The organism is Zarconia sp., assembly GCF_057467645.1.
This window is the reverse complement of the sequence record NZ_JBRJXU010000019.1, coordinates 1-57,671: the sequence shown is the minus strand read 5'-3', so window position 1 is coordinate 57,671 and position 57,671 is coordinate 1. Positions and strand designations below refer to the sequence as shown.

Here is a 57,671-nt window from a genome sequence, read left to right as displayed (position 1 = left end):
GTGACAGAAGAGACTTGCAAGATGAAAGAGTAAAGTTTAAAATTTATTCTACGTTCCGTATTTATTCGCACGAACTAAGTGTCTTGCAGTGTCATATGCGCGTATCTACTTAGCTAGTGCAAGACCAATCGGAGCGAAAAATCTAAATCTTGACAAACAGATCCCTTGACTCGTTGCTCTAACGGTAACCCATGTAGTCATGAAGCAACTCGAATTATCCGTCTTTCTAGCCCTAGTTGCACTTATCTTTGGAGGGCACTATCTCTTTCGCAATACTGGACCGCTTCGCAGCCATCGCTCGACAACCTACGTTCCCGAAGCCAATCTGAGCGATGGAGATAGCTGGGAGGCCTGGCAAGAAACCGTGGGCAATTCAGTTTCCACGGAAGCTTACGTGAAACAAGCTCCATCGTCGATGCGTACGGTTCCATCCAAGAGCCGAACGGTTGCTTCGAGCAGCTCTTCATCCAGCAGTCCTGAGCCTGAGGTGAATTTGGAACGGATGCGCCTCAACAGTGCTCCCCCAGAAGGCATGGGAGCAGAAGGCAGTTTTGCATCGAGTATCGTCTTAGCCAGTCCGAGTGCATTGCCATCGGAAAATACAGCTTTGCTCGAGCAAAATAACAACGTGGAAGGCGATCTCATCGACGATCCAAACTTGTTACCCAATCTCTTATCTTTGGGAATGTTCTCTGAAGGAGAAGAGAATCATTTCGATCGAGCTGGGAGCTTGCCAACTCAGCCAGTCTCTAACCTCAGTCCCCCATCGAACGTTGAAAGGACTGTGGTCTCCGTTCCCGTAGCCCTCCAAGCCGAAGTCGCTCAGCTTCCCACAACCCTAGATAAAAAAACAGCCTCGTCCGATCCTTTCTCTCCAGAACGGATTCTTTGGATCTCACTTCTGGTGACCTCCGCTTGTGGGGGAATTGGATTAGGAAAATATCTCCTTCCCAAGTACCAAGCTCGCAAGCACGCATCCGGGCATTCTTCTCCATCTGCCCAGCGAGCCATCGTCTATCGGTGGCGATGGCTTGTCCATCAATTGCTCGCACGGTAAGCATTCAGCCATAGCATGACGCCAGTTTGTGAGGACATTCAGAAACATTGCCCAATACCCAGCAATGAATAGAATTGTTGGGTCATCAACCCGAAAATCCTTGAAACCCTTTTGGAGGGCAGCCTTTTAGCTTTTCGAACTGACAATTCTTGAAATCTACTGCCAATAAACGTTTCAACGATTTTAATTTCGATTTCCCAATCACTCTAGGGCGTGTCATCAATTAAATCTAGAACCCTTTTCGCATCGGGATTTGAGAGCAAGCAAGCGAAAACATATAGAACAGCCAGAATCCATGCCGGGTAAGGTAAAGGATGTACAGCTAATTGATGACAGACCCGAATACACAGATCGTGTTTTCCTAATACATTTGCGTCGTGCGATATCCGTCGTCAGCTTCAGCGTCAAACAAGCCCAAGATTCTGCAGATCTACTAGATCTACTTCAGAGGCGAGAACTCAGATTCAATGAATGCTTGTCGATCGAACGGTTTCCGGAAACCGTTCAAAGCGCATCGCTGACGGTCGAATGCTTACTCGATCGCGTCAATCGATATCGAGAATGGTAAAGTTGACGGTATCGCTGGCAGTGGGGTCGATCGCAAATAACGCCGTTCCCCCTTCAAAAAATTGTTCTGCAAGGGGGCGCAATCCCAACCCCGACGTGATAAAAAGCGACACGTCATCGTCAGTATCATTACCATCATTTTCGATTAAATTCACCGCGACAATGCCGGTATCACCGATAATGCTAAAAGAAAGATTCGAGCCGAAGGGGTCTCCCAAAGCGAGAGGAACGTTGTCGGGCAAAATAACGATCGTCGTTTCTGTGAGGGTTCCGTCTTCGACATCAATGTCAATCTCGATGCGATCTCCGGTGACGGGGGTAAAATAAACGGAGCGATCGAATCCAATGGGAGAATCATCCGGCAATCGCAACGTGACAATTTCTAAATCCGTTGCCGATTGCTCTAAGCTGAGAATGCCATTAATAATCTCAACGTTATCGGATTCTCCACTCCAACCTTCCGCAACAATCAGATCCGAGGTCTCGCGATCCCAACCACCGACGGGTTGGATACTGGTACTCTCAGTATTTCGGAATCCTTCTTGGGAGGCACTGCCACCATCGATGGGGGTGAAGATTTCTGTGGGGGTTTCCACGAGATCGATCCCTAAAATTGTGGCAATGGCAGCATTGGTGAGGTTATCGGTGACGATGGTATTGGTTCCATCAAAACTGAAGGTGACATCGGCTTGAGTTAAACCGCTAAAGATGAGGGTATCCCCTTCGTCTGGGTTGTAGTCAGAGATCGTGTTGTTGCTGCTGTTCCCTTCGATGGTAAACTCATCCGCACCGCCACCCCCGATGAGTACGTCGAGTCCGGACCCCCCGATGAGGCGATCGCTGCCGTCTCCCCCTTCGAGGGTATCGCTTCCGAGGTCGCCCAGTAGCGTGTCGTTGCCAGTATCGCCAAAGAGGCGATCTTCATTTTGACCGCCAAATGCCAAATCGTTGCCATCTCCACCGCGAATAATATCGTTGCCAAGGTTGCCAAAGAGAACGTCGTCTCCTTCTCCCCCCTCGATCGTATCGTTATCCCGTCCGGCGGATACCGTATCTGCTCCACCGTTCCCAAAGAACATATCGTTTCCAGCATTACCGAAATAGGCGCGGGAACCGTCGTCATCCACCACCGAATCGTTACCCCCAAATAAGATAATTGAATCGACGCCAGGAGAACCGGCAAAGGCTCCTAACTGTGCGAGGGGCAGTTGGCTAAAGACGATCGCATCATCATTGAGAGTGCCAAACCCTAAATCTTGTTCGCTTCCCGTGACAATATCAACTAACACGATCTCATTCCTCCTAAAGATTAAGTGATTCTGTTTTTTTTTAGAGATATCTATTGAAATGACTGGTTTTAATCGAACGATCTAAAAATTCAGACAAGTCTTTCAAGAAATCAAACAATCTCGTGAAAAATTTGTCATTTTTGCCAGATTCTGAGAATAGTGTTAAGTTCCGTTTTCCTTTGATTTCTCAATAATTCTTAAAATTATAGGAGATATTCGAGCGAAACTTGTTAAGTTTGATTTTTTCTTTTTCGGTTTTGAGACCGCTTCAAGTCTTTCATTCGATCGCGATAGAAGAGATTCCTAAATTTTAAGAAACGTCAGAAATCGCCGCTAAAATTCCCAAATAATGTTACTTTTCTCTGCACTTGATTCCGATCGAGTCTAAACTGAAAAGTCTGTTGCATTTAGATTGAAAGCGACAAGTTAGACAGTCGAGCGTGGTTTGGAGCGAATCGATCTAAAGATTAATCTTAGCTCAAATCAATTAAAACAAATGAAAGATATCAAGAATTACAGTCAAACTTGGCTGAAATCCAGGTTCGTGCAAAATATGTCCAAAATACGTCATTGTTCTTTACAACCCGATCGTCTCTCAATCCTAGGGCAGCGCGGCAGAAATCAATAACGAGCTCTCAACCGGTAAAAGCGATGCATACTCAGCATTTTGCATTTTTAACGTTTCATTTTTAATTCCGTGTCGGGCGATCGAATGCGCGATCGAGTCATTACCAGATCTTCATTTCCTCGACGGGACGCGATCCCAAACGCGACGCTGACTGTTGCACCTGTGCGCCCAGACGGTACAATCTAAATCGCTACTCGTACCCGGAGCGATCGCCCCTTGCAAGTCCTCCTTCGATTGTCCCGACTCATCGATGCCCTCAACGAACGCATCGGTCGCTTGACCTACTGGTTGCTACCCGTGGCGATTCTCATTGGAACTTGGAATGCCGTTGGGCGATATATTGGCAAACAAATCGGGCAAAGCCTCACCTCCAACGCCTCCATCGAAGCCCAGTGGTATCTATTCGACCTCGTGTTTCTCTTCGGTGCCGCCTACGCCCTCAAACATAACGCCCACGTGCGGGTCGATTTATTTTACGATCGCCTCAATCCACAACGCAAAGCCCTCATCAACTTTTTAGGTTCTGTACTCTTTCTCATCCCCTTCTGCGCGATGGTAGTTTGGTTTTCCTGGACGCCGATTTTCAACTCGTGGCAAATTTGGGAAGCTTCCCCAGACCCCAACGGATTGCCTCGCTATCCCATCAAAACCGCACTCCTCATCGGCTTTGCGTTACTCATCCTCCAAGGGATTTCCGAAGCGATTAAGAATTGGGCGATTTGGCGCGGCAACTCGTTTCCCTCGGAGGATTCCCATGGCGATCGTTGATTGGTTAGGTCCGGCAATGTTCGTCGGCGCCCTGGGACTGCTGCTGCTGGGTTATCCCGTTGCCTTCTCCCTCGGTGGGGTGGCGATTCTATTTAGTCTGATCGGTGCGGCATTTGGTGTCTTCGACTTCGCCTTTTGGGGCAACCTCCCCCTGCGGATGTTCGGCATCATGCAAAACTCCACCCTCCTGGCGATTCCCTACTTTATCTTTATGGGGTCGATGTTGGAGAAGTCCGGCATTGCCGAACGGTTACTCGAAACCATGGGGATTTTGTTCGGGCGCGTTCGGGGAGGATTGGCACTAGCGGTGGTGTTAGTGGGGGCGCTTTTGGCAGCGACGACGGGGGTGGTAGCAGCGACGGTGGTAGCCATGGGTTTGATTTCCCTACCCATTATGTTGCGCTACGGCTACAACAAAGAACTCGCAACCGGGACAATTGCCGCCTCAGGAACCCTAGGGCAGATTATTCCTCCCAGCGTGGTTTTAGTGGTTTTGGGAGACCAACTCGGCATCTCCGTCGGGGATTTATTTCTCGGTTCGATGCTACCGGGGTTGATGATGACTGCTGCGTTTGCCATTCACGTGTTGGTGGTGGCCTTCGCGCGACCGGAACTCGCCCCCGCACTCCCTCCAGAGGTTCGCAACCTGGGCGGCAAAGATTTGGGGATGCGCGTCCTCAAGGTGATGATACCGCCCCTGGTACTGATTTTGTTGGTCTTGGGGAGTATCTTTTTCGGTCTGGCTACCCCCACCGAAGCCGGGGCAGTGGGTTGTGTCGGGGCCATGGTTTTAGCCGCTTTCAATCGCCAGTTGAATTTGAGTTCCTTGCGGCAGGTTTCCGATGCCACGATGCGAATTACTACCATGGTGATGTTGATTCTGCTGGGTTCGACGGCGTTTAGTTTGGTGTTTCGCGGCTTAGACGGCGATCGGTTTATGTTCGATTTGCTGGCGAACCTGCCCGGAGGAACCACCGGCTTTTTAATCGTCAGTATGGTGACGGTGTTCGCCCTCGGCTTTTTTATCGACTTTTTCGAGATTGCATTTATTATTTTGCCCCTGTTCAAACCCGTTGCAGAAACCTTGGGGTTGGATTTAGTTTGGTACGGGGTGATTATCGGGGCGAACTTGCAAACCTCGTTCCTCACCCCTCCCTTTGGGTTTGCGCTGTTCTACCTGCGGGGAATTGCGCCCCCAGAGGTGACGACGGGTGATATTTATCGAGGGGCGATTCCGTTTGTGTTGTTGCAACTGTTGGTGCTGATGTTGATTATTATTTTTCCCGGCATTGTCAGTTTTATTCCTTCGCTTTCCGCTGGAGTTTTGTAGGTTAACGTCAGTTTGGAGTAAGACAGTTACCCGTTCGGGTGGGGTTTTGAGCATTTTAGATTTTAGCCCTCGTGAATTATCCAGGCTAAACATTTTGCATTTTTCATTTTTCATTTTTAATTCTGCGTAGCAGCACTAAGGCTCGCTCGCCATCGGTTTGAGAACGCCGCGTTCGTCCCGGCGGAGGGGATCGGGTTGCACCGGTAGCGGCGCACCGGGGGCATCGAGAACGGAAACTCCGTACGGCCAATCGGGGGGGCAAATGGCAATGTATCGCGCGTATCCCCCCGTTCCACCTTCAGGTTTAGCAAATCCAATGGCAACCAACGCCCCGGCTTCGGGCACTTTATCTAAATTGGCGACTCCCTCGGCTTGGGTGTAGTGATTGTGCAACAGCCAGTATTCCCCTTCCAGGTTGGGAGTGGTGTCGGTATCGAGGGGTTCGTGCCCGTGAAAGAGGATATTGCGTTCTAAGTGGAGAAATTGCAACGCGGGTAGGGAAACACCGGGAAATGGCTTTTGATTAAATCGATCGACGTCCTCCCATTTCTGGTACCAGTCCGATCGAAACATGACTACCGAACCCTCTGGAATCTGCCCATACTGAGCTTCCCAACTTTGAATATCCTCGACGGTGGCGTGGTAGCCGGGGTCTTGGACAACTCGATCGCGAATATTAATGACGACGAGGGGACGAATGGCATAAGTGGGGGGCAAATCGCTGATGGTTGCGCCGTACTCATCCCAATGAGCCGGGGGATCGAGTTGGGTTCCGTACTGGTCGGTGGGGAGATGGTAGGCTGTGGCAATAAAACCGTGGTTGGTGTAAGTGTATTCTTCTCCAGTATTGATATAGTCGGGGATATCGGCCCCGGCGACAGCGGGGGCAAACGTGGCATTGCTAAATCCGGGCCACACGGGAATGGTGGGGCTGAAAGCGTGGGTGAGGTCGACGTATTTTGCCGATTTTAAGGTGGTTTCGTAAATCTGCCACAGGTCTGGTGTTAACGTTTGGGCTTGGACGGGGGTCACTATTGCGAAGACAAATAGGGCGATCGTTGTTGCCGTTGCCAATAGTGAGAGGAAGTAGCGAGTCATAGATTAACGTCAGTTCGGGATAAAACAATGACTGGTGAGTGTGGGGTGTAGGGTGTGGGGTGTGGGGTGTGGGGTATGGGGTGTGAGGTATGGGGTGTAGGGCATTGGTGAAAGGTTAAGGCGGTATTCACTTTGTCAACTGTCCAATAATCGACTGAAAACCCGGAGTCGGGGGGTCTCCCCCCAACCCTCCGCTTCGCTGCGCCCTCCCGTTGGGGGACGAGACGCCTCCCCCAAACCCACGGCAGACAAGAGTCAAATCGTGGAAAAGCTAAGTTTTTCAGGGGTTGAGCTATTCAAGTCAGTCAACTTGACATCTGGCAAAATTGCTTAACTTTTCACCAATGGGTGTAAGGTGTGGGGGGATAGAAGACCAGATGACTACCTCCGTTGACAAATTTTCCGGGTGTTGTTCGACTCCTTTCCACTTCCAGACATGACCCGAATCCACCTTAGTGCCCCACCACTTGAAGAGCCTTATCCCGAACTCACGTGAGATTAGGTTCTGTTGACATTTGTGTAAAGTAGGATTGATGCGCTTGCGGTGAATTAAATTTTGATGTCTAACCCATCTTTGCTTTCTGATGCAGTGTGGGAGTCATTATTGACTCAACTCCAGCAGCAACCGGGTATCTATATCGGAAGTGAATCGAACTGTCGTCGCTTCATCGAAGCGGTGCTGTGGATAGCTCGTTCGGGTGCTCAGTGGCGGCTCTTACCACCAAGTTATGGGAACTGGAACAGTGTTTTTAAACGCTTCAGCCGATGGAGCCAACGAGGAATTTGGCAACAGCTATTTGAGGGAGTCATTAGCGATGCCGACTTGGAAAATCTGCTCATTGACAGCACCATCGTCAGAGCTCATGCCTGTGCGGCAGGTGCAAAAGGGGGCAAGACACACAAGCTCTTGGTCGCAGTCGAGGCGGCTTTAGCAGCAAAGTCCATGCCATTACAGATGGACTCGGAAACCCACTAGGCTTTACCGTTACCCCCGGACAAACTCATGACATCACCCAAGCCACAATACTGCTTGAAAAGTGGCATTCCCAGTACGTCATCGCCGATCGAGGATACGATACTACAGCATTAGTAGTCGCTCTCGAAGAACAAGGAATCACCACGGTGATTCCTTCTCGACGAAACCGTAAGTCTCCACGAGATTACGATCGCCACATCTATCAGGAAAGACACCTAATTGAGTGTTTTTTCAACAAACTCAAACACTACCGTCGGGTATTTTCCCGTTTTGAGAAGACCGTAAACAACTTCCTCAGTTTTCTCTATTTCATCGCAGCTCTCATCTGGTTACGCTGAAATGTCAACAGAACCTAGAAGTATTGAACCGAACTCGATCTCGACCGTCATCAAACTGAAGGAGGTTGCCGATTTGCGGCAATGGGCATTCGCCAACCGGTACCAAAGGCGCGATCGGTAATTTTCAATCCGGGGGGGGCTTGCCGGCGTTTGAATTCCGCCCGTCGCACCAACCGTACTATCTGTTTAACTGTATCGCGATCGAATCCCACTGCAACGATTTCCTCGGGGGATTGGTGGTGGTGAATCAGTCGCTGCAAAATATCGTCGAGAATTTCGTAGGGGGGCAGGGAATCGCAATCGACTTGATTGGGTTTGAGTTCGGCACTAGGGGGCTTAACGATAATATTTTCAGGGATAATTTCTCGCCCCGGCTGGCGGGTATTGAGCCATTTACACAGGGAGAATACGCGGGTTTTAGGAACATCCGCTATTGCCGCCAAACCCCCATCCATATCGCCGTAGAGCGTGCAGTAGCCCACCGCCATTTCCGATTTATTCCCCGTAGATAGCAGCAGGTGTCCGAATTTATTGGCAATTGCCATCAGTAAATTGCCCCGAATCCGCGATTGCAGGTTTTCCTCCGCCACACCGGATTCCGTTCCGGCGAATAAGTCTGCGAGAGTGCGATCGAATCCCCCCATCAATTCGGCAATTTCCAGGGTATGGGTGGCCATCCCCAAATTTTCGGCGAGGGCGAGGGCATCATCTACAGAGGCTTTTGAGGTGTAGGGGCTAGACATGAGGACTCCCAACACGTTTGGGGCACCGATGGCTTCGGCCGCGATGGCAGCCACTAGGGCAGAATCGATACCACCGCTTAAGCCGAGGACGATTTTAGAAAAGCCGCATTTACGGGCGTAGTCTCGAACGCCGAGTACCAATGCCCCCCAAATTTCTTCCTCCGGGCATTGGGGCATGGGGGCAACGGAACCGGGCAAAAAGTCGCCGGTGGAGGCATCGAAGGCGAACTCGACGAAATCGGTTTGGCAACTGAGTCCCCGACAAACGACTTCCCCCGCCCGATCGATCGCAACGCTGCTGCCATCGAAAATCAAATCGTCGTTGCCTCCCACTTGATTGGCGTAGACGATGGGTTTCCCGTAGCGAGTGGCGGTGTGGTGCAGCATTTCTTCTCGCAATTGTTGCTTGCCAACCCAGTAGGGAGACGCAGAAAGATTGACGATGAAATCTACTTCTGCTGCGGCTAAATCGGCGATCGGATTGCAGCGATAGAGCCGCTTTCCCCAAAAATCTTCGTCATTCCACAGATCTTCGCAAATGGTGACGCCAATTTTAATCGAGGTTTGGGAATTCGATCGAGGAGAAACGGTGAAATAATTGGTTTCTCCATCGGGTTCAAAGTAGCGATGTTCGTCGAAAACATCATAGGTGGGGAGCAATCTTTTGTGAAACACTTGGCGAATTTCACCACCCTCGAGCAGGGCAATACTATTAAATAAAGACTTCCCCCCTTCGGTCGTCGATTGCTCGTTTTCGATCGCCGTTCCCACTAATACCATCAGGTTCGGTGGCAGTTTTTGAGCGAGTTGTTGCAGTTGTCTTCCCATGGCTTCGATAAAGCTCGGATCGAGCAGTAAGTCGCGGGGAGGATAGCCGCATAATGAAAGTTCGGGAGTGAGCAATAAGTCGATATTTTGCCCTGCGGCTTGTTGGGCGGCATCGAGAATCTGTTGGGCATTGGCGGTGAGGTTGCCAATGGTTGGGTTGAGTTGGGCGATGGCAATTTTCATAGTTTCGATCGAGGGAAAGGTGATATTAAATCCGGTTAAATAACGATCGTTGAGGATGAGGGAGGAGGCAATCGCGATGGGAGCAGGGGAGGAAAGTGCTCCATTCCCTATTCCCCATTCCCCACCCTCACCTGACACAGTCTTATCCAAAACTGACGCGATCTTAGATAAAAACCATTGGCTTATCCTTGAGCAACGCAAACGAATCTGAATCAAACCGATATAAACTCGCCGGTCGTCCGGCTCCTCGCGAAACTTTCACACCGGTATCCGTTAAAAATCCGAGTTTGAGCAACCGAGTTCTAAAATTCGAGTAATCCGAAAAATTTTCCCCCAAAACTGACGTATAAAGTTGATATAAATCTCCGAGCGTAAACGTTTCGGGTAAAACCTCAAAAGCAACGGGACTGTATTCGAGTTTGTTGCGCAAACGTTGGTGACCGTATTCTAAAATTTGATGGTGATCGAATGCCAGTTCCGGAACGCGATCGAGGGGATACCAAGCAATACCGGTTACGCCATCGGCAATCAGTTGTGCTTCCTCAAATCGGACGAGGGCAAAATAACTCACCGAGAGATAGCGAACGCCGTAACAGTCGGGGGATTCGCGGGGATCGCGATCGGGACCGCCAAAGGTATAAAGTTGCTCTAGATAAATATTCCGAACGCGAATTTTTTCAGCTAAAATTCGATAAGCCGCTGCTTCTAAAGATTCTCCCTGGCGAACTAACGTTCCGGGCAAACTCCACTGTCCTAAAAATGGGCGATCTTGCCGCATGACTAAGAGAACGAGAACGCGATTTTGAGCCATGTCAACCGAAAAAATGACATTATCGACTCCGACTTTAAAATTGGCAAGATTCGTACTGTTTGGCGGCATTTTTCGTTGTTCGAGTAACCAGCGTTCTCCCATTTATCTATCAGCGCGATCGTCAGTGTTTTCTCATCCCAAGGATTCCCCACGGGTGCGATCGCATCTTTGAAATCGATCGCACTGATGGCTATTTGTGCCCTTTATCGTGACATATTTTCAGTGATGGGGAACATCGGAATTGGGAATGGAGAGTAGAAAAGACCTATTTCATCATTGGGTCGATCGATGGCTATACCCACCGCCAAAACCCCTTGCATTTGCAGACGATCGAATTTTTCGACTCACACATCCACTCAAACATAGAGATGTTCTCGCGCGATATAATCGGCAACTCGCATCGTAATCGCTTGCGGATCTTTGGTGGTTCGATAGGCACTCGAAGACACATCGGGCATCTGCAAATTGGCAATTTCGACGGGGCACAAGCTTTGGAGTCGGGCTAAATCTGCGGGTTCGATCGCGCATCCCGGACGGGGAATCACCACCACCCCCACCTGTTGTAGCAACTCGGCCGCACGATACCATTGAGGCAGTTGAGCGACTAAATCCGCCCCGATAACCAAGCTAAAATTGGCACCGGGCCAGTATTTGCGGGCCCAGGCAATGCTGTTAACAGTTCTGGGGTGGCTCAGTTCTGGGTAAAATTCGATATTCTCAATCCCTTTAGAAGGAAGATCGAACTGTTTCAAATCCTCGATCGTCAGCTGCAGCATCGCCGAACGGTGGGCGAGAGGGGTTTGGTGGGTTTTCAAGGGATTATCCGCAGCCCACACCGCGACGCGATCGAATCGTCCGGCCAGCCAGCGCAAAATTTCTCGATGGGCAACACTGGGGGGATCGGCACTGGTTCCAAAGAGGGCAATATCAGTCATGGTTTGTGGGGAATGGGGAATGGGGAATGGGGAATGGGGAATGGGGAATAGGGAATGGGGAATGGGGAACGGCGAACGGGGAACGGCGAACGGGCGATCGCCCTTTCTATCTCTCTATATTGATATTTCCTCTTTCTTATATTAATGAGTGGGCGAGGTACTCGAAACGCGATCGGTGAGGGCTTGTAATGCCTCCGAAACCTCCACGGGAAATGGTGCGGGTCGATCGAGATCGCGACTGGGGGAAGGCAGGGATGCCACCGAGGTCGCAGTCCGTTTGGCGATATCTTCGAGAGATTCTCGATTGCGAACCCGCTTGCCCCCTTCGATGACTAATTCGAGTAAGGGTTTTTCTCCCGTTCGGGTCTCCTCGTCAGCCAAACCCAATCGATCGCTGTTGATGCGATCGCCCTCGCAAGTCCGAAAGATTTGCTTGCGTCCGGGATAGGTCACTTTCTCTTGCGAACGTTTCATCACTGGAATGCCATCAATTTCCACTAACTTATAGACACCGCCAATCGCGCTACCGGTGACCAGCCGAGTGCCGAGTCCGTACCCATCGATACAGGCCCCCTCTGCTTGCAAGCGAGCGATTTCCCATTCATCCAAGTCGCCACTGGCAAAAATGGGGGTTTCCGGCAGCAGCGATCGCACTTCCCGCGAAAGAGTCACCAAATCTCCCGAGTCGATGCGCACCCCTTGCAACTCGATTTCCCCAGCTTCGAGTCGTCCGGCGAGTTTATGGGCGGCCGCAACGGTATCGTAGGTATCGATGAGCAACGGCGCGCCGGGGAAGTAGTGGTGAAACGCACTGAAAGCACGGGCTTCGCTGCCTTGAATCGCACTCAGGGCTATCACCAGGGCGTGGGCCATGGTTCCGGCGGGTTTGCGTCCGAGTTTGAAAGCCGCCAGGACGTTAGAGGTGGCATTGAATCCTGCAGCCAATGCCGCCCGCGCCGCCCACAACGACCCTTGGGGACTGAAGGCGCGTCGGGTGCCAAATTCGAGCAGTGTGGCTTGAGGTCCGGCCACATCGCGAATGCGAGCTGCTCGGGTGGCGATTAGGGTTTGGTAATTTAAGGTATTGAGGAGGTACGTTTCGAGAATTTGCGCTTGCCACAGGGGAGCTTCAACCCGCAGAATGGGTTCGTTGGCGAAGATTGCCGTACCTTCGGGAACCGCCCACAGATTTCCCTGGAAGCGAGCATCTTCGAGCAAAGACCAAAAGCGATCGGGGGCGCTGGCAAAAATCCCCGTGGATTGCAACGCTTCAATTTGAGAAGGACCGAAGCGAAAGTTGCGCAAATAGTCGATCGCCTGGGTTAATCCCATGGCAATCAGGTAACCGAATTGGGGGGGCAAACGGCGCGCGAACAACTCGAAGTGAGCCTCCCGAGAGTCTAAACCTTCTCCGGCATAGCATGCAGCCATGGTGAGTTCGTAGAGATCCGTCAGCAGGCTGTAGTCCTCTGGGTTAGCAACGAGGGACTCAAATTCTAGGTCGGAGTCTACCTCTGGGTTCGCGTCGGGGCGATCGATGGGGTGTGAGGAGGCTATCATAATTTTTGACACGAGAGACGAGTCTTTCATCTATTTATAGTAAAAAACACCAAAACAATCAAGCCTTAACTGGCAAATACTATCTTTTTTAAGAATTTTTAAATTTTTAAATTTCGTATTTATAGTAAATAAAAACAAAATTAAAGCCGCAAGCGTCTTATAGAGCACAGATAATTTAGCGATACTCTTAGCCCTGAAAAGGCAGCTCGAGTCCCGAGTTCGCAAAGGGCATCTTTCTCCCCCAGCAACGCCGGCTCAAGACCGATCGCCTTCACCGATGTCCGAACGCGACGGCAGATGGCGATACAGATCGCATCGGAAGCGAAGGCGAGACTCTATTCTTAGATCGGTCACTTAGCGGATTGACAAATAGACCCATCAATGGTGGAAGTTCGATCGTGTCAATTTCAATGTCGGCGATCGCTTCCAAGAAAATACACAGAGCTAAATTTTAAAGCACCATTTAAGTCCGAAAAACCATTTAAAATTGCGATCGAAGTTTTTTCGATCTCGATCGAAAAACATTTGACTCTATCTATATTTATCGAAAATAATTATTCAATCTTTCTCAAACTTGACTGAGACCAAAGGATATTTAAAAAATTAAGTATATTTATCGTTGATACACCAGTCCTGAAAACCAAACTCCGAAAAAATACTTAAATCATTAAATTTTCATAAATATCAGACATTTGGCGGATATTTTTGGTTTTAAGAAGCGATAGGTTTTTAAGTGAGGTTTGCAATCGGATTGCAAATCAAATGACATCAAAAAACGATGAAGCAGCATTCAATGCATTGAAATCTCAACAGAGAAATGCTGCTATCTTCATCGAGTGTTACTGACTCGATCGCAACTTATATCTAGCTCAATCAAAATCATTACAGTTTGACGTGAATGGTGTAATTTCACCGCTCCAGTCACTGTAGAGATAAATCTTGAATTTTTCCGAGAATTGTAACCGGCAACTCTTTCTCAGGTTGCCAAGGGAAGCCGTTCGATCGCGATTGGATGAAGAATGACGTTCTTCATACCAACCGTTGTGCCAATACCTCATTCATCAAGAGAGTTGTTGGGCAAGAGAAATTAAAATCGTTGAAACGCTGATTGGCCATCGATTTCAAGGATTTTTCGTTCAAAACTCTAAAAGCATCACCTGGAGAGGGTTTCAAGGATTCTCCAGCTGATTACCCAACAACTCTAAGCAAGTCAACTCTACTTAGAACGCTAAATCATGTCTGTTTTTACCGTCACCACCCTCACCGATGAAAACGATGGTATCGATGTCGGTGGTGTGTCCCTGCGAGATGCCATCGAAGCCGCGAACGCCGCACCTGGACGCGATGTCATCCGATTTAATGCCGGGTTGTCTGGGACAATTTCCCTGACCCAAGGAGAACTCGCCATCAGCGACTCCGTTGTGATTCGGGGTTTGGGAGCTGATACTCTCACCATCGATGCTCGGGGTTTTTCCCGTGTCTTTAATATCGATGATTATTCTTATGAGAACTATAGCGAAGTCACGATTACTGGAGTGACCATCACCAGAGGTCATACACAATACGCTGGGGGAGGAATTTACAGTACGGAAGCGCTGAAAGTCATTGACAGCGTTATCACCAATAACAGCAGCAGCTATGAAGATGATTATTCTTTTTATTACACTAATGGTGGTGGTATCTATCAATCAGCAGGAAGTCTGTTGGTCAAAAATAGCGAGATTTCCATCAATATCGGCTATGACGGTGGCGGCATCTACAGTTCCTCCGGTGATGTCCGTGTCATCAACAGTAACATTTCCAGCAATAGCAGCTTTTACGGTGGCGGCATCTACAGTGGCGGCGATGTCCGCGTCATCAACACTAACATTTCCAACAATAGCAGTGAAGAGGGTGGCGGCATCCACACTTACAGCGATGTCCACGCGATCGACAGTAACATTTCCAACAATGGCAGCAGCGATGCCGGTGGCGGCATCTACAGTGGCGGCGATGTCCGCGTCATCAACACTAACATTTCGAGCAATAACACCGGCAATTACGGTGGCGGCATCTACAGTTACGGCGATGTCCGCGTCATCAACAGTAACATTTCGAGCAATAATACCGGCTATGACGGTGGCGGCATCTACAGTTACGGCGATGTCCGTGTCATCAACAGTGACATTGCTGACAATAGCGCTGACAGTGAGGGTGGCGGCATCTACAGCTTCTCCGGTAATGTCGGGGTTATCCGGAGCTTTGTGACTCGAAACAGTGCGACGTTTGGTGGTGGTCTTTACAACAAGTCTGCCGATCTGAACATTGTTCAGAGCACGATCGACGACAATATTGCTGGCGTCAGCGGCGGTGGTATTTCCAACAGCGGTACCACGATCGTCAATAGCAGCACCATCACTGGAAACAGTGCTGACCAGGGCGGCGGTATCTCAAACGACGGTACCACGATCGTCAATCACAGCACCATCACTGGAAACAGTGCAACCGATGAGGGTGGTGGCGTTTTCAATTCTGGAACCTTCACAGCTTTTAACTCAACGATTGCGGGCAATACTCTCGGAGAGGGTGAATCCGAGTTCCGCAATGAGTTTTACGGTCCCGCTGGGGTGATTGTTGCCGGTACGAACGACGATGATGAGATTTTCGGCGGCAACAGCGACGACATTCTCCGAGGTCGTAACGGAGACGATTACGTAGTTGGGGGAGCTGGTAACGATAGCCTTTTCGGACAAACCGGAAACGATATCCTGATTGGCTTCGATCCGTTGATTGGTTCTCCCGGTGCCGATGAAATCGACACTCTCTTCGGAGGCGGCGGTGTAGATGTATTTGTTTTAGGTGGTTTCTTCGGACTCGAATCCGAAGCGAGCTCCATTCAACCGACGGAGAATGGATTGGGTTTAGCCTACAGTGCCAATGGCGATAACGACTACGCCTTAATCAAAGACTTCACCATCCAAGATACGATCGGGCTCGATGGCCATGCCCAATTGTACCAACTCGGTACCGCTTCGAACGGACTGCCGCCTGGCGAGACGATTTCTACCGCTGATGGCGAACTCATCGCCATCGTTCAAGGTCCAGGGCGGCACGACCTCAATTTAGACTCGGGAACCGGCTTCGAGTTTGCTTCTTGATTGGAGATGTAAACCTCGACTGATGTGAGGAATCCCCATTCCTCACCCAACCGGGTTGGAGGGGTTGAGACGCGATTCTGAGTCCTTCCTCCCACCCGGGTTCTCCGTTGCCGAACGAAGCTATCGATCGAGTGCATATAAATCCCGACCCCGCCCCAAGGCAAACCGCAGAGAATGGGGAAAATCTTTGTTGTTGGAACTCATAAAGATAACCAGTGCGACGCAAGCCATCACCGCAGAGATGGCAAAAATATTGCGGTAACCCAGGGATTCGGAAACCGTCCCCAAAATCGGTCCGGCGATCGCAATTCCCAAGTCGAAGCCACCAATCGCCAGGGAAAAAATCCGCCCCCGTTCTTGGGCATCGGCGCGATCGGACATCAAGGCTACCATCACCGGAATCAACGTCCCGGCGGCAATCCCTTCCACGCAACCGGCGATGAGAAAGGCTTCGGAACTGCGGGCGTTCGCCAGCAGCAACATGGAAATGGCGTAGCAAATCAGGGCAATACTAATAAACAATCCCCGTCCGATGCGATCGGATGCCCGTCCCGTAAACAGGCGGATACTGAAGCTCGCCATGGCGGCAGTGGCATAGAACAAACCGGGATTGAGATCGATGTCGCTGGCTGTAACGAACAAGGGCATAAACGTAGAAATCGCCCCAAAAATTGTTCCCCCAATCAGCATCACGACACTGGGAATGCGAATCGTTCGGGGGCTGCTGGCAATTTGGCGGATGAAGGCATAGACGATGCCTCCTTGCAATCCGGCAAATAAGGAAATCCAGAGACTCGACTCGGCGAAGAATCGCTGGCACAACCCCAAGATGACCCCCACGATGATGCTTTCGATCGCCCGTTGGGAACTTCCGAGGGGAGAACTGGGTTGGGCGGTGGGAGATTTCACCGGCGATGGGGTACGTTCCGGTTCCCAAATCTGCGTCGCCCCCAGACAACTAAAGGCCCCCAATACCGACGTCATGACAAACAACGGTTCGTAACCGAAGTTCGCCTGGACAAATCCACCCACGACCGGTCCGATCGCCACCCCAACCGGGGTCACCAAGCTCATATAACCAATCACTTCTCCCCGGCGTTCGGGGGGGGCGATATCGGCGACTAGGGCGCTGTAGGCGGTGGTAAATGCGGCGATACTGATGCCGTGAAACGCCCGTAATACGAGGAGTAGGGGGATGGATTCGATCGATAGGTAGCCCAGGGGCGCGATGGTACAAACGGCCGTCCCCACTAAGAGGACTAGTTTGCGGCTGCGGCGATCGGCCCAACTTCCGAGGGTGCGGCGAGACGCGAGCAAACCGATGGCAAATGCCCCCATCACCAGACCGATTTGCTGTTGGGTGCCCCCCACGGATTGGACGTAGAGGGGCAGGGTGGGCAGGGTTGAGGCCATACTCGTCCAAAACACCAAACCCGATACGAAGAGTACCAGCAATCCTCGCTGCTGTTTGCGGTCTAGTTGACTAAAAACGTTCACAACTCCCTTGTCTCCCGGCACGATGTCTTTGATGGTTCTCGCAGTCAGTACTCAGCAATCGGGCAAAACCCAGAGTTTCTAGTGCTGTGCGGCAGAAATAACAAGCTCGTTCTCAACCGCTGAAAGCGATGTACGGTAGGCATTTTTTATGACCCGTCGCGGCACGAGTGCAGTGCGGCAGAAAGAATTACCCAGTTGTAAGCCGGTGTAAGCTATATACCGTAAGCATTTTTAATTGTGCATTTTGCATTTTTAATTGTGCGTCGCAGCACTAGCTTGTTCTATTCTCCAAAGTCTGCACCTTCAATACGTCGTGCTATGACTCCCTGATAGCTGAGCGATCGATACTGATGAGTCTTTCTCTATGGTAAAGCCGATCGCTCGTTTTGTTAAGTAATATTAAGAGCATCCGGAAAAAAGATTTAGTAAGATAGAAGAGCCAAAAACCGCTCTCAAAGATAGAAATTTGGGTAAATCTTGGATAAAAGTTGATTTTAGCCACCTCACAACCTTCAGCTCAGTTGCTCGGTTCGTTACTGGGTTAATATTGGAGGGCGATCGCGAGGATATTCGAACCTCAAAGAACTTTATGGGTTAGTAATTGAGCGAGTTTCTCTCAATTTTGGCAGAGTTCAGACCCGACTCAGGCAGAAAAATATCCTCCTGGAGAATCGTGAAAATTAATGTTTTTTCAGACAAACTTCATGTCTAAAACTTTCCAATTTATCGACGGTAAACTGCGATAAATTTTGGCAATTCGATCGCGTTAAAACAACATCATGCAACACTCGATCGAATTTCAGAAAACGAAATTTCAACTGAAGGCAAGCAGGAAAACCGTTAAGATTCAAGGGCTTGGGGCGTGAATTAGAGTGGTTGCTTTCCAGAGGCGATCGCCCTCGAAAATAAGTTATTGAAAAAACAAACAATACATTGAGGATTAGAATTCATCAAATTCACCCCTCTCTTATCCACCGATCGGTGTCGATCGCCCCTTGGAGATCGAGTAAACTTGCGCCTAAAATTTAAATAGATTTGATTCAAGAGAATTGACGACTAGAGCACTGACATCCCATGAGTATTTCTTTAGTTAATGTTGCGAAATATTATAAAGGGCAACCTCACCAGAATGAAGCACTGCGCAAACTTCAAGCGCAAATCGAAGAAATCTTACCCGATATTTTCGATGAGAACTCCGCATTTGCCATAGCCTGGAGAACCCCCAGTACGCCTCAACCTCCGCTCGATCGCGAAGCGTCTCCGAAGGAGAATCGCGAGGAGAACGCCACACCGGCCCCAGCACCCGCCCCGGCACCCGAACCCGCACCCGAACCGGAACCCGAACCCGCACCGGCACCGGCACCGGCACCCGAACCCGAACCCGATGCCTCGCAATCTGCGCCAACACCCGACCCGGAACCCGAGCCGACGCCACCTCTCTCCCCGAAAGGAGCTTACATCAAGGCCGACGGTACGGTGAATCTCGATGTCCCGTATCTGAGTCAGCTCGACAATATCGATAATCCCCACGGCTCTTGCAACGTCACCAGCGTTGCCATGTGTATGGCTTATTTCGGTCATCCGATTCGCAGTACCTGGGGAGAACAGCTCGAAGACGAACTCTATCAGTTCTGTCTGGCCAACAGCTTATCGCGCCACGAACCCCACGATCTCGAAGCCCTTGCCAAACTCTACGGATACCAAAATCGCTTCGACCCCGAAGCTTACTGGGACGAAGTCAAAGCCTGGCTCGAACATGGTCGCCCCTGCATCATTCACGGCTGGTTTACCCGCTTCGGTCACATCATGGTGATTAAAGGCTACAACAACGACGGGTGGATCGTAAACGACCCTTACGGCAAATGGAACGAATGGGGGTACGATACCAGCGTCAGCGGTAAAGACTTGGTCTATCCCTACGATATGATGCTCAATCTCTGCGGTCCCAACGGAGATTTGTGGATTCACTATTGCGACGGCAAACTCGGACAAACCCCCCCACCTCCCAACTCCGGTGCAGCCGACTCCAACCCGCCAACTCAGGGATTGACCTTGCAAGATATTTTCAGCGGCAATCGCACTCTGACCATTGACGAAGCCGCCCGAGACGAACGACTGATTCGGCAAATTCAAATCCGCCTGCGTGCCCTCAAACTGATGAAAGCGCAAGCAGACGGAATTTTCGGTCCGATTACGGAAGCCGCCCTCAAGCGCTTTGCCGAAGCCTTCGAGCTAGCCGCCAACCAGATTTCTGGGGCCCTGGCCAAAAAACTGATCGAAGCCCAAGAAGTGCCGGGATTCGATCCGGGCAAAGAGCTGGTGAGTTCTCAAGTCGTTTCCACCGTCCTCAACGCACCGATGAGCGATGTCGAGACTTATCTTCCTCCCTTGCTCGAAGCGTTAGATAAAAAAGGCATTCTCGATAAACCCACCCTAATTGCAGCCCTGGCCACCATCGGCGTGGAAACCGGCGGCTTCCGACCGATTAACGAGTACGGTCCGGGGGACTATTTCACCCGACTCTACGAAAACCGTGCCGATTTGGGGAACGTGTACCCCGGCGACGGCGCGCGCTACCACGGACGCGGCTTCATTCAAATTACCGGTCGCGCCAACTACCGCACCTACGGCAATAAGCTGGGGGTGAATTTAGAAGATAATCCCGAGTTGGCACTCGATCCGGAGATTTCTACCCAAATTTTGGTGGAATATTTCTGGGATCGCGAGGTAGATTTGCGCGCCCAGGAAGGAGACTGGCGCGGCGTGCGTCTGGCCGTCAACGGCGGTTACAACGGCTGGGATCACTTCTGGGCCCTGGTGCAAGATTTTCAGGTGTACATGAGTTAGAATTTGGGGCTTGGAGAATCGGGTGTAGAGGTGTAGGGTTTGGGGGTAGGTGTGAAGGGTCGATTATCCTCCCCATCTTCCCCCGCTCCCCCATCTTCCCCATTGCCAATCTCTCCTCTAGGCCCATGACCACTTGGTACGAGCAACTTCAACTACACCGGGCGATCGCCGTGATTCGGGTCGATCGCCTGGAATTGGCGTTAAAAATGGCCCAAGCTGTTGCGGCAGGGGGGATCCGGCAAATTGAAATTAGCTGGAAAAGCGATCGGGCAGCAGTGACGATCGATAAATTGCGATCGGACTTGCCTGAATGTACCATCGGCGTGGGAACGCTGTTTAATTCCAACGATCTCAAAGAGGCGATCGCTGCTGGAGCGCAATTTGCCTTCAGTCCCCACATCGATCCGCAATTGGTACGCTCGGCGGTAGAAGCGCAAATCCCGATCGTCCCCGGAGCGCTCTCTCCCACGGAAATCGTTACCGCTTGGCAAGCCGGAGCCACTGCCGTGAAAGTCTTTCCCATTTCTGCGGTGGGGGGTGCCAATTACATCCGCAGCTTGCAAGGGCCCTTGGGTCACATTCCCCTGATTCCCACGGGAGGCGTCACGATGAACAACGCCCGCACCATCCTCGATGCGGGAGCCGTTGCCGTGGGTTTGGGGAGTACCTTATTTCCACCGTCTTTAATTCTCGATCGACACTGGCCCGGAGTATGCGCCTTGGCTCAAAAACTTCGCTACGAAATGTTGCACCAGGCGTTGCAGTGATATATTCCAAAAACCGAGGAATGCCCTGCATTCGGCGCGCAGAGTTTGATGTGGAAGACCATTGAAAGATCCAGGTAAGCTTAGGTATAGCCGTATTCAGTCGGGTTAAGACAATAGTGCGGACGCGCGTGCGCGGGCACAAACATCTTGCTCGTGTTTCCAAAGATACGATAGTTAACGTGAGTTCGGGATAAGCTGAACCCCTGATTCTGCCGTTACTGATTTTCAGCATTGGTAGGTCTCAAACCTTCATTCTCTCGTTGAGGCAGTTAAAAATCGACTCTTAACCCGAACTGACGTTAGTTAGAAGCGTCCGCGCCTACAGTGAGTACCGCGATATAGCTGTTGCCATGACAGTTAGGACGGTTTGAACGATAAATAGCCGCGCATTCCACACGAGCATCTTTCTTACCCAGATCCCCGATTCACCAACACCTGCGTCGCCATCTCCTGGCGATTGCTCTAGATGCTCGACAAGCACTTCCTCCGAACTCTGATTTGAGAAGATCCGTTTGCGACGTTCGCAAACTCAAACCCGCCAAATCCCTACACTTCAGAAGGATTCATGAACCCAGCCAAATCTCGCTCTTGGCCGATCTGTGCGGTCATTTTCGCATTGGCAACGATCGCCGCACCCGCCAACGCGCAGATTACCCCCGATGCCACTTTACCCAACAATTCCGTCGTTCTTCCCGATGGCAACCTCCTGACGATCGAAGGGGGAACGGAGGCGGGAACCAATCTCTTCCACAGTTTTTTAGAATTTTCCATTCCCACGGGGAGCGAAGCCTTCTTCAACAATGCCACCGGGATCGACAACATCATCACCCGCGTAACTGGAACCAGTCTTTCCGATATCGATGGGTTGATTCGCGCCAACGGAACGGCGAACCTATTTCTGCTCAATCCGAACGGTATCCAATTCGGACCCAATGCGCGGCTGGATATTGGCGGTTCCTTCCTCGGAAGTACTGCGGAGAGTTTGCTGTTTGCAGATGGGAGTTTTTATCGTGCCACCGAACCCAACACCCCACCGTTACTGACGATGAACGTTCCCGTGGGTTTGCAGGTGGGGAAAAATTCTGGCAACATCCAAGTTCGGGGCACCGGACATCAGATCTCCGGTCAAATCATCGGTTTTTCACCCCTCGATCGCAGTAATAATCCCATCGGTCTGCAGGTTTCGTCGGGAAACACCCTAGCATTGGTCGGTGCCAACGTGCAGCTAGAAGGTGGGGTGCTTCAAGCTGCCGGAGGACGTATCGAACTGGGGGCAGTTGGCGGTGGCACGATAACGGAAACCGTACCATTGAATTCGACGGATTTGGGTTGGCAGTTCGACTACGGGGGAATCGAGAACCTCGGCAACATCGACTTGTCGGGAAAAGCGTTAGTGGAGATCGATGGAGAGGGGGGAGCCATTCACCTACACGGGGAAAATGTGACGATGGTGGAAGGTTCGGCCTTGTTTGTCAATTCTCAAGGCACTCAACCCGGCGGAAATATTCGTATTGATGCTTCGGAGTCGATTGTTCTGGGAATGCCCTCAACCGATGGGTTTTCCACTTTGGTGAGGCAGGAGTCATTAGGCACTGGTGGGGGTGGCGATATCGAACTGGCTACCCGAAATTTGAGTGCGTCCGATCGAGCGATCGTCGACAATCGCAATTTTAGCGGAGCATTGGGTGGCAATCTGATGGTTGAAGCTTCGCAAACCGCCCAAATTCTCGGTTCTCCATTGGGTAATAGCGTCACCTTGATTCAATCGGCGACGGTCGGCGATGGTGATGCTGGGGATGCAATCCTCTCCTCTGCTCGAGTTCAACTTTTGGATGGAGCGTCATTCTCCTCTCTTTCTGGGGGTCGGGGAAATGCAGGAGATGTGGTTGTGAATGCCTCCGAGTCGATCGAATCAACTGGCGTAATCGCTGCCACGACGTTTGTTGTTGGGGATGGGGGTCAGGTTCGCATTAATACTTCTAGACTGTTACTGCGCGATGGCGGTCGCGTTGCCGCTAGCACCTTTGGCGCTGGGGATGCGGGACGAATCGAGATCGAGGCCTCTGAATTCGTCGAAGTCAGGGGAGTATCCCAAAGAACCAATAATACCGGGCTCATCAATAGCAATGCTCAAATCGCCCCCCCGGTGTTTCAACAACTGCTTGATGCACCGGTGACTCCCAGTGGAGATGCTGGGGGGATTGCCATCGAGACTCCAGTGCTGAGGGTCAGCGATTTGGGACAAATCACCGTTGGCAATGCCGGATCGGGTAACGCCGGGATACTGCAACTCAATGCCGACTCGATCGCGCTCGATATGGAAGGGAGCATTACCGCTGCCACCCGTTCGGGAGAGGGAGGTGACATTGCCATCGATGTCCGAGACTCACTGCAACTGCGCCGTGGAAGTGCGATCGAAGCGGAGTCCTCCGGCTTGGGCAATGGCGGCAACATTACGATCGACTCTGCCACGATTGCCCTGCTCGAAAACAGTGAAATTAATGCTAACGCTCTTGAAGGGGCGGGAGGCAATATCGAAATTACAACCCAAGGACTGTTCGTATTTCCCAATAGCAGTATTACCGCCAGTTCTCAGTTTGGTGTCGATGGTCGGGTGAGTGTCAATAATCCCATCATCGATCCCGCTTCGGGACTCATCGCTTTGAGCAGCAACCCCCTCAATTCCAATACCCAGATTCAAAACAGCTGCGAGATTGCCACCCGCAGCCGGTTTGCTATTACTGGAAGTGGTGGATTGCCACCCGACCCCACCCAAGCCATACCCGCACAGACGGTATGGCGGGATACTCGCTTGGGGGAAATCGACAGCCATTTGTCTCCCAGTGCACCGGAAGTTGAATCGGAGGAAGCATCCGCACCCATCGCACCGTTCCTGGAAGCCACGGGATGGCGACGGAACGAGCGCGGTCAAATCGAGTTAATCGTTGCATCGGGCAATCCAAACCATTCCCCCTGGCAACCTCACCCGGAATGCAATGAAACGTCTCAAAATTGAGCGCAGAGCGTCTCAGCCGAAATGAAACAGATGCTTATCCCATACTTGAGATCGAGCCATTCTCTGCAAGAGACCCCAAGACCCACCTACGATCGCAATTCTAAATATCCCTCGATCGCAATATCTTGCCCCACCTGAGACCAGCGTACCTTCTCTAAATTCAGGGCTTCGGGCATCATTTCTAACCCCAGATCGCTCACCGGGGATGGGGCGAGTTTGCCGCCGATGATTTTGGGGGCGATGAAGGCGATCGCTTTCTGGACCGTACCATCGGCAATCGCCCGCGCGGCAAGGGTTCCACCGCATTCCCACAACACCGACAGCGAACCGCGATCGTACAAAATATCCATCACCCCAGCCGGCGTTAAAGATTCGAGTTCGATCGTCTCCACGCCCAAATCTCGTAATTTTTGCTGGAATTCCGGCTTGGCCCCCACTTCCGTACAGACCAACGTCGGCGCTTCCTCTGTCTGCCACAAACGGGCGTCTTCGGGCAAATCCAACCGGCGACTCATCACCACTCGCAATGGGTTGGGCGCATCCGGGCGATGGCTGGTGAGTCGGGGATTATCCGAGCGCACCGTATTGCCACCCACAATCACCGCATCGCAAGCCGATCGTAAATGGTGTACCGCTTTGCGCGCCTCTTCTCCCGTCACCCAGGCACTATGACCGGTGGTGGTCGCAATTTTACCGTCGAGGGTCATGGCGTATTTGAGGATCCCGAAGGGACGACGGTGCAAAATGCGGTGAATAAATCCTTCGTTGAGTTGGCGGCAGGCTTCCTCTTCCACCCCCACGACAACTTCGATACCCGCTTCCCGCAACCGAGCAATTCCCCCTCCGGCCACTTTCGGATTGGGATCGACGGTGCCGACAACGGCTTTGGCCAGTCCCGCTTTCACTACCGCCTCGGAACAGGGGGGCGTGCGTCCGTAGTGATTGCACGGTTCCAAACTCACGTAAATCGTCGCTCCTCGGGCTTGCTCTCCAGCTTCGCGCAAGGCAAATACTTCGGCGTGGGGCTGTCCCGCACCGGGGTGAAATCCTTCACCGACGATGCGTCCGTCTTTTACCACCACCGACCCGACGAGGGGATTGGGTGCGGTTTTTCCCAAGGCCTGCCGCGCCAAAGTCAGACAGCGCCGCATCATCGCGCGATCGAATGCACTGACGGGTTCGGGTGGGGAAATACCATCTAGAGACAAGTTTTCCATGGGCTGAGGGTGGGGTGCATCTGAGGAGTCGCTCCCGGCAAAGCTCTCGCAGGAAACATGATAATGGTATCACCGCCGAGGCGATCGTTGCCCAGAGAGGGGGGATTAGGGTGTGGGGTGTGGGGTGTGGGGGCAGGAGACAAGGGGACAAGGGAGAGGGGGAAGAGCATCGCAACCGATCCATTGTCCATTCACTCTTCCTGTGGGTCCGAGAGCTACCAAAGCGGAAATCTCAGATTTTTTCCCGAGATTTGCATATTTTTGGACGAGACGACCGATAACATGACAGAAGCTAGATATAGGGCGGATCGAGATCGTCTCTCTGATGTCAGGATCGATCTCGGTCGCCATTTTTTTGCTGGGGGTTCGTGAGGGGATTTCCAGATGAGATGGAGTCCGTTCAGGGGCGTCCATTAGCGAAAATTTCTACTAAAATCAAGAAGTGGAGCGATCGAGCCGAGTGGCGATCGAGTTGCCCGTTTGTGGATTCGATGGGTTCTAGCTCTGCAAACTTGCAATCCACAGTAATCGTCTTTTATCGGAAAATCGAGAGCGATGAGTTACTTAATCGGTTTAGGCGTTTTCCTCGTTTATAGTGGTGGAGTTTGGAAGTTTTGGCAAGGGTTTCACCGTACCAATTTCGAGCGGGGGTTTGGCAATCAGCTTACCCTGGCGCTCTTGTGGCCCGTACTCTTAATTGCGAATGCTTCCTACCGAAAAAACTTTTCTAAGGCGTTGAAAGGAGGACGCTAAAAATTCGATAACATCGAGAATTTTAACTTCAAAATAGAGATTACCCAGCCATCGAAATCGACATGAAAAAACCCGTCGATATACCTCAATACGTTATTCGCAATTCCTCTGAGAATTGGACGTCGAGAATTAGTCAGCTTGCCTATCGCTACAATCAGGAATATCAAGGAGAACCCTTCGAGTTACCGGCAGAAGTCGAATCGATGCCGATTTTTCGAGAGTGGGCGGCCCGAAAACTACAATCTCGAATTGCTTCTCCCTTTTGGGAAATGGTGAAGCCGAAAAAAAATCAGCACTGTTTGGATATTGGCTGTGGAGTCAGTTTTCTCATCTACCCATGGTGGGAATGGAATGCTTTTTTCTACGGGCAAGAAGTGAGTAGTATTGCCTGCGAAGCTCTAAAATCTCGCGCGCCCCAGCTGAATTCTAAACTCTTTAAGGGAGCCAAAATTGGTGCGGCTCATCAGTTAGATTACGAACCCGATCGATTCGATTTGGCGATCGCCACCGGGTTTAGTTGCTATTACCCCCGCGAGTATTGGAGTGCGGTCATGGCACAGGTGAAGCGCGTTCTCAAACCGGGAGGACAATTTGTGTTTGACGTTCTCGATCCTGAAGCATCCTTGGCGGAAGATTGGGCTATTCTCGAAACGTATTTGGGGACGGAAGTGTTTCTCGATTCGATCGCCGATTGGGAAAAAACCATTAAAGAGGCGGGCGTGAAGAAAATTAGTTCTAAGTCGGGAGGAGAGTTATTTCAGATGTACAAAGTGCAGTGGTAAACGATGTGATTCTTCAATAGATTCTCTAATTTACGCGGCAAAAACTAACCATTACCTGTATTAATACCATTCAGCCGTTAGCCTAAAAAAGTTAGAGTCAGAAGCGATATCGTCAAAAATTCGAAATTTATGGCTTGGGTCCGGAAGCAAGGATTTAAATGAATGCTTACCTCCTATCTTAATTTCAAATCCTTGCGAAGCGATCGTTTTTTGAATCAAGTAAAAAATGACATTTTTCTAGTTCTTTAGGCTGTGTTGACATTTTGTTTTCACTGCCATGTGAGGACTGAGTTTCATCTGTGCGAGCGCGCACTCTTCGTCAACACTGCTAGTAAAAGCTTCTAGCATGAAATATTAACAGAACCTAGAATCTTTTTGTAAGTTGTACTCCGAACCCTAAGATAACTAGAATTTGATGAAAGTAACTCAAGATTGTATCAAGACCGTATATGAGCAAAGCAATGCCGTTGAACATTACTTATCTGACCATCGTCGTGATGGAGTAAAAACTCGGTGGGAAGAGCCATTTTCTCGCTCTGTGTTCAAGCAGACGATCGCATCATGCCACAAAAATCAGGTAGACAAGCTAAAAGTTCTTGATGTAGGTTCTGGTACGGGAGATGGATATGTTTTACTGTCAACGCTATTGTCAGAGACATCGGAACTGGGTAGCAGCGACAATCTAGACTACTTGGGAATTGATATCAGTCCCCAAATGGTGGAAACGGCCCGTAATCTATATGGAAACAGCAGTAACGTTCGGTTTGAATGTGCGGATATTCGGACTAGCCGATTAGAGCAACCCTTCGATGTATACCTTTCTTGCGGAGTTCCCTACTCTCATCTGACTCCCGATGAGCTTTACCAAGCCCTAAAAATGATTGTCACGAATGTTTGCGAGCATCGCTCCCGATCTGCTGTGGTGGTCGATGTCTTGGGGCGTTACAGTATCGAGTGGACGCCCAAATGGAAAGAAAACCGTTGGGATTACTCGATGAGCTTTTTCGAGAGCGAAGGCGATACAGAACCAACATGGATGAGTTTTTACTCTCACGAACACTTGCAAGAAATTATGCAGCAGGCAGCGAATGCTGTAGGCTGTCCGATTGAGAAGTGTGCGTTTTTCGATCGCTCAATTATGGTTGGTCGCCATACCTCAACAAAGCAGTTTAACCCAGAGTTGCCCAAGTATCGCGACCTAGTAAATAGTTTGCTCTCACCCTCACAACAGACAGACTTAAGCCAACTGATCTTCCCAGTCAAGTTAGGAGCGGCACCAGAGCACATCTTAGATTTCTTCAGGAAATTCTCTAGTTGGTGGAACCGTTTGGTGAGTGACGCCACAGAGTTATTGGGTGAGCCTTTGGCGGTCGATTCAGTTGAGTTGCCCCCTGAAGTTCAAGGATTTAAGGCAGCAGCCCAGAAAGAATTGCAACAGATTTCTGACCAACACCTGTACCGACAGAAGGTCGAGTCTATGCTAGCTCAAGTGTTGCGGAAATTGGAGGCAACTCAACAACCGGGCTATGGTGTTGGTCATGACCTGTTTGGGGTAATGTGGTTAGATGCTACTTTACTCTAGTTTTTGTTACTTGCTTAAGCACCTACACAGAATTAGTTACCTACTCCAAATCTCTGTAGCCCTCACATAACAGTCTGGCTTTGGACGAGACCAATCCTTTGAAGCCTTGTTCTTTCTATTAAACCTAAACTAAATCAGTTTGGGTTTATTTGGACGATTGATATAGCGCTTCGCGCTGGCATCGTTACACCCAAAAACTGGTAATTCTTATTTTCCAAAAGGGTCAATTCAAGATCTGTAAATACACCAGCACAAACTGCTATAAATATATAAAACAGCTAGACAATATCACAATAAAAAGTTAAAAAATTATGAAATTTGCCATCGTAAATGCTTGGGGATGTAACCGTGGCAGTGAAGCCATGCAGGGAGCAATATTGTCATTTCTTAACTCCCTAGACTTAAATATTAAGACAACCATCTATCTACACAAATGGTTGGACTTGGGTAGATATAAAAATGTAGAGATTAAGCCTTGGATCGCATTATCAGATATCTATCCAAATACCCCCGAACAGCTCAGGCAACTGTATCTGCTTGGGGGTATAGCTTGGCCGCAATTGCTGGCTCCAGCAGTCAAAGATTTGATACAGCACGACTTGGTTGTCAGCAGTCCTGAATATCCCTATTTTGGTGAAATATATTCAGAATACGAAAATCAGTATTTGCTGCAGTTAGCTATTTGTAATAGTAAGGGTATTCCCTTTGGAATTCTAGCCAATAGTACTGGTCCTTTTTTGAATGCCACAAAAAATATTATTCGCAGACGAGTTCTTAATAGAAGCGAGTTTTGGACGGTTCGAGAACCTATCAGCTTAGAAAATCTTTCTCAACTAAACTTAAGAGAAGACCTTCAGATCCATATGGGAGGAGATCTTGCTTTGGCTCACCCTAAAAGAAGTCCAGAAGAGTTTCTAGACAAGGGTAGCTTAGATGAATTTGAACAACTGCTTAGAGTTCTGGAACGAGAACCTTTTATTATGGTTGTGCTGACTGAATTAAAGGGGTTTCGCAGACTCGATATTGGTTCAGCTACCGTCAGTCTTACATCTTACATTACCAAAATGGGTCGTTTGCTACAGTATGTAATCGATAGAACACAACATCAAGTACTAATTTGCCCCCATTTCTATGGAAAGCTTACAGAGCAAAAACTAATTAGAGAGGTAATCGATTGTACTGAAAGAGAGTCCAAAATTAAAGTGCTGAATCCACGTTACAATGTCGAAGCACAAATGTACTTGTATGGTAAAGCTACATTTACCATCAGTTTTGGAACCTATCATTCGATTGTTTTTGCTCTCAAGGGTGAATGCCCATTCCTTTCTATTCGACAGCAGTTTAAAGTTGACGGACTATTGAAACTATTTGACAATCCCGGACCAGTAGTTACGCCAGTAGACTCAATTGAAGCATGGATAGAGGCATTTGATGAAGCTTGGCAAAATAAAAATAAAATTCAAGGAAAAATCAAAAAATATTTACCAGAAGTTGTTCGAGGAAGTCAAAAACATCTGGATATTTTGGGTGGATGGATTAAACAAAGCATTTCTCAGAAATAGAAAAAAACTATTCTTAGGTTTATGAAAACCACTATACCATGCCAAGTTTGTTGTGGAATAAAGTTTAGTGCGTTATATCAAATCCGGTTGAATAACCATAATTCCGGTTGATGTGAGCAGGGGGAGAAAGTGACTCGTGGGATTTGTATATTATGGTGAATTACCCGGATCTGATATTATTCAACAAAATTGAATAGTTCAATACCTATAAAAATTGGAAAAGCAAGAGGGTCAGCGCCTGAACAGATCGGTCTTATTTTGCTTATTGATTGATGTGAGATTATGGCTTTTTTAGTAACTAATGATGATGGGATTAATGCTCCCGGCATTCGCGCATTACACAAAGCATTATCCCAAGTAACAACCGATCGCATTGCAGTAGTTGCACCTAAACAACACCAGTCAGGCTGCGGGCATCAGGTCAATATTCGCACGGTGATTCCAGTGGAACGGCGATCGCCTACAGAAGTGAGCGTAGACAGTACGCCAGCAGATTGCGTTCGTCTGGGGGTTAACTATCTCTACGACGATATCCACTTTGTTGTCTCTGGGATTAATGCTGGCTGCAATATGGGATCGGACATTTATCCTTCAGGGACAATAGGGGCTGCTAGAGAGGCAACGATACATCGCCTTCCGGCGATCGCTTTTTCTCATTTTAAGAGAACTGACTGGGAGATAGACTGGGAGCTGGCAACACAATGGACTGTGCAGGTATTGCAGAAATTATTAACTCAACCCCTTGAACCTGGGAGTTTATGGACTGTTAACTTTCCTCATCTCGAACCTGATGCATCTGAGCCAGAAATGGTGTTTTGTTCTCTGTGTACCCGTCCTCTACTAACAGAATTTGTTAAAAAAGAGAACGGGTATCTTTATGTGGGAGACGATATTAACCGAAAATCTGATTCAGGAACTGACGTTGATGTGTGTTTATCAGGACATATTGCTATAGCAAAGATTAGCTTATGGTAAATTCGGTCAAATCCGCCCGTTATTCCCCTAAGTTCATGCTGAAAGTGGCAACAGTAAATGTAATCCAGGAGGTTAATCAACCCGATGAACTAATTCCTGTATTGGTTTTGTGTCCATCTCAAGATGAGAAGCCGTTATTTTCTAGTGCTGATTTTTCTGCTTATATAGTCGCGAACAGCAACGCTCGAGATGCTTGCATTCAATCTAATGGGAAGCTGCCATGGCTTCAGGTTGAGCGGCCAAGCGTCCATCTTCCATGTAGATAATCCGATCGGCGATATCTAAAATCCGATTATCGTGGGTGACGAGCAAAATCGTACAGCCTTGTTGCTTGGCTAAGTCATGCATGATATCGACGACATCCCGTCCCGATTTTTTATCGAGGGCAGCGGTGGGTTCGTCGGCAAGGACAATTTTGGGACGACTCACCAGGGCGCGGGCGATCGCAACCCGCTGTTTTTGCCCCCCGGAGAGATTCGCCGGATAGTAATTGATGTGCTCTTTCAACCCAACTTTGGTCAGCATTTCGGCTGCCCGACGGTGGCGTTCGGCTTTGGAGAATTTGCCGTGAACTTCTAAACCCATTTGCACGTTTTCCAGGGCAGTTAAACTGCCGTGCAAATTGTGGGCTTGGAAAATGTAACCGTTGTTTCGCCTTGCCTTGACTAAATCTTTCTCACCCGCTTGGCACAGTTCTTGTCCTAAAATCTTCAAACTGCCCGATTGAGACGATCGCAAGCCGCCCATTAGCGTCAGGAGGGTGGTTTTTCCAGAACCCGAGGGCCCGGTCATAATGACAATTTCACCGGGCATAATCTCTAAATTTATATCGAATAAGACCTGTTTTCGGAGTTGTCCCGATCCAAAATAATGGTCGAGTTGGCAAATGGCGATAACGGGTTGTTTTGTCATGATTTGAGTGGGAGTATCTTGCTCGTATTGGGCTGGCAATCTATTGGAAATATGGGTCGAGTCGGGGTGATCCCCCCGGGTGTATCCAGAATTTTAGGTTTGGGTAGGCACAGGGGCACTACCCCGACTCTGAAGCGCACCAATGCGATTGAGTCTTAGAAAATATCAGCCGGATCGGCCCCTTGAAGTCGGCGAGTCGCGATCGCCCCGGATACACCACAAATGAGAATGGTCAGTAAGAGGACTTGAACGGTTCGACTCAAGGGCATCACGATGGGCAATGCGGTGGCTGCGGCAGTGAGTTGATAGGCCCCGAGAGCGATTCCCAAACCGGGTATGAATCCCAGCACCGATAAAATCAGGGCTTCTTCAAAAATTACTCCCAGTAAATAACTGTTGCGATAACCCATCGCTTTGAAGGTGGCGTATTCTGCCAGGTGGCTGTTCACATCCGTCGAAAGCACTTGGTAGACGATGACGATGCCGACGATAAATCCCATTGCCGTCCCCAAGCCAAAGACAAACCCAATGGGAGAGGTGGATTGGATCTCGGCCATTTCAAAATCGACATAGCCTTGACGGGTCAATACCTGCACGTCGTCGGGTAGGTGAGCTGCCAATGCCGCTCTCACCTGTTCGGGGTCATATCCCGGATGTAGGTGAATCAGCCCCAAACTGAGTGCACCCGCATCCCGTCTGGGAAACAACCGCAAAAAGTTTTGGTCGCTGGTAATCAGCGCGCCGTCGTCGGAGAAGGATGCACCGACTGCGAACAATCCGGCGACGGTGACAGTTCGCAAGCTAATTTCTGTGGTGACCGTTTCTCCCCGTTCGACTTGAGCAATAATGTCCTGATATTCTCCTCGCGATGCGCGATCGAATACAACCGTATCTGGCAATCGAATTTTATCGAGTTGTTGGTTGACGTCGGGTAAATCGAAGGCCGGGAGATCGGGATTTTGTCCGATGATGAGCATCGATGTCTTTTTCCGGGTTTGGGGATTTCGCCAATCGATCGATCTCAAATACAACGCATCGGCGGATGCAACGCCGGGTACATCTTGAGCTTGGTAAAGCCGCCGTCGGGGAATGGTTCTTAACCGCCCGAAGTTCTTGGCTTGGGTACTGATGACAACTAAGTCGCCTTGGAGGGTGCGGGGATATTGGGTGTTGGTTTTGTAGAGGGCATCGGCAAACCCCAATTGCATGAAAATCAGAACGTCAGCAAATGTAATCCCGGCGATCGCTGTTAACAATCGCATTGGATCGTGTTTGAGCTGAAGCAATCCCAATGGCGTACGCTGTTGCAGGGTTGTGAGTGTTTTGATGAAGCCGAGCATGGCAGTAACTCCTGATGTTTAGTGGTTTTGGGCCTTCGGGGGTAGAGGAGGTCGAGGGGGCACAGGCAGGGGAAAAGTCATCAGTGGGAGCATCTTGCTCCCGTTTGCCCCAAATTCTCCCGTTTCTACTATTTCCTCCCTTCCCCCATCACCGCATCCCCGTGTCCGAAGCGTCTTCCCCATCCGCCATCACCGCGTCCCCCTTGTCATCTCGGAGGGCGTTAGCGAAGCCATGCGTGAGGGCCATAGCATTTGGATATGTAAGGTTTCGTTAGAGCCAGAATTAGTCGCTCAAATGCTTACGCCCCTACAGTGCAACCTGGACGGTGACTTGTAAATTCGTCAGTCCGGCGACTTTCTCGCTCGAAGCCGGATCGAGGCGGACGCGCACTTCAATGACTTTGGCATCGATATTAGCGGCCGGGTCTTCATCTACAACCCGTTGCTGTCCCACCTGTAAGCCAATCTGTTCGACAGTTCCTTGGAGGGTATCGGGAATGGCGGGGGATGTAATGGTTGCCGTTTGCCCGATTTCAATCTTGGCGATGTCGCTTTGGTAAACTTCCGCAATCGCCATCATTTGTTGGGTTTGCCCCAAGGTCACAATGCCGCTATCGGCGATTCTTTCCCCAGGACGGGTGTGAATTTCCACGATTTGACCGGTTTGGGGGGCGCGGACGTAGATGTCTTCGAGATCGGCTTGGGCGCGTTCGACATCAGCCATGGCTCGATCGACTTCTGCTTGGGTCACTTGCACGTCTACGGGGCGCACTTCGGCAATACTATCGAGTTGGGCGGCAGCCGCGCTGGCTTGTTCGATGCCGGTGCGCTGGATGCGATCGAGGTTGGCTTGGGCTTCGACCAGTTGCTGGCGGCTGGTACCGTCGATTCGGGCTAAGTTGGCGCGAGCTTCGGCGAGTTGTTCGGTTCCGGTGCGCCCGATGCGATCGAAGTTGGCTTGGGCTTCGGCGAGTTGCTGGCGGCGCGTGTCTGCATCGAGCCGTTTGCTATCGAATAGCGACAGGGAAATGGCTCCTTGTTCGTATAACTGGCGATTGCGCTGATATTCGGCTTCGGCGTTTTTGAGTTCGGCTTTGAGTCGTTCGAGGGTAGCCATTTGAGCGTTGCGATCGCCTTCTAACTGAGCTTGGATGCGCTCGAGGGTGGCTTCCTGGGCGAGGCGTTCTGCATCCCACTGGGCTTGGATGCGCTCGATGGTGGCTTCCTGGGCGGCTTCTTCTCCCTGCCACTGAGCTTGAATGCGATCGATTTCGGCGGTTTGGGCGGCAATATCCCCGGATTTTGCCCCGGCTTTCACTTGTTCCAAACGCGCCTGGGCGACGCGGACATCTTCTTCAGCTCTCTCCAAGGCAGCCAGGAGGCGCTCTTTTCCATCTAAAACGGCGATAACCTCCCCGGCTTCAACCCGATCGCCTTCTTGGACGAATAACTCTTCCATCCGACTCCCTTGGGTGGTGGTTGGAGCGGTTAAATCGATGGTTTCTCCCATCGGTTCGAGTCGTCCCAAGGCCGTTACCGTTTTAATTTGCGGGACGATTTCGACTTCTGTGGGACTGTCAACCGGCGCGGTTTGCATTTGCCACATCCCCCAGGCTGTCGTTCCCGCAATGCCCAAAATTGCGGCTCCAACGAGGACGAGGGAACGACGAGGCCATGGATTCAATGCTGCCCGATCGCTGAATGCGTTTAGATTCATCAACTTTATCCCGAAAAGAGAAAGCTCTATATTTTTATATTACTAAACGGTTTAGTATTGTCAAGATTGCGATTGAGTAGAATAACTGCATCGAAACTTACCTCCTCTATTCTCGTGAATCGTTCAATTCCACCCAAATCCACTCCCAGCCAAGAGAAACCCGAGAAAGCCAAAGCCATACTCAAGGGAGCATTGGCGGTGTTTACAACCCAGGGGTACGCAGCCGCGAGTATGGATCGGATTGCTGCCGCTGCCGGGGTTTCTAAGCCGACACTGTATCGTTACTTTCAAGATAAAGAGGGGTTGTTTGTTGCTCTGATGCAGCACCTCACGCAAAACAGCCGTCAGATTCTGTTTAGCTTGCCCACAAACCCAAACCCAGAAATGCCGCCGGAAAAGATGCTGCATCATATGGCCACTTCGGTACTCACGGAGTTTTCCGGCAATCAAGCGTTTTTAACCTTGATGCGATTGATTATTGGTGAATCCGAGCGGTTTCCAGAACTGGCTCGAACCTTCTTGCGCGAAATTCAAAAACCTTTATTGGAAAAGCTATCGGGGTATCTAGCTTCTCAACCCCAGCTTAATTTTCCCGATCCGATGGTGGCTGCACGAATGTTTGCTGGGTCTTTAGTACATTACCTAATTCTGCAAAATATCATGCACGGCAGCGATATTATTCCCTTGGAGCGCAATCGCATGGTCGATGGTTTGATTGCGATGATGATGAGTGCGGGAAAAAACGAATCGAGTCAGGGGTAGTGCCTTCGTGCCTACCCAAATACCGGGGCGATCGGGGATATGCAGACCCCTAGCTGATTGTGACCGATTTGAGTTTCCAACAGTCTGAGATTTGCTGGTATGCCATGCGCAGTTGGATTGAATGTCTTTCCAAAGAGACTAAGCGAGGCGGTTTGGGCTGGCATCATACCAAAATGACAGGCCCCCAACGAGTTGAACGGCTATGATTAGCCATTGCTGTGGCCACTTGATAGTTGGTCAGTGTTGGCGGATGCTCAGACGCTCAATTATTCCCTAGCCGTTTAGACCTAGACAACCCAGAATCTCTGATGCCCGGACCCTCCGAAGCACTCGAGACTTCATCCCCTCCTGGCTTTTCTCAAACCTCCTCGCCACCACGTTGGTTGAGTTGTTTTCGCCGGGGATTTTTAGTGCTTTTGGCTCGTGCCATCCATGGGGTTTTCCTACCTCTAGGTTCCTTGACTTCTGAGTGGATTCCCGTACCCGATGGCTAAATCTAAAAAACATTCCCTTGAAAGACACCCCACACCCCACCTCAACAGCACACATCGGTCAGAACGGCGAACTGTTACATTTGTTGACAACATCGTCGGAGAGGGAATTTCTCAGTGATAGGATGCCATCAAAACCATTTGTGAGAACACTATGGCAGAAGAACTAACAGGAAAAACTCCGATATTTGGCGGTAGCACCGGCGGTTTGCTCACCAAAGCCGAAGTCGAAGAAAAATACGCCATTACTTGGACCAGTTCCAAGGAACAGGTGTTTGAAATGCCCACCGGTGGCGCGGCCATCATGAACGAAGGCGAAAACCTGCTTTACTTGGCGCGCAAGGAACAGTGTCTGGCACTGGGAACCCAGTTGCGGACGAAGTTCAAGCCCAAAATGGAGGATTACAAAATCTATCGGGTGTTCCCCGATGGCGAAACCGAGTACCTGCATCCTAAGGATGGCGTGTTCCCCGAGAAGGTGAACGAAGGCCGGGAAGCCGTGGGTAGCGTCAATCGCAAGATCGGCGATAATCCCAATCCTTCTAAAATCAAGTTCAGCGGCAAACAGCCTTTCGATCCGTAGAAGGTATTGTAGAAGGCATTCGGGGACAAAGACACTGGGGACGCGATCGCCCCATCCGCAATCGGTCGGTTTTTTGTCCCCCGATTCGACCGTCTCAATTAACGTAAATTCGGGATAAGCTAAAACCTTAACGCGATCGTCTCCCGTGCAACTCTCCGAGTAAGATGCACCGTCGATCGACTTTTATAAGGGTGGCGAACCCGCCCCTGACGTTCGATTATGATTTTTCCCGATTTCTCCGAGTTTTCCCACCTCGCCACACAAGGTAACTTCATCCCCGTCTATCAAGAGTGGGTGGCCGATTTAGATACCCCCGTGTCGGCTTGGTATAAAGTTTGTGCGGGTCAACCCTACAACTTTTTATTGGAATCGGTGGAGGGGGGAGAGCGACTGGGACGCTACAGTTTTCTCGGTTGCGATCCCCTCTGGGTTTTATCGGCTCGGGGAAATACGACCACCCAAACTCACCGCGACGGTCGCATTGAAACCTTTACCGGCGATCCCTTTACGATTCTGGCAGATTGCCTGAAGTCGTTTCAACCGGTGAAGTTACCCCAACTGCCTGCGGGGATTGGTGGTTTATTTGGTTTTTGGGGATACGAACTGATTCAACCCATCGAACCGCGCGTCTCCATTTATCCGAGTCAAGCCGAAGACTTACCCGATGGGTTGTGGATGCAAGTCGATCGGCTGTTCGTATTCGACCAAGTGAAGCGGAAAATTTGGGCGATCGCCTACGCAGATTTGCGCGACCCGAATGTGGATGTTGCCGAGGCGTACCAAAAGGCGGTGGATGCGGTCGCTAAAATGGTCGCCAAACTGCAGTTGCCCCTCGATCGTCAAGATACGATGCTCGAATGGACTCCCCCCACGCCAGGGAAAGCCCACGAGGAAGACTCAACCCTCTACACCAGCAATATTCCCAAAGAACAATTTTGCGAAAACGTCTGCAAGGCTAAAGACTATATCAAAGCCGGGGATATCTTCCAGGTGGTGATTTCCCAGCGATTGTCGGCGGAGTATGGCGGCGAGCCGTTTTCCCTGTATCGTTCCCTGCGCCTCATCAACCCTTCGCCGTACATGGCGTATTTTAACTTCAACGATTGGCAGCTCATCGGGTCGAGTCCGGAAGTGATGGTGAAAGCCGAACGAGATGGCGATGGCTCTACGATCGCTACCGTGCGTCCGATCGCCGGAACTCGCCGCCGAGGGAAAACCGAATCCGAAGATGCGGCCCTCGCCCAGGAGTTGCTCGCCGATCCCAAAGAAGTGGCCGAACATATCATGCTCGTCGATTTGGGACGCAACGACCTCGGCCGCGTCTGCGAGAAGGGTTCGGTGCGGGTGAACGAACTCACCATCGTCGAACGCTACTCCCACGTCATGCACATCGTCAGTAACGTTGTCGGCAAGCTCGAGGAGGATAAGACCGCTTGGGATTTGCTCAAAGCCTGCTTCCCGGCTGGAACCGTCAGCGGCGCACCGAAGATTCGCGCCATGGAGATTATCCACGAGTTGGAACCCTGCCGTCGCGGTCCCTATTCGGGAGTTTACGGCTACTACGATTTTGAAGGTCAGCTCAATAGCGCCATTACCATTCGCACCATGGTGGTTCGTCCGGGGGAAACCGGTCATATCGTTTCCGTCCAAGCGGGGGCGGGATTGGTGGCCGATTCGGAACCGGAAACCGAGTACCAGGAAACGTTGAATAAAGCCCGAGGTTTGCTCGAAGCCATTGGATGTTTGCGATCGTCGTGAACGTTGCGTCCGCGTCCCCGAGGCAAACTGAGGCAATGTAACGAATGTCTTGAAAAGACTTGACAAATATTCAGACATGAGATTTGTATTGCCTTAGGTCAAGGACTCCCGATCGAACTCATCGGATATACGCTAGATGTAGAGTGAATTGAAACCAAAGGGTACTAAAAATTTGGCTTGGGGGAGCGTTGAGAATCCTTCCTCTGGATAAGGGTTTGACGATTTGGGCGGTTAAATTAGTCTAAACTCCAAATAGGTAAAAACGATTCAGAGGAGACTCTGCTATGGATGCTGCGACACTCTGGCAACGCTATCAAGACTGGCTGTACTATCACGAGGGTTTGGACCTGTACCTCGATATCAGTCGAATGGGATTTGACGATGCCTTTGTTGAAACCCTCAACCCTAAATTTGCCAAAGCTTTTGAGGATATGGCAGCCCTAGAAGCCGGAGCGATCGCCAACCCCGACGAAAATCGGATGGTGGGTCACTACTGGCTGCGCGACCCGGATTTAGCCCCCACCCCGGAAATTCAGAAGGAAATCGTCGAAACGTTAGATCGCATCGAAACCTTCGTCCAAAAAGTCCGCATCGGCACGGTACATCCCCCGAACGCGCAAAAATTTACCGATATTCTCTCCATCGGCATTGGCGGATCGGCACTCGGCCCTCAGTTTGTCGCCCAAGCTTTAGCCCCCGACAATCCTCCTCTCGATCTTCACTTTATCGATAACTCCGATCCGGCCGGTATCGATCGCACCCTCGCCCAACTCGGCGATCGCCTCAGCAGTACCCTCGTCTTCGTCATTTCCAAATCCGGCGGCACCCCTGAAACCCGCAACGGCATGGTGGAAGTGCAAAAAGCCTTTGTCGATCGCGGTCTCGATTTTGCCAAGCAAGCGGTTGCCATTACCGGAGTCGATAGCAAACTCGACAAACGCGCCCAATCCGAAGGGTGGCTGACGACCTTTCCCATGGCGGACTGGGTGGGGGGACGCACCTCGGAACTTTCGGCCGTGGGCTTGCCGGCAGCCGCCCTCCAGGGTATCGATATCCGCACCCTGCTTGCCGGGGCGAAAGAAATGGACGAAGCCACCCGCGTTCGAGATCTGAAAAACAACCCTGCCGCCCTTTTGGCTTTGGCGTGGTACTACGGGGGGAACGGCAAAGGGGAGAAAGATATGGTCGTCCTCCCTTACAAAGATTCCCTGTTGCTCTTCAGCCGCTACTTGCAACAACTGGTGATGGAGTCGTTGGGAAAAGAAAAAGACCTCGACGGGAATGTGGTCAATCAAGGGATTGCGGTCTACGGGAATAAGGGTTCGACCGACCAACACGCCTACGTCCAGCAGTTGCGCGAAGGGGTACCGAACTTTTTTATGACTTTCATTGAAGTTCTCGAAGATCGCCATGGCAACTCCCCAGAAATCGAACCCGGGGTGACCTCCGGCGACTATCTCTCAGGATTTTTGCAAGGAACCCGCACCGCCCTCTACGAAAATCAGCGAGATTCCATTACCCTGACGATTCCCCAGGTCAATCCCCGAACCGTGGGAGCGATGGTCGCCCTCTACGAACGAGCGGTGGGATTGTATGCGAGTTTGGTGAATATCAATGCCTATCACCAGCCGGGGGTGGAAGCGGGGAAAAAAGCCGCGGCGGCGATTTTAGAATTGCAAACTCAGGTAACGACCGTGTTGAAATCTGCATCGGAACCCCTTTCGCTGGCCGATTTAGCCGAACGAACGGGTCGTCCGGAGGAGATTGAAGCCATTTATAAAATCCTCCGCCATCTCCACGCCAATCAACGGGGCGTAACTTTAACGGGAAATTTGGGAAAACCTGCTACGATCGAAGTGTCTATTGCCTGAGAAATCGGGTTTGGGATGTGACAAAGACTTGGGACGCGATCTCGCCATCGGTCAATGAGTGAATCGTCCAAAATTTTACCGATGTGCGAACGTTTGTAATATTGCTCGATGTTTTCTCATTTCCTAAATTTTGAGCGTTTTCCGATCCCTTGATGGATAAATTGGCGTGGGGGGATTCTACGCCCACTGCGTCATCCAACCCACCCCCGTGCCGATCGATGAGGTCGCGATCTGCCGAATTTCTCGGCATCCCTGGCACTCTAGCGGTCAAAATTATGCCTCTGACCATTCTTGTTGTTGATGACGACCCCGGAATCCGAATTTCGATCGGAGATTATCTAGAAATGTCTGGGTACTTGACCATCGTTGCCCAGAACGGTCGAGAAGCTTTGAGTTTGGTCGAGAAATACCATCCTCACTTGATGGTGACCGATGCGATCATGCCTCAAATGGATGGTTACGAACTCGTGCGCAAAGTTCGGCAGCGTCCGGATTGTCGCTTGCTACCCGTCATTTTTCTGACGGCCCACAATAAAACGGACGATCGCATTCGCGGCTATCAAATGGGGGTGGACTTGTATATGCCCAAACCCTTTGAATTGGAGGAATTGGGTGTGGTGGTGCGCAACTTTCTCGATCGCTATCTCGATATCATTCACTCTTTAAATCCCGGCATTCCCTCTGGACTTTCCTCGCCGACGCAAGTTACTCCACCCGCAGAGTTCTCCAACGACGATCGCACTCCCGATTCTTCCTCACCGAATATCGTCGAGTTAGATTTAACTAAGCGCGAATGGGAAACCCTCGAACAAGTGGCGAAAGGATTATCGAATGCCGAAATCGGGGCAAATCTTTACCTGAGTCACCGAACGATTGAAAAGTACGTCGGTCGGCTTTTGAGCAAAACCGATACCAAAAATCGTGCGGAGTTAATTCGTTTGGCGATCGAACATCATTGGGTGGATTGACGCTTTCCCATTGAAAGGATGGGGGAGTTGGTGAGGGTTGGCATCTTTCAAGACGCTCTCAACCCGAACTCACTTCAATGAGATAGCCGCTGCTATAGATGCTTTTGGGTGTAATCGAGCAATCCCTCACAAGCATCCACGAGCAAATCGATAACCCGATCGAACCCGGCCGGACCGCCGTAGTAGGGATCGGGAACTTCTTTAAGATCGTGTCGGGTGCAGAAGTCGCACATCATCTTCACTTTATCTCGATACGCTCCGGTGCGATCGAGAGCCAGGATATTTCGATAGTTTTCTCGATCCATGGCTAAAATCAGATCGAATTCCTCGAAATCTTCCACCTCGAACTGACGGGCACTGCCGACGAGTTCGATACCCTGCTTCTTGGCCGCAGCAGCCATGCGTCGATCGGGCGGGCTGCCGATATGATAGCTCGACGTTCCTGCCGAGTCGCAGTGAATTCGATCGCTCAAACCCGCGCGATCGATGTGGTGATTCATGATATTCTCCGCTGAAGGAGAACGGCAAATATTGCCCAAACAGACAAATAATAACTGGTACGGCATGGGTGCGGTTGGGTCGGTTCCCGGTTAGCAGAAGCTGGCAGCAAATTGGCAAAAACCCGTAGACGATCGCCATCGCTTTTGCTCTCCATCGAAGGCGATCGACGTTCGATTACATTCCCGGAAGGTTCAAGCCTCCGGTGAGTTCTTCCATCTTTTCTCGCATCGTAGTCGTCGACTTAATATAAGCATCTTGCATCGCTTCGGTGACCAGTTGCGAGACCACATCCGCCCCTTCCCCCAATACGTCGGGAGAAATCACCGCGCGACGGGGTTCTTGGTTGCCGCTGAGAACGACCTTCACCAGGCCGCCGCCGGCCTCCCCTTCCACTTCCAGTTCATCGAGTTCTTCTTGAAGCTTTTTGGCTCCTTCTTGAACTTGCTGCGCTTTTTTGAAGGCTTCGGTTAATTCCTTCATTTTGCCTAAACCGAAACCAAATCCTTGTCCTGGTTTTGCCATGATCGATTGATTATCTTTAACTCGTGTGTAAATGTTCGATCGAGCTTCAAGGGGCGATCGGGGGTGAACCCGAATCGGACTCGAAGGCGATCGAATGTCAAGCACTCAACGGCTGCTAGTGTTTCGTGACATACTCCCGACGCTGACGAGCACGGTACAGCGTGGACTTCTTACCAACACCAGCCAATGCTATCTCCTTTGGAGACGCGACGCGAACGATTACGCGGGTTCGCTTTATTGACGATACGGGATGCCCCTCCGCACCGGGCTTATTATACCCAACCTGCTATTCACGAGCGAGTCCGGTCTTGGGGTCTCCCCAAGTGGAGCAACTCGCGTCCAGACACTCATAGGATGCGGCGCGGAATCGAATATTCCTTGGATCGCAGCCAAATAGAGTGCGCGGATGAATGGCTCTCTAGCTAAGAGTAACATTAGCACTTAACCCACCATCGCCGGAATACTTCCGAGTCAGCATCGCCCAAGAGAGGAGATGACGATTCCCGGCGCGCCACTTCCTCTCACAACGCGGTGGGCCGCAAGACCGAGTCTCAAACGTGTTGAAACTCTCCAAGCATTCGGACTTCCGGTTCGAGCCACAGCTGCCAGTTTCGTTCCACTTGTTCTTGCACGAAACGGATTAAGTGGAAAATATCGCTAGCTGTTGCCCCACCGCAATTGAGAATGAAGTTGGCGTGCCGTTCGGCCACCTGAGCGCCACCGATGGTATGACCCTTGAGACCCGTCTGCTCGATGAGCCATCCCGCCGCATGGGGTCCGGGATTGCGAAAGACGCTGCCACAACTGGGTCGGTGGTAGGGTTGAGACGTGCGTCTCTTGTGCATTTGCTCGTGGGTGAGTTTGCGCACGTCCGCTCGATTGTAACCGGGTTGGAGTTGGAAGGTCGCTCGCACCACGAATCGCGGATCGTTTTGCAACATCGAAGTCCGATACCGATACTGTAAATCTTCGGGCGTGAGGACTTCTAGATCTCCATTGGGAGACATCACCTGGACGTTCACCAGCAAATCGGCCATGCAAGCGTTGTGAGCGCCCGCATTCATAACCACTGCCCCGCCGACGGTGCCGGGAATACCCACGGCCCACTCCAAGCCGCTCCAACCCCGTTCTGCCGCCTGCCATGCCAGACGGGGCAGATATTCCCCGGCAGCAACGCTCAGTTGACCGGATTCGGGGTCGAAATGGGTGTGACGCAGATGGCGGGTGCAAATCACCAAACCCGATAAACCGCGATCGCTCACGAGTAAATTAGATCCCGCGCCCAAACGGGTCACGGGTAATCCTTCGGCATGGGCCCATGCGAGTCCTGCTTGCAAATCTTCAACCCGTTTGGGATTCATGCACCATTGGGCGGGCCCCCCAACTTTAAAAGAGGTCAGCTTGGAGAGGGGATATTGAGGATAGATGGGACATCCAGTGCCCGATAGGTAAATCGGGGCAGTTGTAACCGGAACATTGCGCGTTTGGGTTGGAGTTGGAAGCCAGTTGTATGAAAGAGTCATTACCAATAGATTTTGGATTCTACGAAATTAGATTTAGGTTCTCGTGCATCAGACATCGAAAAACTCACAACGCACCACTGAACTCAATTTGTCGGTGAAATTCCACCAGTTTGGGAATCACTTGATTCAGATTTCCCGCACCTAAAAAGACGACCAAATCTCCCGGTTGCAAAAAGTCTTGCAAGCCGGTTTCGATGCGATCGAGGGTGGACCAGTAATGGACGTTTTGGTGATGTTCGGAAATCGCTCGCGCGACTCGTTCGCCTCCAAACCCTTCGATCTTCGATTCTCCCGCACCATACACATCGCTGACGATCGCCACATCGGCATCGCCGAAGGAGGAGGCAAATTCCGATAAAAACGTTTGCGTGCGACTGTAGCGGTGAGGTTGGAAAACCGCCACCACTCGCCGAGTCTTATTGTTGTCCGTTCCCACTTGCAGGCGAGCTGCACTCAAGGTGGCTTGGATTTCGCTAGGGTGATGGGCGTAGTCGTCGATAAACCCGATCCCGTTGGCAAATCCGAGCAACTCGAAGCGGCGACGGGCCCCTTCAAAATCGACGAGAGCCTCGGAAATCGCGGCGAATTCCACCCCCACGGCGCGAGCGATGGCCACTGCGGCGAGGGCGTTGCTGAGGTTGTGCTTCCCTAAAACCCCGAGTTTTAAGTCCCCCAGAACCCGACCGCGCTCCCAAACCCGGGCGGTGGTTCCATCGGCATTGTAGGTCACCCGATCGACGGTGTAATCAGCACCGGATTGGGGGTCTAGACTGTAGCGAATCTGGGGGTTAAACCGTTCGCGAATCACCGGGCAATCCCAACAACCCACTAATATTTCGCAACGGTTGGCAAAGGTTTGAAAAATCTCGACCACTTCGTCGAGATTCCCATAGCGATCGGGATGGTCGAGTTCGATATTGACGATCGTCCCGATGTTGGGCGCGAACTTGACGAGGGAACCGTCGGATTCATCGGCTTCGGCGACCAGATGTTCCCCTGCACCCAAACGAGCGTTGCCTTCCCAGGCCTTCACCTCACCCCCGACAACGATGGTCGGATCGAGACCCGCTCTGAGCAATACGAACGCCACCATACTGCTGGTGGTGGTTTTTCCGTGAGTTCCGGCGATCGCGATACTTCGATACTCCGCGATGAGAGCCGCGAGCAAGTCCGAGCGATGGAAGATCGGACAGCCGAGTTCAATCGCCGCACGATATTCTTCATTGGTCGAATCGATCGCGCTCGAACAAACAATTTGCGGGAGGTTGAGGGCGTCGGAACCCTCACGACCATTCTTAGCAATCGCCCGATCGACCTGACTTCCAGAATCTTCTCGAGTTCCTGGCTCTCGGGACTGAAAATCGGGATTTAAATTTTTAAATATATCGAGATTACTGGCGGTTTGGCTCCAAAAAATACGAGCGCCCAATTCCTGCAATCTTTGAGTAATGTGATTGGCTCGAATATCCGAACCGTACACGGGGAGTTGGCGTTTGGCTAAAATATACGCTAAAGCTGACATACCAATTCCACCGATACCAATAAAGTGAAATGGCCTGCCGCTTAAGTCAACAGAATTCGGCATTATTGCTCCTATCACACCACACCACACCAATGTCACGCGATATCATATCAAGAATTAATGTTTTGCGATAGCGCGTTGGAAAAATTTACGCAAACAGAACGGGTTTGGGTCGATTGAAATTCACCTCTGTCTAGAAAAGAATACATAGCACAGAGCGATTTCCTTCTCCTTATTGATGTAGATTAGTCTACTTTTACCCGTAGATCGAGTCTTGTCGTTCAGATACAGTCGCAATTCCAGCATTTCCGGAAAAATGGATGAAAAGATTCGCACATTTTTCCGAATCGCTTCCGAACGTTCAGATCTCGGTTGATTCTGTGGCAATTGCCAGCGTCTGAGGGATAGTCAGCAGCTATTGACAAATTATTTAGAACATGATAATTACTTAGTGAAAGATTGCCAGAAGATTGCCCAAAAATAAGCGATCGCATTTAACCCCAACTCCATACTAAACCGGAGTATTGGGAAATGTCTGTAGCGCAGTAAAAGTTCTACAGCCCCTCGGTGCGACCAACCCAGAAGCACAAAGAATTCGACGAGAAGTCCAGTGTCGGCTTGAAAGAATTGACCTTCTCATAAACTCTTAAGTTTCCGTCAGCACTTTTTTCGTGGAACGGCGTCGACTTTCGGTTCTGTATTTTAAGAGAGTGACGGTCGTGGATGCGCTCGAACGCAGGAACATCGGCAGTCTGTCGTCGATTTAATTGTATTTTTCTAGACCGATAAAGACCCGCGACCATCTGGGAAAAGGCCAGGCAGTTGGTTTGGGTTCCCCCTAAAATGCAAGAATCGAGGGTTGAAGATCTAACGTCCGATCCCGAGGTCCGCAAAAGGTCTTCCAAGCTTCGATCGAGCAATCGATCCCTCCGCCGAAAGTGTATGCGAAGTTGGTCGACCTTTGCGATATGATAAGGATTATTAAAGAATCTCAAATGCTTTTTTCTAGTATGCTTCTTTGGTTTGATACCCCTTAGAAGAAGATCCCCGGCCCAGTTTCGCAACGGCGAATCAGAGCGCAGATCTAGAACGAACAAAAAGCTTTTTCCCCCTCGATCGTAGGGGTTGTCATTGTTTAGGAGGTACAAGGTGATCAGAGTCGCGATCAATGGTTTTGGACGCATCGGACGCAACTTTTTGCGGTGCTGGCTGACCCGAGAAAACAGCCAATTAGATTTAGTTGGGGTAAACGATACCTCAGATCCGAAAACGAACGCTCACTTGCTTAAGTACGATACGATGCTGGGGACGCTCGATGCAGACGTCAGCGCCGATAGCAACTCGATTACCGTTAATGGCAAGACCGTTAAATGCGTCAGCGATCGCAACCCGCTAAACCTGCCTTGGAAAGAATGGGGTGTCGATTTAGTTATTGAATCTACCGGAGTGTTCGTGACCGAAGAGGGTGCTTCCAAGCACTTGGAAGCCGGTGCGAAAAAAGTTCTGATTACAGCCCCAGGTAAAGGCGGTAACATTGGTACCTACGTGATGGGGGTCAACCACGAAGACTATACTCACGAAGCTGAAAACGTCGTGAGTAATGCTAGCTGTACCACCAACTGTATGGCTCCGTTTGTCAAAGTACTCAACGATAACTTTGGGATTATCAAAGGTACGATGACCACCACCCATAGCTATACGGGAGACCAGCGCCTGCTCGATGCCAGCCATCGGGACGTTCGACGGGCTCGGGCCGCAGCGATGAATATCGTTCCCACTTCCACCGGTGCGGCGAAGGCTGTGGCTTTAGTGATTCCCTCGATGAAGGGCAAACTGAATGGGATTGCCATGCGCGTTCCCACCCCCAATGTTTCCGTGGTGGATTTAGTCGCTCAGGTGGAGAAAAAGACCTTTGCCGAGCAAGTGAACGAAACCTTACAGGCAGCAGCCGAAGGTTCGATGAAGGGGATTCTCGCTTACAGCGATCTTCCCTTGGTGTCTTGCGACTATAAAGGATGCGATGCATCTTCCATCGTCGATGCTAGCCTGACAATGGTGATGGATGGCGATTTGGTCAAAGTTGTGGCTTGGTACGACAACGAATGGGGTTACTCCCAGCGGGTCGTCGATTTAGCCGAACTCGTCGCCCAGAAGTGGGTTGCCTAATCTCCGAATCTAAGCGGACTTGGGGCTTGACCGATCGAAACAGTTTCGCGTCGAGCCTCGATTTTGGGTCAACATGACCCGACTTCTAGCAAGCGAAGGCAAAAGCTGTCGCTCTAGAACTGACTTCAATCGTGAATATCATTTTTGAGCTCGCTCTTAGGTTTAAGCTAGGGGTGAGTTTAGTTGTTTGTGCTTCGGCTGGGCATCTTCGCCCAAAATCTTGCCCATTTCAACCCGGAGAATTTCACCCTACAAATGCTTGCCAAACATCGAACCGGACTGGCAAACTAAAAGACAACCCCAGTGAAATTAAAAGGCTCCCTGGGTCGGGGAACGGAGCAAGTCAGCGCAAGAAACGGATATTCCATAATACATATCTATATGTCAGTCGCGTGGGATGTACTGTGACTCAGCACAGAAGCCGAACTCATCAACAAGGACGTTATGAATCGTTGCGAGCCGCCGTGCTGGCCACTCATTACTATACGGTACTGGGTCTGCATCCGGAGGCATCGGCTCTCGATATCCGTCGGGCCTATCGGGAACTGAGCAAACGCTATCACCCCGATACAACAAAATTACCTCTGTCCGTTGCCACGCCAAAGTTTCAGCAATTAAATGAAGCCTATGCCACCCTGAGCAATCCAGAGCGTCGCGCGGTGTACGACGAACGGATACGCCAGTCCCAAGTCAAGTTTCAACCTCCATCCGAGCGCACTCGACCCGAACACTCATCGAGTCCGATGCGAGATTCGGCATACCTCGATCCGACCGAGCGCCCCCTTTCATCCGGTGAGGTGTTTGTTTTATTTCTCATGGGATTGACCCTCGTCGGCTGTTTGCTGCTGGCGATTTCGATCGCCTATCTTCGCGGCGATCCCCTATGACTGGAGTCGGTATTGCTTTTTTGTTCCCCCGATTTCACTCACTGTCTCTCACAACCTTCTCAAACAATTTCATGTCCATACCTTCCGCCGATACCCCCCTATACAACCACCCCCTTCCCGAACTCGAAAATTGGTTGCGAGAGCGAGGTTGCCAGCAAGATCGCGAAGAACTCAATCATTGGTGGCTCGAACGATCGAACTGGAAAGCGCAACTCTGGCTCGATACCGACCAGATTACGGTGATTTACGAGGTGAATAGCTCGGAACGGGAGATTCAGCGATCGTTTAAATACTCCCTCAGTCGTCAAGATGTCGAAGATGCGGTGTTTGGCGGACCGTAACTTGAAACTCGCCTAACGAGGGCGAAGCACTCCCGGAGCCGTCACGGCTGCCATCTCCTCTAAATGATCGAGCGACATCATCGGGTCGCAGATGCCAGACCATGCCGCCCACAGCTGAGTTGCCAGTTGCCAATATCGAGATTCCCCCTTCGGGCTCAACGCTACCCGCCAGGACAGGGGAATACCGGCGTAACCATTGTACGCTCCGGCGATCGCCCCAACGAGGGTGGCAACTAGTTGCGGTTGGTATTGCAGTTGCAGCGATCGCATTACACCGGCTCGCACATCTCCTGGCGTTCCCAAAAAGCAGTAGAATGCCAAGGTCACCGCTTGGGTACAGGTGGAACATTCAGCTCTTGATAACGTTTGCCGTCCCAACCCCCCCCGAACCGACGCTAAACTCGCTCCATCTTCGATGGATGTTTGCAGCCAATTGGGAAATTGAAGTGTGGATGAGTTGGGTACTAGACTCAAACGATCGAGAATTTGACACAGTCGCAGATTTGGATTTAAAGTCTCCCTCAGAGCAAGGGAAATCGCAGATCCCACGCCTAAAACGGCTGCTGTTGCCTCGGAAGAAAATTGCCAGACATGGGTAACCTGTTGCAGGTTCGAGGCGAGCTGGGCATCATCCTCGTGACAATAAAGAATAATCGGTAGGAGTGCGATCCAAACATCGGCGTCGAGTTGCGTTGCGCGTCCATCTGCCCAGGGTATCGCAAGGCTCGCGTCGGACGGCGCTTCTAATCTCACTCGCCCGCTTTTGAAGAGTTGCTTGGAGACGAGTTCGACTAAAAGTGCGTTTCCAAAGGGATTCGAAGCATCGGAGTCGCAAAAGTCGATGGCTTGCTCCAATCCCCCAGGGCCAGCTTGAGGAGATGACACGGCATGGGTTGCCCAGAGTTTTCCGAGGACCGCTCCGACTATTGCCCCACGAAACCGACTTAGCAGAGAATCGCCCATCAGCGGTAAATTTGCTCCCCAGGAAAATTTAGCAAGAAAGTCAGACAAAATAATGCCCTTCTCTCAGGGTCTAGAGAAGGGGAATTCGAGAAAGGTTGGAACTCAATTTAAGATCGAGCTTGGGAGACCGAAAGGTCTGAATCCCTCAGATAACCAACCAGAGCATGTAGACCTAACAAATAGCTGCGAGGACCAAACCCACTAATTTGACCGATCGCCACAGGGGCTATATACGAATGATGCCTGAATGATTCTCGGCAGTATATATTACTCAGGTGGACTTCTACAGCGGGTAAGTTCACACCGGCAATCGCATCGCGAATTGCTACGCTCGTATGAGTATAAGCTGCTGCATTAATGACCGAACCCTGATAATTACCCGGACAGGTCTGAATCGCATCAACGATTGCTCCTTCACTATTAGACTGTATCGTGGAGATACTAACATCTAATAATTGAGCTTCTCGGTCTAACGAATCATTAATTTGTGCGAGGGTTGTGCTACCGTATATGTTGGTTTCTCTTTGACCTAGCAGATTTAGGTTTGGCCCGTGAATAACTAAGATATTGAGCCGAGTTTCGGATTCCAAAGGTTTTTAGAAGGACTAGAACGAAGCGCGATCTCGAACGGGAATCGGAATGGGTTCCGGCTCGGGCGCCACCTCTGGACCAAGCAGAGCATCAATGATTTTACGCGCCCATTCTTTGAGCTTATCTAAAATTGTGTCAATGTAATCCATCAATGAGATAGCTCCTTGATTTGAGTCTGTGCTGTGTGCCCGGCGACAGTACGCTAGTATCTGAATTTGGGCTTTAGCATATTCATATCTATAGTATTTATCATAACGAATAATTCCAAATCTTCAAAGTCCCCTACGTGAAATTACGAGTCGAACCCCAAATCGCCCGATGCGCGAGAAATGGCTCAAACATTTACGAGATCGGGGTTGGGTTATTTGTGTATTATCTAGCGGATTTGGGGGTCGCTTTGGGGACTCATCGGGAGGCGCGATCTCGTAGTTTTTGTCGCAAGCGATCGAGGGCGCTACAGGCACTCACCCGACGAACCCAAGACCGTCCGCGGGTTTCGCCGAAACGATACTCAAAACTTTCCGTTTTGCCGTGGGGATTTGCCACACCGATATAGACCAGACCTACGGGTTTCGTCGGAGTCCCGCCATCGGGACCGGCGATTCCAGTAATGCTCAACCCCCAACTCGTTCCCAGACGAGACCGCACGCCGGCGGCCATTTGCTCTGCCACAACACTCGACACCGATCCGTGGGTTGCTAAATCTTCTGAGTTAACACCGAGTAAGGCAACTTTTACCCGATTATCATAGGCGATCGCCCCGCCCCAAAAGTATTGAGAACTGCCGGGCACTTCCGTGAGCATCGCACCCAACCCGCCTCCCGTACAGGATTCTGCCACCGCAAGGGTTTCGCCGGCATCGAGCAACAGCCCGCCGACGACCGAGGCGAGGGTTTCTTCATCTCGTCCGTAGCAATAACGACCGGCAATGTCTCGCAATTGCGCTTCAACGGGGTCGATTAACTCGTCTGCGGCAGCGGGCGAACTGGCTTTGGCGGAAATTCGCAATTTTACCTCGCCAAAATTTGCGTAGGGGGCGACAGTCGGATTCTCCGCATCGAGCAACGCTCCTGCTTTTTCGGCCAACTCCGACTCGGAAATCCCCCAAAATTTGAGGGTGCGACTGTAAAACCCCTCTTTTCCCCATCCCTGATTTCGGAGATAGGGAACGGCCGTCTCTTGCCACATGGCCTTCATCTCCGCCGGAACGCCGGGAAATGTCAGTACCGTCAGTTCCTCCCTCGGATGCCAAATAATACCCGGCGCGCTACCGATGGGGTTGGGTAAGGTTTGCGCCCCTTTGGGTAAGAGGGCTTGTTTGCGATTGGACGGTGCCATCTTCCGGCCTCGTCGGGCGAATTTCTCGGTAATATCCGCAAGAATTTCGGCACTTTCCACGAGGGGCGCGTCGAAAAAATCCGCTAGGGTTTCTGTGGTCAAATCGTCGGGGGTCGGACCGAGTCCTCCGGTGAAGATGAGAATTTTCGATCGCCCAGTTGCCACTTCCAGGGCTTGTTTGATGCGGGTGGGATTATCGCCGACGACGGTTTGATAGTAGTGAGGAATCCCCAAATCCGCCAGTTGTCCGGCCAGATAGCGAGCATTGCCGTTGAGGATATTTCCGAGAAGGAGTTCGGTCCCAATACAAAGAATTTCAGCGCTCATGAACAGACATTTCCGCAAAAGGGTTCAAGGGGAAAGGGGAAGGGGGAAAGGGAGAAGAAATTCATGACCGAACCATAGAAAGTAATTTTTGATTGATGGAGACATCTAGTAGATGTCTAGTGGTAAAAGGGTGTGGGGTGTGGGGTGTGGGTCAGTGGAAGGAAAGATCTAGTACTCGATCGCCATGACGCGCGATGAGTAGGGGTAGTACCCCCGTGCCTACCCTACCGTATGGGGGCAACCACACTGGTTTTGATGGGTCATCAGGGACGTTTCACGGGGACTTGACAGATCGCTATCCGTTTTAACCGTTCGCGAATGTCGAGTGACTCAACGCCGACAACGATTCAGTGTTTGCCCGTTTCCAACAACTGCAACGAGACCGATCGCAATTGCCCGTCGCACTCCATCCCCTCAAAAGGTTCACCCGAAAGTTCAACCCAACTCTGGCTTAAGACTGGACGTTTTCGGCTTTGGCGAGTTGTTGCACGAGCCTTTGAATCCCGAGGGCGAACAACCCCACCGCCGAGAGGGCAAAAACAAACGTTGCCAAAGCACACATTCCCATCACTAGAGTCCGAACGGCGATCGAAATCTTAATCGCGGTTAAATTATCTGAATGAATGGGTTTGGTGGCAAAGGTGCTCGAAATCGAACTCGTCAGAGCGTAGGCAGCCGAGGAGATCGTACCGGAAATGAGGGAACCGGTGAAGCAGCGTAAAACGCTTTTCGGGCGATCGCCAGGTTGGTTATCGGAAGTTTGCGTCATGGGGGAGAGGGCAGAACGCGAGTGGCGTCTGGACAATAGAAATAGAATTTACGTCTGATGCGAACGATCGCTTTGGTTGGGATGGGGAACGGGAAATCGATGGCAAGAAGCAACGATCGAGTATGGATTGGAGCCTTTGATTCACATTCAGCGTCATTTGATGTTCCCAATTGTCCCACGTTCGGTTCCGAAAGTTTCAGTTTCCACCCATTGCCGATCGCATCTGGGATACCCTCGATTTGTATTATGAAAGTCTCGCATCAATACCTGTGGGAATGGTGCGAGTCACCCATAACTCCAGATCCCGATCGGGAATCGCCCGTGCGGTTTCCCCTCGCAGTCGTTGGGCGATCGCTTCCGACTCAACAGCCGCAAACACGCTCGGTCCCGAACCGGACATCATCGCCCCCAACACCCCGCCATCGGCACCGGGGGCCGCGAGGGTGTCCCGCAACCGAGCCACTTGGGGATATTCTGGCAGCACCACTCGCTCTAAATCGTTGTAGAGTTCCTGGCTAATTTGACGCGCATCCTGTTGGGCGATCGCCGTTACCATTGCCCCTGAATGAACTCGCTGCCGGCGTTCTTCCAAGCCCGCTTCATCCCGAATGTAGCGATCGCCGAACTGTTGGCGAAACGTTTGGTAAGCCCAGGGGGTAGACACCTGCAAGCTGCGGTATTTCCCCAGCACTAAGTCGAGTGGTTCGAGACTCGGTAAAGCAGATATTTTTTCCCCGCGACCCGTGGCCAGTGCCGTTCCCCCAGCAATGCAAAACGGAATATCCGAACCTAAAACCGCTCCGATTTCTTGGAGTTCGGGCAGGGTCAATCCCAAGTTCCATAATAGATTCAAGCCGACAATGACGGCCGCCGCATCGGTCGATCCCCCGGCCAAACCAGCGGCTACGGGGATTTGCTTATCGATGGTAATTTCCACCCCACCCCAGCGCCGGGCAGCATCGGGAAAGCGCCCGGCCATCAGCATGACCGCACGATAGGCTAAATTGCGATCGTCGACGGGCACGTCCGGATGGTCGCAACACACGCGAGTGGGTTCTCCACTGAGGGTTCGTAACTCGATGCGATCGGCTAAGGCGATACTTTGCATGACCATCACCAACTCGTGATAGCCATCCGGTCGGTCTCCAATAATTTCAAGGTAAAGATTGATTTTTGCCGGGGCAACCAGAGAACAACTTTTCATCTTTAATTTTTTCCCGTTGGAGACTCTCACCATAGCAAAGCTCGGGTATTCCCCGAAAGTGCAGCCGGTAGAGGAGCTGCGACCCGGGTCGCAAAACCCCTCGAGCTGCCCTGCCGTGACTTCAAGCACTCTCCCACTCGCCCGATTGGGTGTTGCGATGGCGACATGTCGGCTCTTCGATCGATGGCGAAAGGATTTCAGGAATTTCGGTATATTATTGTGGGTATAACTCTCAAAACCGATACGAGTTGTCTGATACCAGATAGCTCTGATGGCAACGAATAGCGCTCAAAGGGATCGACCATGTCTCATCGCTCATTGGCTACCTGGCTGCTTCTGCTTTCTTTAGGGATTGTCGGAGTGCAGGCTTGCGGATCTGGCGAAGATGCCGCCACCACTGAAGAAGACCCAGCTACAACCGAAGAAGTGGCTGAAGAGGGCGAGGGCGTGCCCGTGGAGCCTTTTTCTGCCGAGCCAACCGCTCCAGAAACCGAACCCCGCACGACCGCCGCACCGGCGGGGTTGATTAACTCCACCAATTCAGACGAGCGCGCCCAGGAAGTGCAATCGAGAATTAATAACGCCCCTCAAAATCCCTTTGACGTTTTGCCGGTAGAACTGGTTGAAACTCTCGAACCTCCCGAAGAAGAGTCAGAGCCTGTTGCCGTATCTCCTCAAACAACCGGAGGCGGTGGCGGTAGCCCAACCCCGAGCGCTCAACAAACTGGAGGCGGTGGGGGCACCACGACCACTCAACCAACCGGAGGCGGTGGGGGCACCACGACCACTCAACCAACCGGAGGCGGTGGCGGTAGGGGCACCACGGCATCCTCTGGGGACGCGGGTCAACAACCTGCAGTTTCCTTACCCCCATTACCCGCAACGGTCGCTCAGGTCGCCGAGCCAATACCGGATTCATCCCCAATATTCGTGCCCCCCAACGATAACGCCATCGCTCAGTTAAGTCCGGCAGAGTTGGGAATCAGCGAGCCAGAAGGAGAAGCCACGACCGGGAGTACGCCAGCGAGTGCACCCGCAAGCACTCCCAATGGAGAATCGATCGCTCAGGCGGAACCGGGGGCTGCATCTGGGGAAGAACCGGGAGAAAAAACCGAAGAAGCACCGCTATCGCTGCCACCTCTTAACAGCCAACCGATCGCCGAGCTACCCCCACTGCCGACAGAAATCGGACCGGCTATTCCCCCGCCACCGCCCGTACCGCCGACCATCTCCGAAAACGTACAGGTCACCGGCGTGGTTGAAGTGGGTGGTGAGGTACAAGTGATCGTTCAGCTTCCGGGTAGCAGTTCCGGTCGATACGTGAGAGTGGGGGATGTCATTGCTGGCGGGCGGGTGCTCGTCAAACGAGTAGACGGCATTCAAGGCACCAACCCGATCGTGATTTTAGAAGAAGATGGCTCGGAATATCCCAGATTCTTGGGAGAGCCGCCAACGCTCGCCATGGAGGAAGACTCGGGTCTGGGTTGATGGTTTAAGACATGAGCAGAAATGGGTCGATCGCGCTTAGAGGAGAAGAAATTTTGATGAAAAACCCGAGAAGAAAACAGATCGAACTCAAGGGAATGCTGAGGATTACCCCAATCTTGCTGCTTTCGACGCTCGGATTGGTGAGTCTCACAAATCGGGCTTTCGCCCAAGAAGATAGCTCGGAAAGCGAATACGTTCCCCCCTACTGCGAACCGGCGATCGAGTCGGGATTTGCCCGTTGTAACTACGATGATGGTGCAAACTATATCGGATATCTAGAAGGTGGCGTGCCCAACGGTCGCGGCACCTATACCTCTTCAGAAGGGCGTTACGAGGGAGAATTTCTCGACGGTCGTCCCAGCGGTCAAGGGCGATATATCCTCTCCGATGATTCCCGATACGAAGGTCTCTTTGAAAATGGGGTGATTATCGACGGTACGGCATTCTTTGCCAATGGCGATCGCTACGAAGGTACCTTTGAAGTCGTTCAGAATCTAGACTCTGGAGAAATTAGCTCTCAACCCCAAGGAGATGGGGCATTTATTTTCGCAAATGGGAATCGTTACATCGGGGAATTTTTTGCCGGTCAGCCTTTTGGCACCGGTGTTTTCATCTATACCGACGGGACTGAGTGTAGCGGTCAGTTCTTTAATATCAATCTAGACGGTAAAGGAACTTGTACCTATCCCAACGGCGATGTTTACGAAGGGGAGTGGCGGCAGGGTCAACCTCACGGTACGGGAACGATGTATGCAGCCGACGGACGGGTTTTTTCGGGTTTGTTCCGCGACGGACAACCGTTTCGACCGTCCCTTGAGTCTCAAGGTTCGTCGGGAGGTTAGTCCCGAATCCCCTAAACATCTGTTGAAATCGAGATAGTTTGGAAAGATAAGGAAGCGATCGAATTCGATGAAAAAAGTGAGTCCCCTTGCTCTAGCGGCATTAAGTTTGAAGACTGCGGGTCTTCTGAGTGTAGGTCTTGTTGCCGGCTCGTTACCCGCGATCGCTCAAGAAGGAAGTAGCCGACAACCTCAGTGCGATCCACCCGATTTAATTACGGGTTTCGGGCGTTGTAACTATGGAGAGGGTCAAAGCTACTTTGGGTACTTCGTGAATGGTTCCCCCAACGGTCGCGGTACGCTAACTCGCCAAGATGGCACTCGATATGATGGCGACTTTGTTGATGGATTGCCTGATGGGGTGGGACGGTTGATCATGCCCGACGATTCTCGCTATGAAGGTACTTTTAGAGATGGGGCGATTATTGAAGGAGCAGCTTTTTTCCCCAATGGCGATCGCTATGAAGGTGGATTTACCCTCATTGGACGTACGGAGCAAATTTCCGTGGAAGTTCCAGTGGGCAGAACTCTTGAAGGAGAGCGCATCTTTGAAACTCGACAAATCGAGCGTACCTTTTATAACAGTCAGCCGGATGGTAAAGGGGGAAAATACGTTTTTGCCAATGGCAATCGTTACGAGGGTGAATTTTTTGCTGGGGAACCTTTTGGCTTGGGAACCTTCATTCACACAACGGGAACGGTATGTAACGGATACTTCTTCACCCGCAATTTTGACGGTCGCAGTGCAATTTGTACTTATCCCAATGGCGCTCGCTATGAAGGGGAACTTCGCCAAGGACGACCCCACGGTACGGGAACGATGGTTCAAGCTGACGGGACGACGATTTCCGGGGCGTTCCGCGACGGACAACCGGTGAGCTACAGCGGCTATCAGTAGACATCTGGTGGAAAAGGGTTAAAGGTGAAGGGTTAAGGGGGAAAGGGAGACTTCGGTCTCGAAATTGATTTGAGTTTTTATTTCGATCGGATGTCTGATTATCGGAACTTGATATTCAATCTAAAATCTAGAATCTAAAATCTA

The 57,671-nt window shown here is 51.0% G+C and carries 48 protein-coding genes and 1 pseudogene; 27 read left to right on the top strand and 22 right to left on the bottom strand.

The annotated features are described in order from the left end of the window. The first annotated feature begins 199 nt into the window (after positions 1-199). Together AC2215_RS03195 and AC2215_RS03190 are read left to right on the top strand one after the other, a co-directional pair. Complete coding sequence (locus AC2215_RS03195; RefSeq protein WP_486808507.1) at positions 200-1,057, top strand: hypothetical protein; 858 nt, start codon at positions 200-202, stop codon at positions 1,055-1,057. A 370-nt stretch (positions 1,058-1,427) separates the two neighbouring features. Then, complete coding sequence (locus tag AC2215_RS03190; protein ID WP_486808506.1) at positions 1,428-1,625, top strand: hypothetical protein; 198 nt, start codon at positions 1,428-1,430, stop codon at positions 1,623-1,625. Here AC2215_RS03190 and AC2215_RS03185 read toward each other — a convergent pair. Next, positions 1,603-2,913, bottom strand: coding sequence for a calcium-binding protein (locus AC2215_RS03185; RefSeq protein WP_486808505.1), 1,311 nt, complete (start codon positions 2,911-2,913; stop codon positions 1,603-1,605). The two genes, AC2215_RS03190 and AC2215_RS03185, sit on opposite strands and share 23 nt — an antisense overlap. Positions 2,914-3,757: 844 nt before the next feature. On the opposite strand from AC2215_RS03185, the gene AC2215_RS03180 reads away from it, so the two are divergent. Next, a complete protein-coding gene (locus tag AC2215_RS03180; protein WP_486808504.1) occupies positions 3,758-4,309 on the top strand; it encodes a TRAP transporter small permease subunit in 552 nt (183 codons plus the stop codon). Then, positions 4,296-5,639 (top strand): TRAP transporter large permease, encoded by a 1,344-nt coding sequence (locus AC2215_RS03175; protein WP_486808503.1) that lies wholly within the window; start codon positions 4,296-4,298, stop codon positions 5,637-5,639. The genes AC2215_RS03180 and AC2215_RS03175 overlap by 14 nt, the downstream gene beginning before the upstream one ends. A gap of 135 nt (positions 5,640-5,774) precedes the next feature. Here the strand turns inward: AC2215_RS03175 and AC2215_RS03170 are convergent, their stop codons facing one another. Then, on the bottom strand, positions 5,775-6,737 hold the full coding sequence (locus tag AC2215_RS03170) for a cyclase family protein (protein ID WP_486808502.1): 963 nt from the start codon (positions 6,735-6,737) through the stop codon (positions 5,775-5,777). Positions 6,738-7,296: 559 nt separating this feature from the next. On the opposite strand from AC2215_RS03170, the pseudogene AC2215_RS03165 reads away from it, so the two are divergent. Further along, positions 7,297-8,051, top strand: a pseudogene (locus AC2215_RS03165) (IS5 family transposase). Positions 8,052-8,101: 50 nt separating this feature from the next. Here AC2215_RS03165 and AC2215_RS03160 read toward each other — a convergent pair. The 3 genes from AC2215_RS03160 to AC2215_RS03150 form a co-directional block, all read right to left on the bottom strand. Beyond that, positions 8,102-9,805, bottom strand: a complete 1,704-nt coding sequence (locus AC2215_RS03160) for an NAD+ synthase (RefSeq protein WP_486808523.1) — start codon at positions 9,803-9,805, stop codon at positions 8,102-8,104. A gap of 163 nt (positions 9,806-9,968) precedes the next feature. Then, positions 9,969-10,718 (bottom strand): NUDIX hydrolase, encoded by a 750-nt coding sequence (locus tag AC2215_RS03155; RefSeq protein WP_486808501.1) that lies wholly within the window; start codon positions 10,716-10,718, stop codon positions 9,969-9,971. Positions 10,719-10,972: 254 nt separating this feature from the next. Continuing rightward, positions 10,973-11,551: a nicotinate-nucleotide adenylyltransferase gene (locus AC2215_RS03150; protein ID WP_486808500.1), complete on the bottom strand. Its 579-nt coding sequence runs from the start codon at positions 11,549-11,551 to the stop codon at positions 10,973-10,975. Here AC2215_RS03150 and AC2215_RS03145 point away from each other — a divergent pair. Then, on the top strand, positions 11,550-11,696 hold the full coding sequence (locus AC2215_RS03145) for a hypothetical protein (protein ID WP_486808499.1): 147 nt from the start codon (positions 11,550-11,552) through the stop codon (positions 11,694-11,696). The two genes, AC2215_RS03150 and AC2215_RS03145, sit on opposite strands and share 2 nt — an antisense overlap. Here the strand turns inward: AC2215_RS03145 and AC2215_RS03140 are convergent. Next, complete coding sequence (locus AC2215_RS03140) at positions 11,693-13,111, bottom strand: nicotinate phosphoribosyltransferase (RefSeq protein ID WP_486808498.1); 1,419 nt, start codon at positions 13,109-13,111, stop codon at positions 11,693-11,695. The genes AC2215_RS03145 and AC2215_RS03140 overlap by 4 nt on opposite strands. Positions 13,112-14,346: 1,235 nt before the next feature. Between AC2215_RS03140 and AC2215_RS03135 the strand changes: the two genes are divergently transcribed. Beyond that, a complete protein-coding gene (locus AC2215_RS03135; RefSeq protein ID WP_486808497.1) occupies positions 14,347-16,248 on the top strand; it encodes a hypothetical protein in 1,902 nt (633 codons plus the stop codon). Positions 16,249-16,368: 120 nt separating this feature from the next. Here the strand turns inward: AC2215_RS03135 and AC2215_RS03130 are convergent, their stop codons facing one another. Further along, positions 16,369-17,745, bottom strand: coding sequence for an MFS transporter (locus AC2215_RS03130; RefSeq protein ID WP_486808496.1), 1,377 nt, complete (start codon positions 17,743-17,745; stop codon positions 16,369-16,371). Positions 17,746-18,819: 1,074 nt separating this feature from the next. Here AC2215_RS03130 and AC2215_RS03125 point away from each other — a divergent pair. The 3 genes from AC2215_RS03125 (at position 18,820) to AC2215_RS03115 (ending at position 24,375) form a co-directional block, all read left to right on the top strand. Further along, positions 18,820-20,592: a C39 family peptidase gene (locus tag AC2215_RS03125; RefSeq protein WP_486808495.1), complete on the top strand. Its 1,773-nt coding sequence runs from the start codon at positions 18,820-18,822 to the stop codon at positions 20,590-20,592. Between the two features lie 125 nt (positions 20,593-20,717). Continuing rightward, positions 20,718-21,359 carry a bifunctional 4-hydroxy-2-oxoglutarate aldolase/2-dehydro-3-deoxy-phosphogluconate aldolase gene (locus AC2215_RS03120; RefSeq protein ID WP_486808494.1) on the top strand — a complete coding sequence of 214 codons (642 nt, stop codon included), beginning with the start codon at positions 20,718-20,720 and terminating at the stop codon, positions 21,357-21,359. A 565-nt stretch (positions 21,360-21,924) separates the two neighbouring features. Further along, positions 21,925-24,375, top strand: coding sequence for a two-partner secretion domain-containing protein (locus AC2215_RS03115; RefSeq protein ID WP_486808493.1), 2,451 nt, complete (start codon positions 21,925-21,927; stop codon positions 24,373-24,375). An 86-nt stretch (positions 24,376-24,461) separates the two neighbouring features. Here AC2215_RS03115 and ribD read toward each other — a convergent pair whose 3' ends face one another. After that, on the bottom strand, positions 24,462-25,592 hold the full coding sequence (ribD, locus tag AC2215_RS03110; protein WP_486808492.1) for a bifunctional diaminohydroxyphosphoribosylaminopyrimidine deaminase/5-amino-6-(5-phosphoribosylamino)uracil reductase RibD: 1,131 nt from the start codon (positions 25,590-25,592) through the stop codon (positions 24,462-24,464). Between the two features lie 555 nt (positions 25,593-26,147). Between ribD and AC2215_RS03105 the strand changes: the two genes are divergently transcribed. The 5 genes from AC2215_RS03105 to surE all read left to right on the top strand — a co-directional run bounded on the left by AC2215_RS03105 (position 26,148) and on the right by surE (position 31,246). Next, positions 26,148-26,345, top strand: a complete 198-nt coding sequence (locus AC2215_RS03105) for a hypothetical protein (protein ID WP_486808491.1) — start codon at positions 26,148-26,150, stop codon at positions 26,343-26,345. A gap of 62 nt (positions 26,346-26,407) precedes the next feature. Further along, positions 26,408-27,127, top strand: coding sequence for a class I SAM-dependent methyltransferase (locus AC2215_RS03100; RefSeq protein ID WP_486808490.1), 720 nt, complete (start codon positions 26,408-26,410; stop codon positions 27,125-27,127). A 415-nt stretch (positions 27,128-27,542) separates the two neighbouring features. Further along, entirely contained in the window at positions 27,543-28,709 is a 1,167-nt protein-coding gene (locus AC2215_RS03095; protein ID WP_486808489.1) for a class I SAM-dependent methyltransferase, read from the top strand. 311 nt (positions 28,710-29,020) lie between these two features. After that, positions 29,021-30,271 (top strand): polysaccharide pyruvyl transferase family protein, encoded by a 1,251-nt coding sequence (locus AC2215_RS03090; protein WP_486808488.1) that lies wholly within the window; start codon positions 29,021-29,023, stop codon positions 30,269-30,271. A gap of 282 nt (positions 30,272-30,553) precedes the next feature. Next, positions 30,554-31,246 carry a 5'/3'-nucleotidase SurE gene (surE, locus tag AC2215_RS03085; protein WP_486808487.1) on the top strand — a complete coding sequence of 231 codons (693 nt, stop codon included), beginning with the start codon at positions 30,554-30,556 and terminating at the stop codon, positions 31,244-31,246. A gap of 204 nt (positions 31,247-31,450) precedes the next feature. On the opposite strand, the gene AC2215_RS03080 is transcribed toward surE, so the two are convergent. From AC2215_RS03080 to AC2215_RS03070, 3 genes are all read right to left on the bottom strand, one after another. Beyond that, entirely contained in the window at positions 31,451-32,158 is a 708-nt protein-coding gene (locus AC2215_RS03080; protein ID WP_486808486.1) for a DevA family ABC transporter ATP-binding protein, read from the bottom strand. Positions 32,159-32,313: 155 nt separating this feature from the next. Then, a complete protein-coding gene (gene devC / locus AC2215_RS03075) occupies positions 32,314-33,498 on the bottom strand; it encodes an ABC transporter permease DevC (RefSeq protein ID WP_486808485.1) in 1,185 nt (394 codons plus the stop codon). Between the two features lie 307 nt (positions 33,499-33,805). Beyond that, complete coding sequence (locus tag AC2215_RS03070; RefSeq protein WP_486808484.1) at positions 33,806-35,215, bottom strand: HlyD family secretion protein; 1,410 nt, start codon at positions 35,213-35,215, stop codon at positions 33,806-33,808. 114 nt (positions 35,216-35,329) lie between these two features. Between AC2215_RS03070 and AC2215_RS03065 the strand changes: the two genes are divergently transcribed. From AC2215_RS03065 to AC2215_RS03045, 5 genes are all read left to right on the top strand, one after another. Then, the gene (locus tag AC2215_RS03065) at positions 35,330-35,977 is read left to right on the top strand and encodes a TetR/AcrR family transcriptional regulator (protein WP_486808483.1); all 648 of its coding nucleotides are present in this window, start codon (positions 35,330-35,332) and stop codon (positions 35,975-35,977) included. Positions 35,978-36,285: 308 nt separating this feature from the next. Beyond that, complete coding sequence (locus AC2215_RS03060; RefSeq protein ID WP_486808482.1) at positions 36,286-36,471, top strand: hypothetical protein; 186 nt, start codon at positions 36,286-36,288, stop codon at positions 36,469-36,471. 151 nt (positions 36,472-36,622) lie between these two features. Further along, the gene (gene psaD, locus AC2215_RS03055) at positions 36,623-37,051 is read left to right on the top strand and encodes a photosystem I reaction center subunit II (protein WP_486808481.1); all 429 of its coding nucleotides are present in this window, start codon (positions 36,623-36,625) and stop codon (positions 37,049-37,051) included. Between the two features lie 219 nt (positions 37,052-37,270). Then, on the top strand, positions 37,271-38,809 hold the full coding sequence (gene trpE, locus AC2215_RS03050; protein WP_486808480.1) for an anthranilate synthase component I: 1,539 nt from the start codon (positions 37,271-37,273) through the stop codon (positions 38,807-38,809). A gap of 284 nt (positions 38,810-39,093) precedes the next feature. Then, positions 39,094-40,680 carry a glucose-6-phosphate isomerase gene (locus tag AC2215_RS03045; protein ID WP_486808479.1) on the top strand — a complete coding sequence of 529 codons (1,587 nt, stop codon included), beginning with the start codon at positions 39,094-39,096 and terminating at the stop codon, positions 40,678-40,680. Here the strand turns inward: AC2215_RS03045 and AC2215_RS03040 are convergent. Further along, positions 40,670-40,930: a hypothetical protein gene (locus AC2215_RS03040; protein ID WP_486808478.1), complete on the bottom strand. Its 261-nt coding sequence runs from the start codon at positions 40,928-40,930 to the stop codon at positions 40,670-40,672. The genes AC2215_RS03045 and AC2215_RS03040 overlap by 11 nt on opposite strands. A 25-nt stretch (positions 40,931-40,955) precedes the next feature. On the opposite strand from AC2215_RS03040, the gene AC2215_RS03035 reads away from it, so the two are divergent. Continuing rightward, a complete protein-coding gene (locus AC2215_RS03035) occupies positions 40,956-41,648 on the top strand; it encodes a response regulator transcription factor (RefSeq protein WP_486808477.1) in 693 nt (230 codons plus the stop codon). Positions 41,649-41,740: 92 nt separating this feature from the next. Here the strand turns inward: AC2215_RS03035 and AC2215_RS03030 are convergent, their stop codons facing one another. The 4 genes from AC2215_RS03030 to murC form a co-directional block, all read right to left on the bottom strand. Further along, positions 41,741-42,214, bottom strand: a complete 474-nt coding sequence (locus AC2215_RS03030; RefSeq protein ID WP_486808476.1) for a low molecular weight protein-tyrosine-phosphatase — start codon at positions 42,212-42,214, stop codon at positions 41,741-41,743. Positions 42,215-42,323: 109 nt separating this feature from the next. Further along, a complete protein-coding gene (locus AC2215_RS03025) occupies positions 42,324-42,671 on the bottom strand; it encodes a YbaB/EbfC family nucleoid-associated protein (protein ID WP_486808475.1) in 348 nt (115 codons plus the stop codon). Between the two features lie 551 nt (positions 42,672-43,222). Continuing rightward, positions 43,223-44,194, bottom strand: a complete 972-nt coding sequence (gene murB, locus AC2215_RS03020; protein WP_486808474.1) for a UDP-N-acetylmuramate dehydrogenase — start codon at positions 44,192-44,194, stop codon at positions 43,223-43,225. 64 nt (positions 44,195-44,258) lie between these two features. Continuing rightward, on the bottom strand, positions 44,259-45,779 hold the full coding sequence (gene murC / locus AC2215_RS03015) for a UDP-N-acetylmuramate--L-alanine ligase (RefSeq protein ID WP_486808473.1): 1,521 nt from the start codon (positions 45,777-45,779) through the stop codon (positions 44,259-44,261). 1,086 nt (positions 45,780-46,865) lie between these two features. Between murC and AC2215_RS03010 the strand changes: the two genes are divergently transcribed. From AC2215_RS03010 to AC2215_RS03000, 3 genes are all read left to right on the top strand, one after another. Next, positions 46,866-47,882: a type I glyceraldehyde-3-phosphate dehydrogenase gene (locus AC2215_RS03010; RefSeq protein WP_486808472.1), complete on the top strand. Its 1,017-nt coding sequence runs from the start codon at positions 46,866-46,868 to the stop codon at positions 47,880-47,882. A gap of 452 nt (positions 47,883-48,334) precedes the next feature. After that, entirely contained in the window at positions 48,335-48,769 is a 435-nt protein-coding gene (locus tag AC2215_RS03005; RefSeq protein WP_486808522.1) for a J domain-containing protein, read from the top strand. Positions 48,770-48,840: 71 nt separating this feature from the next. Next, a complete protein-coding gene (locus AC2215_RS03000) occupies positions 48,841-49,110 on the top strand; it encodes a DUF3143 domain-containing protein (protein WP_486808471.1) in 270 nt (89 codons plus the stop codon). A gap of 12 nt (positions 49,111-49,122) precedes the next feature. Here the strand turns inward: AC2215_RS03000 and AC2215_RS02995 are convergent, their stop codons facing one another. The 6 genes from AC2215_RS02995 to ispE all read right to left on the bottom strand — a co-directional run bounded on the left by AC2215_RS02995 (position 49,123) and on the right by ispE (position 54,302). Then, on the bottom strand, positions 49,123-49,995 hold the full coding sequence (locus tag AC2215_RS02995; RefSeq protein ID WP_486808470.1) for an ADP-ribosylglycohydrolase family protein: 873 nt from the start codon (positions 49,993-49,995) through the stop codon (positions 49,123-49,125). Between the two features lie 185 nt (positions 49,996-50,180). Further along, positions 50,181-50,663, bottom strand: a complete 483-nt coding sequence (gene aroQ / locus AC2215_RS02990; RefSeq protein WP_486808469.1) for a type II 3-dehydroquinate dehydratase — start codon at positions 50,661-50,663, stop codon at positions 50,181-50,183. A gap of 15 nt (positions 50,664-50,678) precedes the next feature. Continuing rightward, positions 50,679-50,813, bottom strand: a complete 135-nt coding sequence (locus AC2215_RS02985; protein ID WP_486808468.1) for a hypothetical protein — start codon at positions 50,811-50,813, stop codon at positions 50,679-50,681. A 256-nt stretch (positions 50,814-51,069) separates the two neighbouring features. Further along, the gene (locus tag AC2215_RS02980; protein WP_486808467.1) at positions 51,070-52,329 is read right to left on the bottom strand and encodes a competence/damage-inducible protein A; all 1,260 of its coding nucleotides are present in this window, start codon (positions 52,327-52,329) and stop codon (positions 51,070-51,072) included. Between the two features lie 451 nt (positions 52,330-52,780). Beyond that, positions 52,781-53,098: a DUF3082 domain-containing protein gene (locus tag AC2215_RS02975; RefSeq protein WP_486808466.1), complete on the bottom strand. Its 318-nt coding sequence runs from the start codon at positions 53,096-53,098 to the stop codon at positions 52,781-52,783. Between the two features lie 244 nt (positions 53,099-53,342). Beyond that, positions 53,343-54,302 carry a 4-(cytidine 5'-diphospho)-2-C-methyl-D-erythritol kinase gene (gene ispE / locus AC2215_RS02970; protein ID WP_486808465.1) on the bottom strand — a complete coding sequence of 320 codons (960 nt, stop codon included), beginning with the start codon at positions 54,300-54,302 and terminating at the stop codon, positions 53,343-53,345. A gap of 303 nt (positions 54,303-54,605) precedes the next feature. On the opposite strand from ispE, the gene AC2215_RS02965 reads away from it, so the two are divergent. The 3 genes from AC2215_RS02965 (at position 54,606) to AC2215_RS02955 (ending at position 57,527) form a co-directional block, all read left to right on the top strand. Beyond that, complete coding sequence (locus AC2215_RS02965; RefSeq protein ID WP_486808464.1) at positions 54,606-55,790, top strand: hypothetical protein; 1,185 nt, start codon at positions 54,606-54,608, stop codon at positions 55,788-55,790. Between the two features lie 56 nt (positions 55,791-55,846). Continuing rightward, positions 55,847-56,632 carry an MORN repeat-containing protein gene (locus AC2215_RS02960; protein ID WP_486808463.1) on the top strand — a complete coding sequence of 262 codons (786 nt, stop codon included), beginning with the start codon at positions 55,847-55,849 and terminating at the stop codon, positions 56,630-56,632. 67 nt (positions 56,633-56,699) lie between these two features. Next, positions 56,700-57,527, top strand: coding sequence for an MORN repeat-containing protein (locus AC2215_RS02955; protein WP_486808462.1), 828 nt, complete (start codon positions 56,700-56,702; stop codon positions 57,525-57,527). Positions 57,528-57,671 lie beyond the last annotated feature (144 nt).

What these genes read in the sequence shown, in the direction of transcription:
- AC2215_RS03195 (WP_486808507.1), top strand. Translation starts at nt 200, where the DNA reads ATGAAGCAACTCGAATTATCCGTCTTTCTAGCCCTAGTTGCACTTATC.
- AC2215_RS03175 (WP_486808503.1), top strand. Translation starts at nt 4,296, where the DNA reads ATGGCGATCGTTGATTGGTTAGGTCCGGCAATGTTCGTCGGCGCCCTG.
- AC2215_RS03170 (WP_486808502.1), bottom strand. Translation starts at nt 6,737, where the DNA reads ATGACTCGCTACTTCCTCTCACTATTGGCAACGGCAACAACGATCGCC.
- AC2215_RS03160 (WP_486808523.1), bottom strand. Translation starts at nt 9,805, where the DNA reads ATGAAAATTGCCATCGCCCAACTCAACCCAACCATTGGCAACCTCACC.
- AC2215_RS03155 (WP_486808501.1), bottom strand. Translation starts at nt 10,718, where the DNA reads ATGGGAGAACGCTGGTTACTCGAACAACGAAAAATGCCGCCAAACAGT.
- AC2215_RS03145 (WP_486808499.1), top strand. Translation starts at nt 11,550, where the DNA reads ATGGTTTGTGGGGAATGGGGAATGGGGAATGGGGAATGGGGAATGGGG.
- AC2215_RS03150 (WP_486808500.1), bottom strand. Translation starts at nt 11,551, where the DNA reads ATGACTGATATTGCCCTCTTTGGAACCAGTGCCGATCCCCCCAGTGTT.
- AC2215_RS03140 (WP_486808498.1), bottom strand. Translation starts at nt 13,111, where the DNA reads ATGATAGCCTCCTCACACCCCATCGATCGCCCCGACGCGAACCCAGAG.
- AC2215_RS03135 (WP_486808497.1), top strand. Translation starts at nt 14,347, where the DNA reads ATGTCTGTTTTTACCGTCACCACCCTCACCGATGAAAACGATGGTATC.
- AC2215_RS03125 (WP_486808495.1), top strand. Translation starts at nt 18,820, where the DNA reads ATGAGTATTTCTTTAGTTAATGTTGCGAAATATTATAAAGGGCAACCT.
- AC2215_RS03120 (WP_486808494.1), top strand. Translation starts at nt 20,718, where the DNA reads ATGACCACTTGGTACGAGCAACTTCAACTACACCGGGCGATCGCCGTG.
- AC2215_RS03115 (WP_486808493.1), top strand. Translation starts at nt 21,925, where the DNA reads ATGAACCCAGCCAAATCTCGCTCTTGGCCGATCTGTGCGGTCATTTTC.
- ribD (WP_486808492.1), bottom strand. Translation starts at nt 25,592, where the DNA reads ATGGAAAACTTGTCTCTAGATGGTATTTCCCCACCCGAACCCGTCAGT.
- AC2215_RS03105 (WP_486808491.1), top strand. Translation starts at nt 26,148, where the DNA reads ATGAGTTACTTAATCGGTTTAGGCGTTTTCCTCGTTTATAGTGGTGGA.
- AC2215_RS03100 (WP_486808490.1), top strand. Translation starts at nt 26,408, where the DNA reads ATGAAAAAACCCGTCGATATACCTCAATACGTTATTCGCAATTCCTCT.
- AC2215_RS03095 (WP_486808489.1), top strand. Translation starts at nt 27,543, where the DNA reads ATGAAAGTAACTCAAGATTGTATCAAGACCGTATATGAGCAAAGCAAT.
- AC2215_RS03090 (WP_486808488.1), top strand. Translation starts at nt 29,021, where the DNA reads ATGAAATTTGCCATCGTAAATGCTTGGGGATGTAACCGTGGCAGTGAA.
- surE (WP_486808487.1), top strand. Translation starts at nt 30,554, where the DNA reads ATGGCTTTTTTAGTAACTAATGATGATGGGATTAATGCTCCCGGCATT.
- AC2215_RS03080 (WP_486808486.1), bottom strand. Translation starts at nt 32,158, where the DNA reads ATGACAAAACAACCCGTTATCGCCATTTGCCAACTCGACCATTATTTT.
- devC (WP_486808485.1), bottom strand. Translation starts at nt 33,498, where the DNA reads ATGCTCGGCTTCATCAAAACACTCACAACCCTGCAACAGCGTACGCCA.
- AC2215_RS03070 (WP_486808484.1), bottom strand. Translation starts at nt 35,215, where the DNA reads ATGAATCTAAACGCATTCAGCGATCGGGCAGCATTGAATCCATGGCCT.
- AC2215_RS03060 (WP_486808482.1), top strand. Translation starts at nt 36,286, where the DNA reads ATGCCCGGACCCTCCGAAGCACTCGAGACTTCATCCCCTCCTGGCTTT.
- psaD (WP_486808481.1), top strand. Translation starts at nt 36,623, where the DNA reads ATGGCAGAAGAACTAACAGGAAAAACTCCGATATTTGGCGGTAGCACC.
- trpE (WP_486808480.1), top strand. Translation starts at nt 37,271, where the DNA reads ATGATTTTTCCCGATTTCTCCGAGTTTTCCCACCTCGCCACACAAGGT.
- AC2215_RS03045 (WP_486808479.1), top strand. Translation starts at nt 39,094, where the DNA reads ATGGATGCTGCGACACTCTGGCAACGCTATCAAGACTGGCTGTACTAT.
- AC2215_RS03040 (WP_486808478.1), bottom strand. Translation starts at nt 40,930, where the DNA reads ATGCCGAGAAATTCGGCAGATCGCGACCTCATCGATCGGCACGGGGGT.
- AC2215_RS03035 (WP_486808477.1), top strand. Translation starts at nt 40,956, where the DNA reads ATGCCTCTGACCATTCTTGTTGTTGATGACGACCCCGGAATCCGAATT.
- AC2215_RS03030 (WP_486808476.1), bottom strand. Translation starts at nt 42,214, where the DNA reads ATGCCGTACCAGTTATTATTTGTCTGTTTGGGCAATATTTGCCGTTCT.
- AC2215_RS03025 (WP_486808475.1), bottom strand. Translation starts at nt 42,671, where the DNA reads ATGGCAAAACCAGGACAAGGATTTGGTTTCGGTTTAGGCAAAATGAAG.
- murB (WP_486808474.1), bottom strand. Translation starts at nt 44,194, where the DNA reads ATGACTCTTTCATACAACTGGCTTCCAACTCCAACCCAAACGCGCAAT.
- murC (WP_486808473.1), bottom strand. Translation starts at nt 45,779, where the DNA reads ATGCCGAATTCTGTTGACTTAAGCGGCAGGCCATTTCACTTTATTGGT.
- AC2215_RS03000 (WP_486808471.1), top strand. Translation starts at nt 48,841, where the DNA reads ATGTCCATACCTTCCGCCGATACCCCCCTATACAACCACCCCCTTCCC.
- AC2215_RS02985 (WP_486808468.1), bottom strand. Translation starts at nt 50,813, where the DNA reads ATGGATTACATTGACACAATTTTAGATAAGCTCAAAGAATGGGCGCGT.
- AC2215_RS02980 (WP_486808467.1), bottom strand. Translation starts at nt 52,329, where the DNA reads ATGAGCGCTGAAATTCTTTGTATTGGGACCGAACTCCTTCTCGGAAAT.
- AC2215_RS02975 (WP_486808466.1), bottom strand. Translation starts at nt 53,098, where the DNA reads ATGACGCAAACTTCCGATAACCAACCTGGCGATCGCCCGAAAAGCGTT.
- ispE (WP_486808465.1), bottom strand. Translation starts at nt 54,302, where the DNA reads ATGAAAAGTTGTTCTCTGGTTGCCCCGGCAAAAATCAATCTTTACCTT.
- AC2215_RS02965 (WP_486808464.1), top strand. Translation starts at nt 54,606, where the DNA reads ATGTCTCATCGCTCATTGGCTACCTGGCTGCTTCTGCTTTCTTTAGGG.
- AC2215_RS02960 (WP_486808463.1), top strand. Translation starts at nt 55,847, where the DNA reads ATGAAAAACCCGAGAAGAAAACAGATCGAACTCAAGGGAATGCTGAGG.
- AC2215_RS02955 (WP_486808462.1), top strand. Translation starts at nt 56,700, where the DNA reads ATGAAAAAAGTGAGTCCCCTTGCTCTAGCGGCATTAAGTTTGAAGACT.